Origin of the sequence: Actinomadura sp. 6K520 (assembly GCF_004349245.1) — a bacterium.
Lineage (GTDB): Bacteria > Actinomycetota > Actinomycetes > Streptosporangiales > Streptosporangiaceae > Spirillospora.
Map to the genome: position 1 here is coordinate 1 of NZ_SMLC01000028.1, position 57,671 is coordinate 57,671.

Below are 57,671 nucleotides of genomic sequence, written 5' to 3' on the forward strand. Positions count from 1 at the left end.
CCGACACCCTCCCACCCCGATATCGAGTTGGCGCCCACCTAGGCCATCGCGTATGCTCTCGGACGTCGCCAAGCGCCGGTAACCCGGCGAAGACACCCCTCCGGAGCCGCTAGGCTCGGAGAAGCAAGGTCCTGTGGAGCAGTTAGGAGTGCTCGCCACCCTGTCAAGGTGGAGGCCGCGGGTTCAAATCCCGTCAGGACCGCCAGGCGCCAACCACGCGCCCTGGGCAGGTAGCTCAGTCGGTACGAGCGTCCGCCTGAAAAGCGGAAGGTCGGCGGTTCGACCCCGCCCCTGCCCACCTGGTCCTCTGACCAGCGGAAACGTCGATAACGGGTTGATCACCGTCGGTGTACACCGCTTGAACAGAGGAAAACTATCTCCCGATGGGTACCGCCCGTACGCGGCGCCCGAAGGACCTCCGAGCAGGTACCTTCCAGCCCGCGATCAACTCGTTCACCCTCCACCTCAACGCCGAGGGGAAGTCCCCGAAGACCGTCCGCACCTACGCCGAAGCGGCGCAGTGGTTCGCGGCCGAGCATCTTCGACGCAACACCGACCACACCGACTGGGACGACGTCACCCCTGACGACGTCCGCGCCTGGACGGTCTGGCTCCTCAACACCTACTCCGACAGCTACGCCAACAACCAGTACCGGGCACTGCAGCAGTTCTTCAAGTGGTGGTCCACCGACGAAGAGCTGCCCAACCCCATGGCCAAGATCCGCCCACCCGCCGTCGGCGAGAAGGTCGTCCCCGTATTCACCGACGAGGAGCTCACCAAGCTCCTCAAGCACTGCGAGGGCAAGACCTTCACCCAGCGCCGCGACTTCGCCATCCTGGCGTTGTTCAAGGCGACCGGCCTGCGGCTGTCCGAACTCGCCGGCATCATTTACGACGCCGACGACCCCGACCGCAGCGACCTGGCCCTGATGCGCCGCGAACTCCTCGTCACCGGCAAAGGCAACAAGCAGCGCATCGTCCGGTTCGGGCACCCGTCGGCCCGCGCCATCGACCGCTATATCCGCGTCCGCAACAAGCACACCTACGCGTCCAGCCGCCACCTATGGCTGGGCACCAACAACCGCCCGCCCATGACCGCCAACGGCATCTACCAGATGGTCGTCCGCCGCGGCGAGGAATGCGGCGTGACCGTCCACCCGCACAAGTTCCGCCACCACTTCTCCCACACCTGGCTCGACAAGGGCGGAGCCGAAGGCGACCTTATGGAACTCAACGGCTGGTCATCGCCTCAGATGCTCCGCCGCTACGGCCGCAGCGCCGCCAGCACCCGCGCCCGCCGCACCTACGACCGCATCATGGAGGACTGACAACTTCACGACGAAGCCCCGGCGCACGATGCGCCGGGGCTTCGCTGTAGGTCAGCCCTTCTTCCTCACCTGCGCCGACCGCTTGGCCAGCCGCAGCATGTAAGCCCGCTTGGCCAACTCGGCCCGCCGCCGTCGCTCCTCCAGCGGAAGCACGCCCTCCGGGTCGACCTCTCGCTCGAACCGAGCCAGGAAGGCGTCCCTCCCCGGCTTCGTGCGCCGCTTCCGATCCCGGGTCTTGCTCCATGACACAAGCACAGCGATCCGCTTGTCGATCTCCGCCACGGTCCCCCTACTTAACGTCGGTGATGTCCGGATCGTTGCCCTTCCTGCCGATACAATCTTTTCATAGCCGAGTAATGTATTTGCATCACTTCGAGCACTTTGACGGGAATGTCATCGCTTTCAGGCTATTCTCTCGACGATGCATTGCACAATAGTGATAGTCAATTGCCTCATCGTCAAGGCGTGTTGCAGTCATCACCGATGGATACCTATCCGACATGCCCTTTATGGCGTCGTCTGCCTGGCCTGCCGGGCGGCGGCCGAGCCGTCCGCGAGCGGGCCGGGCTCCGTCCGCTCGTCCGCCGCACGGCGGACGGCCGTCCGCGAGAGCGAACGTAAGTCCGGACGCCGGACGAAGCGACGGCGGAGGGCTCGGCCTCCCGTCCGCACTGCGGCGGAGCTTGGTCTGCGAGATTTCGCAGAGTGACGCCGCCACGTTCCTGTTCCGCGTCTCGGCTGCGATCACGCTTGCTCTGGAAGAACGGCAGTTTCAGCGCCCCGTCATGCCGCCAGTATCGAGGCTGGCTTGCCCACCTGCGGACGCCATCGCCTCCGGGATCGCGCCCGATCCCGCGCCTCCCAGCAATGGACCGCGCTCGGTCCATCCACGAAAAGGGCACGATATCCATATCTTGCCCCGCGGAGCCGGCGGCGGGCGGACATCAGCCATCCCCTGCAGGCGTGCAAGCATCACCGCCGCACCCGGGCGGAGCAAGATATGGAAATCCTAAGGATAGGCAACGGAACCGAGCGCGGTTCCGTAGTTGATGCTCTGCCGGGCACCCAGCGAACCCGCCGATCGCTTTCGAGGGCCTTGCGCTGTGGACTACCCGAGCGGTTCAAGCGGACCCGGCCCCGGGCGCATGAGCGACCGGAAGTGGCGAACAAGGCTGCGTACGGCGGCCGGCTCACGCAGGACCACCCCGATCTCCAGATTCTCCTTCAAGGCTCGGTCGGTGAGGTTGGCGCTGCCCAGCAGGGCGGTTCGCTCGTCTGCGGCGATCAGCTTGGCGTGCAGGGCGGCGCGGGACCGCCCCAGGGCCGGACGACGCGCCTGTGGCCAGTGCCAGAAACGCACGCTCTCCCTGCCATGCAGCGACTGGAAGGCGGCCGCCGCCCCGGGACCGTCCAACGTGCCGCCTGCGGTCACCGACGTCTCGAATACCAGGTCGACGTGCACGCCTCGGTCGGCGGTGGCGGTGAGCTCGGTGACGATCTCGGTCACACCGTGGGCGGCGAAGCTGACGATCAGCAACGAGGTCGTGGCCTCACGGATGACCTCAAGGGCGACCTGGCTGGTGAGCCGCACCGGGACGGCGTCGCTCAGCGGGCCACTGGCCACGACCGTGCTCCTGTGCGCCGCGTGCTCACAGCTGACCGCACCGGCGGCTTCGAGCGCCAGCGCGATGGCCTCACCCGTCGCCCCAGAGCGCCGCCACGCGGTGACCAGCCTCCGAGCAACTCCACCCAGCGCATAGCCCGGACGTGCTTCCAGCAAGGCCGCCTCCACCGACCGGGACGGGCGGTCAGCAGCGCGCAGGACACGGCACCACGTTCTCAGGTGGCCCGGGGCGAGCTCACCGGCGGTGGCGGCGATGACCGACGGCAGGTCGTCGCTCACCGGAAGAAGCCGTACTGGCCTCCGGTCACCGTGTCGGTGACAAGGGCCCGGTCGAGGTAGTGATTGCCTCGTTCGCACGAGGTCTCGGCCGCGAACAGGCACGCATGGCACGCGGCCCCGTAGAGGCTTCCGTGGTGTCGGGGATCGTGCTCGGAGCACAGGGGGTCGGAACTGCACAGCCGCGCCGCGTCGAGCGCCTGCCGGATCAGCGGGCCGAGACGGTCGGGGTGACCGAGGGAGACCAGACCGCCGAGCGTGCCCTCGCTGTCGGGGGCGGCGGTGTAGAGCAGTACCCCGGCCATCGGCTCGGCGGCGCGGGCGTAGACGCGTTCCGCGATGCCCGTCGCGCTGTAGCCGCTCTCCAGGGAGAACTCCCGGATCAGCGTGTGAGCGAACGTGTGCAGCATGAGGTAGCGGATTCCGGGCCAGTGACCGGCTTCAAGACCCCGGGCGGACCGCCATTCGTCATGCGCCTCACGCAAGATCTTTTCGCGTTCCCTGACCTCGGCACGTTGCTCCCATTCGGTGAGGCGATCCTCCTTGAACTTCAGGAAGATGCCTTCGCCGCGCATCTCCGCGCAGGGCACCCAGGTCGGGGCGTCCCGGGAAAGCCGTGCGCGGCGGCTGTCGTCGGTGGAGAGGACGTCCCATTCGGGGGCGTCGATCCTGGTGAAGCCGTACAGGGCCCCGACCTCGCGGAGCCGCGGTACGAGCGTGACCCGTTCCAGCCAGGACCTTTTGCTAGGCGGGACGCCGACGCGCCGGGTGGTGAAGTCGGGCAGCTCGACGTCGTCGTCGTGGGTGAACGCCGACCATTCCGGGCCCGCGAGGTCGAGTTCGTCCTCGTCGGCGGGCCGGTCCCCGCCCTGGTCGGCGTGGCGCCGGACGGCTCGCCAGACCGCGTCGACCCCGTGCACGTGCAGTTCGGGCCACACGCCCAGCTTCGGAAGGAGCTTCTTGGCGGCGGCCTGGTCGAGGTTCGCCACCAGGTCGAGGACGTCCCAGTGGTCGGCGACGAGTTGAGCGAGGTCGTCGTCTCCCTTGGGGAGGCTGAACACGCGCATCTGCATGGCGAACCAGCCGTTGGTCGCTCCCAGGGCGAGCGTCCGGGTCGGCAGCCCGCACGGTTCGAAGGTGCCGAGGTGGGGGTGGCGGCCCCGGCAGGCGGGCAGGTTCCGCTCTCCCGCCAGGCCGATCGCCTCCGCCATGGTGCGGCGGGCGCCGCACGAGCACACGACGAAGACGTTGGCGGCCTCGCCGCCGGTGCCGCGCTCGACGAGCTGGAGCGTGTGGTCGCCTGCCTCCGGGGATGCGCCGCGGTGCGCGAAGTACGACCAGGGGAAGTCGTCCAGGTGGCCGCCCTGAGTACAGGCGAGGACGAACCGGGCGGGTACGGCGGTGGGACGGCGCCCGCCGGTGCCGCGGCAGTTGTGCACGTAGCGGACTCTGTCGGGAGAGAAGGCGCTCGGCACGAGCTCGAAGAGCCGGGAGTCGATCGAGGCGAGGCGGTTGCAGCGCAGGTCGGTGCAGCGCAGGTAGCGGGGGAAGGCGGCGACCGGCACCCCGACCCCGGTCCACTCGCCGAACGGGTCGGCCGCGTCCTCCGGTGTGTACGGCGGCGTGCGCAGCGTCTCGACCTGCGGACCGAGCTTGCGGCGGACGGCGGCCAGCAGCCGGTCCTCGGTGAGGACGCGCGCCGACGCCTGGTCCCAGAATTCCAGCCCCATCAGGACGACCGAGAGGTTGGGCAGGTCGGCCACGGCGCCGACGCCGTAGGTGTGCAGCAGCTGGTTGGGGCGCAGCTCGCCGACGCGCATGGTCACTCCTGCTCCTCTCGGGGGACGGGCTGGAAGGGCGGAGCGTCGGCACCGCCCAGGTCGTACCGGTCGAGGAGCAGGAGCCGGACGCCCGGTTCGACGTCGCGCAGGGAGGTCGGGCACATGGTCTTGGTCCATGGCCCGCCGTCAGGCCGCCGCAGCAGCCCCGCGACCGCGTCAGAGCGGCGGGGCGTCCGGTACCCGAGGACGCGTTCGGGCACGGCGCGCTCGCGGGCCCAGAAGTCCAGCCGGGCGTCGAGTTCGCGTTCGACGTCGACGGCGTCCCGCGCGTTGCCGAGGACGTCGCGGGCCCGCCGTCGGATCACGTTGACGACATGGTCGGCGAGCCGGCTCTCCCGGCCGAACAGCCGGGCGGCGTCGTTGGCGTTGTACTTCGGCTCCAGTCCGCGGACGAGCGCCACGAGGACGCCGGTCAATCCCCGGTCGACCGCCCGGTAGGCGAACGGGGTGACCGACAGGGCCTCCACGTGCTGGTAGACGGTGGCGTGGAAGTGCTCGAACTTCTCGTAGTGCGACAGGTCGCGCGGGCGCGCCCAGTTGTAGACGGTGAACACGAGCCCAGGGTCCTGCCGGCCGACACGGCTGGTGGCCTGGATGTACTCGGCGGTGGACTTGGGCTGGTTGGCCACCACCATGACACCGAGCCGGGACACGTCGACCCCGACCGCGATCATGCTGGTGGCCAGCAGCACGTCGATCGGCCGCCGCTCGCCCTTGGCGCGGGGCCCGAAGCGCAGTTCCAGCTCGGCGAGCACCTCGGGAATGTCGCCGGACGACAACCGGGACGTGAGCTCGCGCAGCTTCGGGTCGTACCGGCGGGCAAGGCCGCGCTGGTCGGCGCGGGACAGGCGGGTGGAGACGTCGTCCTCCACCAGGCGGCGCATCCCGCCGAGGTCGCGGAGGCTGTTGAAGTAGCCGACCAGTGTCATGTACGGGTCGGTGACGGGGTTCTTCCCGTACTTGTCATGGAGTTTCTGCGCGGCCGCGAGCACCGCCACGTAGACCCGGATGAGCGTCGACTTGATGCGGACGCCGTGCGCGCAGACGCCGACGTAGCGGCGGCCGGGTTTGACGACGCCTTCGTAGCCGGGACGGGGTTCGCTCGGCCGCTGGCGGGCGAAGAAGTTGTCGTCGGCGCTGAGCCCCGGCGGAGGGAAGATCTCGGTGCGGCCCCGGTCGAACACGGCGTGGAGCTGCCGGGCGGCCCGCCGCACCGTCGCGGTGGAGGCGATCACCTTGGGCCGGACGGTGCGCCCTCCGGGCCCTTCCCAGGTGCACAGCCGGTCTACGGCGGTCTCATAGAGGCCGACGAGCGAGCCGAGCGGCCCGGAGATCAGGTGCAGCTCGTCCTGGATGATCAGGTCGGGGGGCCGGACGGGCGTCACCGGCACGTGCCGTGCGGCGGGTAGCGGCCCGCTTGCCTGATGGCTGGTGCGGCCGTCGCAGCAGATCTCCGCGAGGTCGGGTGTGACGAAACCGTGCCGCTCGCAGCGGCGCTCGGCGCGCCCGAACAGCGTCTGGGTGTCGCCGACCCACGGGAGTTGGGCGAACTTGTCGACGGTGGCGATGACGAACGCCGGGCCGAGCCGGTAGATCTCCTCGTCCACGACGACGACCGGCAGGCCGTCGCCGTCCCCGGTGTAGGCGTGGAAGTCGCAGTCGAAGTCGGAGCAGCGGATCAGGGTGCGGCGGCGGAGTCCGTCGACCTCGATGTCGCGGCCCGCCTCGATGGCCGTCCCGCACCACGGGCAGGACGTGAGCTGGTGCGGGGACCCGATGACGTGCCGGGGACGTCCGGTGGTGCGGCGCTGCTCCTTGGCCCAGTCGGTCGCCTGGTCGGTGCGGTTGGGGGTGACCCGGCCGCCCACCCACAGGCCGAGCCGGAACGGCGTGCGCCCCCATCCGTCCTCGTCGTCGCGGCGCAGCTTCTCGCACGCGCAGATCAGCGCCGCGGCCCGCTGGAACTGCTGGATGGTGAGCAGCCGCAGCGTGTAGCGCATCAGCACCGCGACGCCGCTCTGCGCGTCGTAGCCGCCGAAGTCGGGACGCAGCCGCCTGATGGCGAGGGTGAACGCGGTCAGGCCGAGGTACGCCTCGGTCTTGCCGCCGCCGGTGGGGAACCACAGCAGGTCCACCACGGATTCGTCCCGGCCGCTGCGCTCCGGGTGGACGGGGTCGGCGAGCGCGGGCAGGTTCAGCAGGATGAAGGCGAGCTGGAACGGGCGCCAGCTGCGGTTGCGGACGAGGTCGGCCTCCCGCACCGCTTCGGACAGGGGCAGCCGGGGCCTGCGGCGGCGCTCCCCCGCGGCGATGGTGTGGACGCGCTGCAGGTACATGGCCGCGTTGGCGAACGCGAACGCGCGCCTGGCGTCATCGTTCTCGGCGAGCAGCGTGATGCCGGCCTTGATCCGCTCGGCGGCCCGCCGCGCATCGGCGAGGTTGCGCCGCGCGTCGTCCTCGTGGCCGTCCAGCCGGGCGGCCGGGTCGGCGATGGAGGCCGCCATCCGGTCGAGCCATGCCCGGTACCCCTCCACCAGGGGCGACAGGGCGGCCCGAAGTTCGTCGGCGTCCATCCCGGCGAGCTGCTTCATGTCGACCTTCAGGTCGGCGAGTTCCGGGAGGTCGGGGTCGGTGTCCGCGCGTGGCACGTCGGTGGCGGGGACCTCGTGGACGGGCACGGCGGCGGTGGAGATCCGGACGGCGCGCATCGGGTCGCCGGTTGACGGCTCGGCGTGGACGGCGACGCCGTGGCCGGTCGCGAACTCGGGGCAGAAGCGGTAGGCCATCGCGAGCCGCCGCCGTTCGGCCTGGTCGGCCTGGTCGCCGCCCGCCGCCCCGGCGGGGCGCCGCAGGAACGCCGGCTCCTCGCCGGGCGCGCTCGCCGACATCCGGGCCTGGAACACCCACGCCTCGCTGCGGCCCACATCCCCCCGCTGGGCGTTCACGAGGAACAGGGTGACGAGCCAGTTGCCGTCGTGCTTGCGAACCCGTCCGCGCACGACGATCTCCGGCTGGTCGCCGGTGAGCGACGCCGCCTTCACCTTCCCCGAGCGGAGCGGGACGGTGACGGCACCCGCCATGTGTTCCCGCCGCCAGACCAGCTCTCCGGCGCGTTCCTCGTCGGACGAGCGGACGCGGACGTACCGGGCCCATTCGGCTGTCACGGCCAGCCGGTCGACGTCGCCCGCCACGTGCGCCGTGAAGCCGTATGAGGAGGGGAACATGCTGGGGATGTTGGGGGCGTTCTGCTCTGGGCCGGGCTCGGCGTCGATCTCGACGTCGGCCAGCGAATCGTGCTCGCCGGGGTCGACCATCGCCCCGTTGGGCGCAAGCCTGCCCAGCAGGTAGCGGTCGGTCGGCCGCTCGGTGAACTCCTCTTCCTCCCCCGCGGCCGGACCGTGCAGGTCGGCGCAGACGAGCTCGGTCAGCTCGTCGCGGATCGCGGCGGCGTCGGGGACCTTGAGCACGGGGAGGTCGGTCATGGCAGCACTTTAGGGTCTCGGCGGACGGAAACGCGCTGTTCCCGGTGCTCACAGAGGCACAGCCGGTTAGGGTCTTCGGACATGGCCCTGGTGAAACTCTCGCTCCGCGACTACAGGTGCTTCGCGGAGCGGCAGGACGTTGAGCTGCGCCCGATCACCGTAGTGCTGGGGAAGAACAATTCCGGCAAAAGCGCACTGGTCCGGGCGCCGATCATCCTGCAGACCGGAATTCGCAACGACCACGCGATCCCTCTCGACCTCGAACAGTTCGGCGACGACGCCCCTGATTTCATCGATCTGGTCCACGAGCGGCTGAAGGTGCGCAACATCTCCGTGGGCCTCGGGATGACCGGCCCCGAGGACGAGGAGTATGCGCTCAACGCGGTGATCCAGGACTTCCCTGATGAGTACATCCAGCGCGTGGTGAATTGGTCGCTGCGGTCCGGCGACGACACCGTGGCCTACGAGTGGTCCCTCGCAGCCGATTCGGAGGAGCCGGAGGAATCCGGGCCTCAGCCCTACCAGAGGCTCGGCGACGGGGCCGGCCTGACGTGGCTGGACTTCAGGGGCCTGCTGCCGACCGAACTACCGAACGGTGACGCCCCATGGTTCGACGCCGAGCGCATCCGTTCGTCCTTCGGCCTCGTCCGTCACCTGGGACCGTTCCGTCAGAAGCCCAAACGCCTGGTCCGGCTGCCGACACGAGAGCCCGTCCAGGACGAGTTCGGCAGTCGCGCGGCGGAGATCCTCGCCTTCCATCATGTTCGCCGGAAGGGCCGTCTCATCGAGCGGGTCAACGAGTATCTTCGTGCTCCCCTCCCAGCCTGGAAACTGGAGGTCCGCCCCCACCTCGACGGCTACATGATCGGCCTGCAGTCGCGCAAGAAGTCCGAACTGTGGGTTCCGGCCACCGAATCGGGGACCGGGATCGCCCAGATCCTGCCGTTCCTGGTCCGCCGCGCGCAGGACGAGCTGAGCCCGCCCGAGCGGGACATCCTGGAGATCATCGAGGAGCCCGAACTCCACCTGCATCCGTCCGCCCAGGCCATGCTGGCCGATCTCTACATCAGGGCCGTCGACAACCAGCGTGTCCGGTTCCTTGTGGAGACGCACAGCGAAACCTTCCTGCTGCGGCTGCGTCGGCGCGTCGCGGAGGGCAAGCTCGACGCGGATCAGCTCGCGCTCTACTTCATCGACGATGACGGGGAGTCGTCGATCGTCCGTCGGATCAACGTCGACGGCCTCGGCAACGTCGACTACTGGCCGGAAGGCATCTTCGAAGAGGGCTTCGAAGAGGTGCGTGCCCTGGCCGAGGCCCAGGAGACGCAGTTGGAGAGCGATGCGGGTTGAGCTGACGGCGGCGGTTCTGGAGATGGACGAGCCCGCGGACGAGATCTCGACTCTCCTCGGCCACTTCAACAGAGGCCGGCATTCGTGGGTGATCGTCCCGCAGCACGTCAAGGCCGCCGAATCGTTCATCGAACGGAACATGGCTCCGCGCCGCGTACCGGCGTACAAGAAGCTCGCCAGCATGGCGGCCAAGCAGCAGCACGCCTACAGGACGGCGACGGCCCCGCAACCGGTGCGGATCACCCCGGAGGATCTCAAGGAGCATGTCGAGGACCTCGACCGCCCGGCCGTCCTCGTGGTGGAGAACAACGGGTCCGATAAGTGCTTCGTCAAGGCCGTCGCCAAGATTTTCGGGGGCTCGGACATCCTGGAGGCCCTCGACAAGCGCTGGCTGGAGCTCGGGCACGGCGGCGGCGGAGACATCTACCGGCGCGCGCGAGAGGAACACGGCTCCTTCCGCCGGGTCAGGCGCGCGGCGGCGTTGCTCGACAGCGACCGGTTGGCGCCGGGCACCCCGGAGAAGAACGCACACCGCATCGCGGAGCTCCGCGCGCTCGGTCTGCGGGTCCATGTGCTGACGCTTCGCGAGGCCGAGAACTACGTGCCCAACAAGGTGCTGCACGCGGTGAAACCGATCCGGAAGTCGATGGCGCGGCTCGGCCATCTCAAGAAGCTCGACCACGCCCAGCGCGGGCACTTCGACATGAAGTACGGCTTCATGAAGACGAATGGAGTGCCGGAGCAGCAGCGTGACCTGTTCGCCGATGTGGACCCCGGGACGATCGCCAGACTCTCGGACGGCGGCTTCGGCCAGAACCTGCTGCCCACCTTCGAGTCCATGGCAGACCGCCTCACCGACACCGACCTCAGCCGTGACGTCGGCGAGGCCGTGCCCGATGAGCTGCGCGTGCTTCTCGCGATGCTGCGGGACATCCTGTAAGGGTAGGTCCATGGCAGCGGACGACCCCGAGATCTCCGTCAGACCGGAGGCCCTCCTGATAGAGGAGCTGATGGTGCTCCTCGACGAGGGCAGGCTTCGGGTTCCCCGGTTCCCCCGGCCCTTCGTCTGGCGCTCCCAGCAGATCCTTGAGCTGTTCGACAGCATCGAACGCGGCTATCCGATCGGCAGCCTGCTTTTCTGGGAGACCGATGAGCAGTTCGACACCTTCGACATCATCGGCGATCTCCCGTTGCCGACGCCGCCCCCAGGGGCTCCGGTCTCCTACGTCCTTGACGGCCACCAGCGATTGGCAGCCCTGTACGGGACCCTGCGACGCCCGCCCCCCGACCTGCGCTCGCCTGAGCAGGATGACTTCATGTGGTCGGCTTACCGGGTCTTGGGCGAGGCGAAGGGCGCGCTGAGGTACCAGCTTTGGAAGAACGCCAACCCACCCAGTAACTACCTGCCTCTCCGCGCCACACTGCGCACCCGCGATTTCCTGGCTTTTTCACGAAAGCTCTTCGGTGATCCCCCCGAAGGGATGGACGCCGATCAGCTGATCAGAGAGGCGGAGGTGGTGGCCCAGCGGATCAGGTCCTACCGGGTGTCGGTCGTCCGGTTGGTCGGCGGTGACCTCTCCAATGCCGTGGAGGTATTCACCCGGATCAACACCGCAGGCCAGGCGATGCGTCCTAGTGACATGGTGTCGGCGCTGACCTACCGCGCCGGCCAGCCCTCTCTCGCGGAGCACCTCGACACTGTGACAGAGCAGGTCGCGGCTACAGGATTTGGAGAGCTCTCCTCTAATGTGGTCTTCCGCGCATTGCTCGCGATTGCCGGCGAGGACCAGTCCCATGGGACTCGATGGGACAAGCTGGCAAGGCATGTACAAGGGGAACTCCGCGGTTTCGTTGAAGCCACCGAGGAAGCGTTGATCCGTGCCGTGATTTTTCTGCGGGACGTGGTCAGGGTGCCGTTGGCGGGGCTGATCCCGTACGACGACCAGTTGATGTTGCTCATCACGTTCTTCCATCACCGTCCGGACCCGGACCGGCGACAACTCGAGGAGCTGACACGCTGGTTCTGGGTGACATCCTGGTCGGGTTATTTTGCAGGCGCCGGCACCACGCAGATGAATAAGGCGATCTCGAACATGAGATCGCTCGCAAAGGGCGGAGGCGGGATCACTCCGAGGGGAGTCCGAGCCCGCCCCTTCCCGGACCGCTTCGATCTGCGTAGCGCGAGGGTTCGCGCGTTCGTCATCTGGGACTTGCGGCAGTTCCCCAATCGCCTGGCAAGGGACGGAACCGAACTCAACGGCGTGGATGTGCTCGCCCGTGGACTCTCCACGGCCTATCGGAGCATTGTCAGGATAGGTGATCGGTTCATCACGGCGAGCCCTGCGAACCGGATCATGATGACGGCAGAACCTGGGGAGTCGGTCAAGGACGTCCTGCTCAATCTCCCCAACGATCTCCGTGATGACGTGCTCACCAGCCACGGCATTCCGAAGAAGGCGATGTATCGCCTCGTGGCCGGGGACGATGAGGGGTTTCTTATAATTCGTCGGGCTTTCCTCGCCGAGCGTGAGCGAGCGTTCATGGCCCGGTTCGGTCTCGCCGCCACGCCCGGCGACGGTGAGACCGACATCGACACCGAGTGAGAAGCACGCCGCAGGCAAGGAGAACACCGCGTGGAGGACGAGCGCCCGTATCTGGCCTGGGAGGCCCCGACCCGGCTCACAGCGATAAACCCGCAGGCCGAACCGAGACGGTGCACCGAATGCAGCCGCTCCGGCATCGAGACCCGCTACCCGGCGGACACGGTGCTCATCGTCAAACACCGCCACGGAGGCCAGCCGCTGGGGCAGCTCACCACGCACTGTCCCGACCACCCTCCCGGCCGCGACTGGGTGAGCGGCGACCCCCAGGTCGGCCGCGTCAACAGGACCGGTGAGATCTGCCCGAACCACTTTGTCGAGATGCCGCTGTCAGGTGTCTGCCCCATGTGCGGATGACGAGCCCCGCCCCGAAGACGAGACCGTCCCGGGGCAGGGCGTCAGATGGTTGCCGTATTCGCGGGTGAGAACGTCCAGAGGCAGCCGGGGCCAGCGCGTCACGGCGCCGGTGATGTGGTCGACGACCAGGACGAAGGCACCCTCACCGGCGGCGGAGGCGGGCCACGCCACGAAGCCGTACTCGAACGGCTGGATTCCGATGGGGACTGCGGGGCCGTGGCCGCGCGGCAGGCAGGCGTCCGCGCGCCGCCACGCCTCGGCCCGGTCGATCGGGACGGGATGGAGCGGGTACGCGGCTAAGACCCCGGCGACCCGCCGCAACGTGCTGCACACCGGGGCACCGCACGCCAGGCAGTGCGGTCCGTCCGGACGGTGGCCCTCCAGGACGGCGGTGAGGGCGACGGCGCAGGCCAGCACCAGCGGCCGCGCGTCGCGGAGGAAGTCGCGGGTGTGCGGGTCGAGCCCCGGCGGCGGGTCCTGGACGAACACCGCGACGGCCTGCGGATCGGCGCGTATGGCGGCGATGACGGCCGAGTGGATCCGCCGGCGGACCCATTCGTGGAGGGCGGCATGCCCCTGGTTCACGTCATGTCTCCGGCCGCGAACACCGCGGTGACCGTGCGGCCCCGGTCGTTGCCGTGCCAGCCCCACGACTCGGCGGTGAGGGAGATGGTCCGCAGGCCCCTGCCCGACTCGTCGGTCACGGCGGCGTCGCGGGCCACGGGCTCGCCGGGGCCGCCCTGGTCGGCGACCGAGACCGCCACGAGCTCGCCCACGAACCGGACCTCCACGGTGAACGACCCGTCGTCCTGCCCGGACTTGGTGTGCCTGAGCGCGTTCGCCACCAGCTCGTCCACGGTGAGGACGGCGTCGTCGAGGCATGGGCGGTCGGCCAGCAGGCTGGAAACGAACCGGCGGGCGGTACGGGCCTGCGTGGCGTCGCCGACGAACGACCGGCGCCAGCACAGCGCTGCGGGGGCGGTGTGAGCGGGAAGCGTCGAGAGCATGCGCACTCCATGAGCTGAAATCGTCGGGAAGGAACCGGGACACCTGCACGGTGGCCACATGCTCACACGCGGTGACGCCGCGGAGGAGCGAAGTGCGCTGGTCAGCGGGCTTCAGAGCGCGATTAGTGCTTCCCGGCCACCGAACGTTCGCGAGCCGGACGTTCGGGTCCGCCAAGTTCGTTTTCGACGGCGCCCGTCCGGATCAGGCCATCAGCCACACACCCCGAGCGGCGAACGCATAGCGTTACCAAAGTCAACGGAAGGTAATTCCTCGCGGTCGCCACACCGACGCGTCGCGAAGGTCCCGGGAGGTCACCGATGACCAGCCCCTATATTCGACGCCGCCGCCTCGCCGCCGAGCTTCGCAAGCTCCGCGAGGCCTGCGGCCTCACCACCGACGAGCTGGCCCGGCTCGTCTACCAGTCCCGAACCAAGATCTCCAAGCTGGAGAACGCCCAGATCCGCCCGGACGTCGGCGAGATCATGACGATACTCGAAGCGTTGGAGATCACCGGTAAGCAGTACGACAGGACTCTCCGGCTCGCTCGAGACGCCTCTGCCAAAGGCTGGTGGGACAGATACGGCAACGCCATGGGTCCCCGCCAACGCCTCTATGCCGACCTGGAATCCGGGGCCGAGTCCATTCGCAGCTACAACCAGACGGCTTTCCCCGCCGTCCTGCAGATCCCGGAGTTCATCGACGCGATGGTCGAACTGGACGAGCACCAGGGATCGCTCGACTACTCACCGACTCGCATGATCGAAGCCCGAACCCGCCGACAGCAGCACCTCCTCAGCCCGGACGGCCCCACCTATGAGGCCGTGCTCGACGAGACCATGATCCGCCGACTCGCCATACCGGCCACCGTGAAGGCGGCGCAGCTCCGTCACCTGATCAAGGTCGTCTCAGCCGAGCCACGCATCGTCATGCGCGTGCTGCCATCGGACGTCCTCATCACCGGCGGCTTCCTCCCGAAGGCATCGTTCTTCCTCTACGGCTTTCCCGGGTCGGCCGACCCGACGACCGCAGTGGTCGATACCGTCACCACCGATCTCGTTCTCACTCAGCGCCGCGAAGTGGCACGGTATACCGAGATGTACGACCGCCTTCGGAAGGTGGCCCTGTGCCCCGCCGAGACTCTCGCCTTCCTTGGCGGGGTGGCCAACCGGCTGACCAACGAGACAGAATCGGACACATGACCAAGAACTACGCAGGCTGGCGCAAGTCACGGTACAGCGAGCCGAACGGCGAGTGCCTGGAGGTGGCCAAGGCCACGGACGGCAGCATCGGCATTCGTGACTCCAAGGCTCAGCCATCGATCGAGATCCTTGAACTCAGCCGTACCGAGTGGGCTGGGCTCCTCATCCGTCTACGCAACACCTAAAATTTGATCTTGGGCTGAGTCGTGCGATGTCGTGTCGGACTCAGTCCAAGATCTTCATCGCTAGATCAGAACATGGCGCCTGGCGGCGGAAACAGACCATCAAGGGAAGGCTCCACAGCGTCTGCCTCCTCGCCCTCCACCGATGCGTCGCCAGCTGCGCCCCGTCGCTGCCCCCCAGTTGCACTGGTCCGCTTTCCGCCACCGTTCTTTCGGCGAAGGCCCTGCTTGACTTCCTGCTGATACCGGTAATGGTTCAACGCAAGCAGCTTGTCGAGCACAACATCGCGCGCTAGAGGCGAGATCGTGAACAAAGTTCCCTGCCGCATCACATGGAACCCGTGTTCCAGCTCAAGATCCCGCCACAACGGCAACGACTCCGAGGCCACTCGGCTTTCAAATTCCCGAATCGCGGGCTCCCGCTCCTCCTCCAGCGCATAAGCCTCCCGGACCGCTTCATCAACCTCGATGTGAGACCGCCGCAGACGAGCTATTCCCAAGCTATGTGCACTTACATCGTGGAGCTTTCGATAAAGGTCAGTCAGGCCAACCTTGTCTTTTTCCATCACCTCCCGGCGAGCCGCCTCCAACTCACTACCCGCTTCGCGCATGCGCGCAGTACTTGAAGGCTTAACAAAGGTCTCATATACATCAGATGGCGAGTAATTGAGATCGGCCTTCATGGTTGAAGAACTCGCCCAAGCCCAGTGGTAATGCCAAGCACTCGACAACAGGGCCAAGGACGCTGGATCGTCCATGGCAAACACGCAGAGCTTATGCGACAATACATGCCCGGTCGCAACAAACGAAGGCATGACCAAGCGACTCACCAGGGCAATAACGATAACGCGCTCAAGATCAGAAATCTTGTCATACAGCTCAACTGTAGGTCTTGTGAATCGCCACCAAATCTCCCGTCGACGCTTGTCATTATTCGTCGACCGGAAAGGCTTGACTTCACGCTCGACGATCTCGAAGCAATCCGGGTAGGTTCGAGCCCTATCCTCATCCCAATCGTGGAAGTTGATGACCCAGCGCGGCGCCGATAGATCCCACCGGGAATTCAAGTCCTCTCCCCCCAGGCAGGGAAAGAGAACATCTTTATTGCGTGGATCCTTGTCGATGAGTTCCTGGGCCACTTCCGGATCCAGGAGGAACCCCTTCCCAAGGATGTTCGACCCCTGGAACGACTGGTCAGCGTTGGCGGCGAGGCGAAACGGGTCACCGACGACCCGGGACTGGGGGTCCAGGCTGGACGTGATCCCGATGACCTCGCGGCCGTCCAGGATCGGCTTCTCGTCGGCCTTCGGATGTCCCGTCCAGACCAGAGAGACCTCAAGGGACGCCGTCCCCGGCCAGGGCTGGGACTTCTCGGCGCGGTAGATGTCCCAGCCCTTGTCGCGGGCCTGGGCGAGGCCGACCTCGCGGGTGTCCCCCTGGGCGAGGGTGTTGGTGGCGATGATGCCGACCCGGCCGTTGTTCGTGATGGCGAGGTCGCGGAGATAGAAGTACGCGCACAGGTCGGCGCTGCCGCGCCGGCCGCCGCCGATGTGGTGGACGAGGTACTCCCGCATGTCGGTACCCATCGCGCCAGTCAGGCGCTGGCCGCCGATGAAGGGCGGATTTCCGACAACGGCGGAAAAACCGCCTCGGCGCATAACCTCGGGGAACTCCAGGGACCAGTGGAACGGCCTGACCGGCTCCTTCCTCGTCCCCTTGAGCCAGCTTTCCAGTTTGCCGCGCAGTTGCTCCTCAAGCGGTGACGACACGGCCTCGCGGGCGAGGTCCTTGGTCTGCTCCGCGCGTTCCACCTGGAGGACGGGCTGCAACTCGTCGGCGAGGTCGCCCAACCGCTTGTCCAGCACGTCCTCCGGGCATCCGGCGGTGGACAGAGCGGCGGCGGTGACGGAGTCGGCGGCCAGCCGGAGCGATTCGGTGAGCCGCTCCGCCTCGGCGAGCTTGCGTCCCTTCTCCGCCACGCGCTCGATGTCGTCGGCGGAGAACGCCTCGATCTCCTCGCGGAGTTCCTGGGCCCGGGTGAGCATCGGGGCCAGGTCCTCCATGATGTTCCCGATGCGCGCGTTGACCATCCCGCCACGCTGCGGATCGAGGTGGAAGGCCAGCACCTGCGCCTCGTCGATCAGTCCGACGAGGGAGTCCCCGTGCCGGAGGGCGTGGTCGAGGAAGCTGAACGGCTTGTCCTTGGCGAGGGTCTCGATCCACATGGACAGCTTGGCCAGCTCGACCGCCATGTCGTCGCGGTCGACGCCGTACATGCAGCTCGCGGCGGTGCGGCGTTTGGCGAAGACCAGGAGGTCTTCGCGGTCGTGGTCGGGGCCGAGCAGGTCGAGGACGTCGCCGGGCACGCCGTCGCGTTCCCAGGCGTCCACGACCCGTTCGGCGATGTACCGGCAGGCCGAGACCAGGAACGCGCCCGAGCCCATCGCCGGGTCGCAGATCTTGAGTGCGAGGAGTTCGGCTGCGGGCTTGGGCTGCCATTCGTCCTCGGGTGCGCCCTCGGCGGGGCCGGGCCGGTGGCACAGCGGCGCGAGGGTGTGCTGGACGATCTCCTGTGCGAGGGACTTCGGCGTGTAGTGGGTTCCGGTGGCGCGGCGGTCGCCGACCTGGGTGAACAGGACCGACTTGGCCGGGTATACGGTCGGGTCGCCGCGCAGGTCCGGGCGCAGCAGCCCGAAGAAGGGCCTGATGCGTCCGGCGAGTTCCTCGTCGTTGTCGCAGGCGGCGTGCAGCGCGGCGGCCTGGACGGTGTCCGGGGCCTTGGCGAGCGCCTTCTCCAGTTGCTTCGGGGTGGCGCCGCACTCGTCCTTGAGCCAGACGAGGAACGATGCGGCGCCCTTGGCGTGCGCGGCTTCCAGGCGGCGGAGCGGCAGCTCGGGCTCGTTGCGGCCCAGCAGCCCGACGTACGGTTCATCGACCTTCAGGCACGAGAACTCCAGCAGGCCCTCGTAGACGTGGCCGATCTGCTCGACGTCCAAGCCCTTGTAGGAGAGGCGTTCGGCGGCGGCCTTGCCGCGCTTGTGGCGCAGGATGAGCAGGGCGTCCAGGACCTCGTGGACGACGCGGTCGGTGACGGGCGCGGACGCCAGCCATTCGAACTCCGACGGGTCGAACAGCGATCCGCCGTAGGCGGGGATGCGCAGGTCCGGGTGCTCGCTGCCGCCGTGGACGGCGCGGAACAGGGCGAGCAGCCGGTACCAGGCCGCCGAACGCCGGTCCCCGACCTCCTCGCCGTGCTGGTCGCGTTCCGTCGAGAGCCTGTCGTACAGCGCCGCCACCCCGTAGGAGAGCCGGTACAGCTCGTCGGTGGGCAGCAGTTCCTGCTCCTCGGCGTACAGCAGGAACACCAGGCGCATCAGCACAATGAGCGCGGCGCGGTAGATGTCGCGTTCGGCGACGTCCGCGAGCAGCGTGCCGCCGGACTCGCGGTCCAGCCGGGCGAGCTCCCCGACCAGCAGCTCGACGGCCTGCCGGACCTGGCGGCCGAGAGTGTCGGTGACCTGCGCCTGCGCCTGCGCGCTGCGGGCGAACAGGGACGCCAGCCCGTCGGACGGGGTCCCGTCGGGGCGCTCGGCGGGGGCGAGCGAGCGGCGTGCGCCCAGCAGCGTCGCGAACGCCCGCAGCAGGACCGGCTCCTCCAGCCACAGGTCGGCGTCGAACACGGCGGTGGACGTCGCCTCGCCGGGCCGGGCGTGCACCAATATCCAGAACCGGCCGTTGGTGACCAGGGCCAGCGGCACGCCGGTGTCGCGGCACAGCGCGGCGGCCCGCTCGACGGGGGACGGACGGTCTCCGCGCCCCCGCGTGAGGTGCTCGTCCCACGGATGCTTGTAGATGAACAGCCTCATGGCCCGGCCGGCCGGGCTCGGCCCGTACGCCACCAGGTCGGGGCGGGCGCGGCCGTACAACTCCGCGATCGTCGAGCCCTGCACGAGGGCGTTGAACTTGATGCCGAGGAGGGTTCGCAAGACCCGGTCGTACCAGCCCGGCAGCAGCAGGTCGGGGTCGTCCTGCACCTGGCCCCACGCCTGCCGGATCTCATCGCGGGTCTCGGCCGGGACGGTCTCCAGCCCCTGCGGGAGCACCTCGACGAGCACCGGGAGTGCAAGGAAGGGACCATCGGGACGCAGCAGGCCGAGCCATTCAGCGTGCTGCTCGGGGACCGTCTGCGCGGGGCGGCGGGTGCGGGGCGGCATCAGTGCGCACCCCCCGGCCGGTGCGCGACGGCGGCGGGCACCAGGAACGTCACGGCAGCGGGGAACCAGCGGCCCCGGGGGTCAGCGTAGCGGCGGCGCAGCGCCGCCGCCTCCCGCTCCCGCTGCTCGGGGATGGTGCGCAGCCGTTCCGCCAGGGCCTCCCGGTCGCGGCGCAGCTGGGTGCGCTGCTCGTCGGTGTCGAAGAGGCTGCCCTGCTCCCATCTGCCCACGTCGTCGAGCGCGGCGGCGATGGACCGTTCGAGCTCGGAGAGCACCGTTTTGATCGCCTCCACCTCCTCCTCGCCGCGCCGGGCGAGGAGCTTGTCGAGGCTGCGCGTCCGCTGCCCGGCCCGGGTCCGCAGGGCCCGGCCCAGCGGGTCCGACAGGTTCCCCCACAGCCCGGCGAGCCGGGCTCGGACGTCTCCGGGGACGGGCTCCTCGCTCGCGGCCGAGAGCCAGTGTTCCACCTCGTCCTCGCGCGCGCGGACGAGCTGTCCGCCCTCGATGAGCCCGCCCGCCACGATGATCTCCTCGTGCAGCCGGGTGCCCTCGGCGCCGGTGACGACGACACGGCCGTGGGCGACGACGGCGGGCGTCCGCAGCACGTCGCCGGGGACGGTCCGGGCCGTGACCCGGGCCAGCCTGGCGCTCTGGCCGGTGGCGCCCGCCCACAGCTCCGCACGCAGCAGCCTCAGGCACATCTGGACGAGGCGGTGCCCCAGGTGGAGGAGCACCACGTCGGTGCGTCCCGCCACGGCGTCCTGGTCGAAGGTGACAGGACGCTCCGCGCCCGTGACCGGGTGGTGCAGCCCCGCGTTGCGGGCCTTCGCCCACGCGCCCGGCAGCTCCGGCAGCCGGAAGCAGCGCGCCGGGAAGTCCTCCGGGGCGGGGGCGTCGATGAGGTCCTTGCGGTGGGCGAGCCGCAGGCCCGTGCGCACCACCCGCTCGACCATCTCCGGGAAGAGGTTCAGCTCGGTGCGGCTACTCGCGAGTGCGCCGGTGAGCCGTTCCAGGTCGCGGGCCAGGTCGCGCTCGACCTTCAGCCGGGCGCTGGTGGACCTGCGGGCGATCTCGACGTCCGCGCTGTGCCAGTCCGCCTGCCGGCCCAGCATCTTCTGCTCCACCCGGGCCGCGATGACCTCGCCGGCGCTGCCGAGGTCCTCGCGGATCTGCTCGACCTTGCGCACCGCGGTCTGCAGGAACAGCATCTCGTCCTCCAGCGTCCCGGCGTCGAAGTCGGCGCCGTCCCAGCCGCGCGGGACGAAATGCAGCACCCGCACCTCGGCAGCGCGCTGGCCGTGCCGGTCGACGCGGCCATTGCGCTGCTCCAGGCGGTTGGGGTTCCAGGGGATCTCCCAGTGCAGCAGCCGATGGCAGTGGTTCTGCAGGTTGATGCCCTCGCTGGCGGCGTCCGTGGCGAGCAGGATCCGGACGTCCCCGCCGGGCAGGTCCGGAGACTCCTGGAAGACGTTCTTGATGTGCTCGCGCTGCTCGGGGTCCTGTCCCCCGTACAGCAGGGCGATCCGGTCGGCGGGATAGCCGGCGGCGACCAGCCGCTCGTGAAGCCAGCGCTGGGTGTCGCGGTACTCGGTAAAGACGATGACCCGCTCGGACGTCCATTCGCCGCGCGGGCCGTCCGGGCAGACGACCGGCTCCAGCCAGGCGCGCAGCGCGGCGAGCTTGGCGTCGGGACGGTCCTGTGCCTCGCGCGCCCACGTGTGCAGTTCCCGCAGGAGGCCGCGCTCCTCCTCAGTGAGCGGTGGGGACATCCGCCGTACCGCGGTGAGCGCGTCGGCCTCGACGGTGCCGTATGCGGTGTCGTCCTCGGCGGTCTCCTCCAGGCGTTCGGCCAGCGGGCGCAGCGCCCTCGGCCCGGCCTGTGCGGCGACCTGCCCGAAGCCGTCATCTCCGGCGTCCTTGGCGTTCATCGTGGCCAGATGCGTTTCGACGGTCTCCGCGAACGCCTTCGGGGAGGAGAACAGCCGCTTCTTCAGCAGCATGGTCACGAAGTCGGCCGCGTGGGCGCCGCCCTTGCCGCGCGACCCGCCGCGGGCGCGGCGGCTGTGGGCGTAGCGGCTGAGCAGAGCGTGGGCATGCCGTTCGGCATCGGAGTAGTCGACCTCCAGATAGCCGAGCCGGCGGGCGGGGAACGCCGGGGTGCCGTCCCAGCTCGGCGGCAGGTCGCGCTTGAGGCGGCGCACCATGATGCGTTTGAGCTGCTCTTCGGACGGTTTGACGCCGCGGGCGAACCGCTGGTCGTCCAGCAGTTCCAGCAGGGCCGTGAACGACTCCAGGTAGCCGTTGTGCGGGGTCGCCGACAGGAACAGCCGGTGCTCGCAGTGCGGGGCGAGCTGCCTGATCGCCTCTGTGCGCAGCGAGTCCACCGCGTACTTGCCGCGTCCCGACGGCGCGCAGGTGTGCACCTCGTCGACCACCAGCATGTCGAACGTGCGGGGATGGCGGGGGACGGCGGGCAGCACGTCCCGGAGCAGCCGCAGCGGCCGCTCCCGCTTGAGCCAGTCGACGCTCACGATGAGCCGCGGGTAGTGCGTCCACGGGTTGGCGTACAGGCCGCGCTCCCGGCGCAGCCGACGCAGCAGAGCGGTGTCGACTATGTGGAAGTCCAGGCCGAACTTGTCGCGCATCTCGTCGTGCCACTGCACGGTGAGGCCCGCCGGGCACACGATGATCATCGTGCGGGCGCGGTGGCGGAGCATCAGCTCCTGCATCACCAGCCCGGCCTCGACCGTCTTGCCGAGACCGACGTCGTCGGCGATCAGCAGGTTGGTGCGCGGCATCGACAGGGCGCGGACCACCGGGTCGAGCTGGTAGTCCTCGATCTGGATGCCGGACCGGAACGGCGCCTGCAGGGCCGTCTTGTCGGCCGACGCGATCGCACCCCAGCGGACGGCGTCGAGGAACGCGTCGAGCTCCGCCGGGTCGTCGAAGCCGCCGGCGGGATCCGGCAGCAGCGCCTGATCGTGCACGACGGCGCCGTACTCCAGCTCCCAGACGACGCGGAGCTCCTCGTCGCGTGCATCGTCCTCGATGCTGACCAACGTCACCAGGTTCTGCGGTTCGCCCGTCAGCTCGTAGGGGTCGCTGCTGGTCACCGTCCCGCGGCCGACGTCGGCCACCACCCACTGACGGTTGCGGACGGTCACCAGCTGCCCCTGTGCCGGCGCCCCGCTCTCCGTCGCCACCATCGTCTCGCTCCCCATGCCCGCAAGTATCGCCGGGCACCGGACCCCGTCGTCCCTGCAACATCCCGACGATGACCACAGTGTTAGCACCGGAGGAACGCCCGGTCAGTACGAATCGCTGAAATTCCCCCCTTTGCATGACTTGTCGCTGACCGACCTCACCCCTCGCGGCACCCGCCCTTCGAGCGCGGCCAAGGGGCGGGCGCGCTTGTGCGGCGCGTGATCATCGAGCGCTCTCACCGGCGAGTCGGTACCGGCTATTCGACTCAGGGTCAACGCGCGGTCAAGGGGCGTCGGCATGCAGCCCCACTTCTGGCACACTGCAAACCGTTCGACACCGAGCAAAGACTCATGTATGGGCTACAGTTGGCCCCTTTCTCGGATATCGGTCTGACCAGTACCGAGCACCCGGAGACGCACATGCGCAAGCACGGCAGCGATGGCCCGCACAGATTGATGACGTTCCGCAGGCCGCGGCGACAGCGAGGCACGGTCGGGCAGGCGGCCCCTCTCTGAAGCCCATAACGATGCGCGTTCAGTCGCGCTCGTCACGTTCCACGGAGTTCGGGAAGGAATCGATGGCGGAGACGCAAGCCGGGCCGTACCCCATAGCCCATCTGCACCGTGCGCTGCAGTTGGAGATCGCGGCGATCCTGCACAACGACATGACGAATGCCGAAAAGGTGTCGCTGCGCGACGGTCGACTCGTCCAGCAGTCCGGTGCCGAGCGGGAGTACCTGTTCACCTGCAAGGGGTGGAAGGAAACCTTCGGCAGCAAGGATCTGCTGATCCGGACGTCTCGGTCTCGCGGCCCGTGGGAACGCGCCGATGCCGCACGGTCGCCTGACGGGAAGATCCGGGTGACCACCGAGGCCGACCTGGGTACCGCGCCGGCGAACGCGCAACTGGTCGAGGACGACACCGCGGGCCTTGTGGCGCTGACCGAGCGACTGGAGCAGATGGGCGCCGGGGCACCGGAGACGAATCTCACCGCCGCAGGGTGGCTGGTCGATCAGGGCAAGCCGAAGATCGGCCGGTGCGCCGAAACGGAACGGTTCGTCTCGGGGTATCGGAACCGCCAGCTGAACACCCGGCAGCGACGCGCCGTGGAGCAGGCGCTCGGCAGCGAGCTGACCTTCGTTTGGGGACCGCCGGGCACCGGAAAGACCGAAGTGGTCGCGAGCATCGTCGAGGGCTGCTACCGGCAGGGCCTGCGTGTGCTCTTTCTCGCGCCCACGCACGTCGCGGTCGACCAGGCGCTGCTGCGGATGTGCGACCTGCTGGCCCGGGAACCCGAGTTCGACTCGGGACTGGTGCAGCGCGCCGGGGACATCGCCGTGGCGTCACTCGCCGAGAAGTACGGGGAGCAGATCGACCGGAGCCGCATCGCCGACCGGCTGGCCGGCGAGTTGGACGCCGAGATCGCGCGGGTCACGACAGAACTCGCCGCGATACGCGGAGGCATCGCCCGCCACGAGGAGGCGGCGCGCGCCACCGCCGAGCGCCATGAACTCGGGCGGCGGCTGGCAGCCACCGGCCAGTTCGTCCTCGATGCCGAGGCGGGAGTGAATGCTGCTGCCAGGCAGATCGCGTGGGTCCAGGAGCAGATGGCCCAGATCGGGATCGCTTCGGGGCTGTTCGCCCAACGCAAGCAGGCGAAGCTGGATGCGCTCGACAACGAGCTGTATCACCATCGCCATGCTTGGGAGGCCTGCTCGCAGCGACTCGGAGTCGCTCGGGCCGACTATCAGCATTGCGAAACCGAACTGGCCGCCATCGACTCGGCCTTGCCGAGCATCCTGGCTCGAGTACAGGGGCTGGCTCCGGTGGCGCGGCTGCGGGAGGACGCCGACCTGCTGCAGCAGCGACTCGACGACCTGCAAAAGGAACGCCAGAAGATCGCGGACACGGTGCGGAGCCGCTGCCGGGTGCTGGGCACGACGGTGTCCAAGGCGGTTCAGACCCGCCGGCTGCTGGACGAAGTCGATGTCGTGGTCATCGACGAGGCGGGGATGGTGAACCTGCCGTCCGCCTGGTACACGGCGGGCCTGGCCCGCAAGCGGGTCGTGCTGGCCGGTGACTTCCGGCAGTTGCCCGCCGTCACCCGCGGTTCGAACAACCGCAAGGCACAGGCCCAGGACACGGAGCACTCACGGCTGTGGATGGACCGGGACGCGTTCCACGCCGCCGGGCTCGTCGATCCGCAGGGCGGCGCCCGCGTGGGCGACTCCAGGATGGTCGCGCTCAACGAGCAGTACCGCATGCGGCGGGCGATCTGCGCGGTGGTGAACGAAGTCGCCTATCCGGACGCGCCGCTGCTGACCGGCCGGCAGGAGGGGACGCGACTGCCGCCCTCACCCCTGATCGAGGGCCAGCTGGTGCTCATCGACACCTCCAGCCGGGTCCCGGACCGGGGAAGAAGGAACGCTCACACCACCAACGCCGTCCATGAAGCCGTGATCCACGAGCTGATCCGGGGCTTGCAGTACGACACGGTCCTGTCCGCCCGCAAGCACACCGTGCACGCTGAAGGGGAAGGACCGGCCGACCGACTCGCCGTCATCTGCCCTTACAAGAACCAGAAGAAGGCGCTGAACACGAGCTTGACCCACCGCTTCGGCGAGACCTACGACGGTGTGGTGGACACCGTCCACCGCTTCCAGGGAAGCCAGCGCCCGCTCGTGGTGATCGATACCGTCGCGGGAGCCGGCGACCGGCTCGGCTACTTCTACGAGGGTGTCGGGCTGTCCTCGGCAACCTGCCGGTTGCTGAACGTCGCGCTGAGCCGCGCACAGGACCATCTTGTTCTGGTCGCCAACACCGAGTTCATGCACCGCAGGCTCAGCCCCGCAAGCGAGGCCGCCCGGATGCTCGGGTACTTCGAGAAGCACGCCCAGCGGCTTCCGGTCGAGGAACTCGTCCCGGTGCGCAGCGCAGCCGACCTGAGCGGCCTGGCCCCAGAAGAACTGGCGCGGCCCGCGTTCTTCCCCGCCGACGAGGTCTCCCGCGGCGTCGAATGGGACATCACGCGCGCCCGCCGCAGCATCGACATCTACTGCGCCTTCCTCTCCGCGAACCCGGTGAGGTACTGGCTCCGGCGTCTCGAACCGCGCATCGCCGCCGGCGCGCGTGTCACCGTGCACACGCGGCAGCACGAACCCGGCACGAAGGAGGCAGACCTCGTCGCGACGCTGCGGTCGGCCGGCTGCCAGATCGAGGCCCGCGAGCGCATGCACGAGAAGGTCCTGATCGTCGACGACACCGTCCTCTGGCACGGCTCCCTGAACCTGCTGGCCCACGGCGGCTCGACCGATCTGATGATGCGGATCACCGACCCGACGTCCTGTGAACGCGTGCGGCGCATCGTCGACCGCGCCCGCATGGACCGGCCCGCCCGCTCTTGGCCCCCGGCGACCCATCAATCCGCGAAGACAGTACCGGCAGATGGGATCTCCCCCGGCGACGTGGTCGATGGCCGCCTCTACCTGCGTGTGCCATATGACGAGAAGGATGAGGCCAAAAGTCTCGTGCAGGCGAGGTGGGACCCCAGGCACCAGCTCTGGCACGTCGCGGCGAGCGTCCCGAGGGCCCGCTTGAGCCGCTGGCTTCCCGAGGGCACGTGACACGCGCAAGTCGCCCCGTCTCCAACGAGACTTGCCGATCGGTCACAGCGCAGTAGCCGGTGCGCCAGCCTGAAGCTGCTTTTTGTCATGCTGACAAAAAGCTACTCTCGCCGCATGACCGACGACCACTGGACGCCTCCGACCGTCATGCTCGCGGTCGACTTGGTGATCTTGACGCTGCGCGATTCGCGCATGCACGTCCTGCTCGTGGAACGTGGCGTCGAGCCGTACAAGGGAGCCTGGGCGTTGCCCGGTGGCTTCCTGCGCCATGCGGAGGAGGACCTCACCGCCGCCGCTCATCGTGAACTGGCGGAGGAGGCCGCCATGGACGTTGAGACGCTGCATCTGGAGCATTTTGGCGTCTACGGCACCCCGGGACGCGATCCGCGCGGTCGGGTGGTGTCCGTCGCTTACCTGGCGATCGCCCCTGGGCTTCCGGAGCCGACCGCCGGCACGGACGCGGCGGGTGCCCGCTGGCAGCGCACCGATCAGGTGCTGTGCGGAGAGTTGGCGCTGGCCTTCGATCACCAGCGGGTCATTGAGGACGGCGTCGAACGCGCCCGGGCCAAGCTCGAACGATCGTCCCTGGCCACGGCGTTCTGCGCCCCGACCTTCACGATCACCGATCTGCAGCGGGTCTACGAGGCGGTCTGGGGGATATCGCTCGACCCCCGGAATTTCTATCGCAAGGTCCAGAAGTCCAGCGGCTTCATCGTCGCGGCGGACACAGATCACAAGATCACGACCGGACGTCCTGCACGGCTGTTCAAGGCAGGCGCGCGCAAGGACCTGTATCCCCCCATGGTCCGGCCGACCGAATCTCCCGACACGAAAGGGTCAGAAGGATGAGTGGCAGCACGATCGTTGTGCTCACGGCATTAGACGTTGAGTACGACGCAGTCCGAGAGAAGCTCCGCAGCCCGCGGTTGCATCGGCATCCACAGGGAACCCGCTTCGAGGTCGGCCAGCTCGACGGTGGTCGATGCCAGATCGCTCTCGGGCTCGTCGGCAAGGGCAACCAATCCGCGGCAGTACTGGCCGAACGCGCCATTGCCCAGTTCTCCCCCGCAGCACTGCTGTTCGTGGGGGTGGCGGGAGCCCTGCACTCCCACATCGCACTTGGCGACGTCGTCGTGGCGACCCATGTCTACGCCTTCCACGGCGGAACCAGCGAGGATGACGGCTTCAAGAGCCGTCCCCGTGTCTGGGAGGTATCGCACGGCGCCGACCAGATCGCCCGGCACGTTGCCCGCGAGCGGTCCTGGAAGGGGAACGGGCGTGCGAAACGTCAGCTACCCGAAGTGCATTTCGGGCCCATCGCCGCCGGCGAAGTAGTTCTCAACTCCACGGTCTCAGCGCACGCCCACTGGATCCGGCGCCACTACAACGATGCGCTCGCGATCGAGATGGAGGGGGCCGGTGTAGCACAGGCAGCGCATCTGAACAGGTCGCTTCCGGTCGTCGTGATCCGGGGCGTCAGCGATCGAGCCGACGGCACCAAGGAGACCAGCGACCGCGAGCGGTGGCAGCCGCGAGCGGTGGCCAATGCGGCGGCGTTCACGGCCGCACTTGCCGAAAGCCTCACGACGGAAGAACCGAACCGCGAGCGGCCAGAGACAACCGGACCGACGGGGAGCCCACGGATGACTGAGGCAGTCCGCAATGTCGCCAAGGACAATGCGAGGGTGGGCGTGCAGGCGGGGCACGTACACGGCGATGTGCAATTCTCGGGCGAGAAGGCCGCGCCGGCAGATCCCTTCGAAGCGATCGCGGGCCTGGCCGAACAGCTTGAGCGGGCGCGAGACGCAGGAATCATCGACGAAGACACCCATCACGCGGCGCGCGCCGAGCTCGACGGTGCCCGCGAAGCCCTGCAGACCACCCCTCGAAACACGCGTGCGGTGACACTCGCGCTCAAGAAGGTGCGCGGGCTCGTCGGAGACGTCGCCGCCTTGGCGAGCGAGGTGGCGAGCCTGTTAGGACTCGTTCGGAACCTGTCATGACCGAGCCGGAGGCGACCACCTCCAATTACGCCAAGGATTACGCCTACGTCGGGATGCAGGCGGGAACTGTACATGGCGACGTCAACATCTACTCGCCTCCCCCAGGCGCCCCGCCCTCGGAGAGATTCGAGATCGGCGTCAGGATGCTCAACGGCGGCATACCGAGCAAGGCCCGGGAGCTCATCGGCGAGGCCGTGATGGCTGCTGGTCTCACCGGTAGCCGGGTGTGCTTCCACTGGCAACTCGCCCTCGTCAGCGGCCGGGCGTGGAATGAGATGCCGGTGGAGGACATCGCGGCGCTGAATCATGCACCAAGTGCCTGTCACCTCAGCGGTGGAGACGCCTGGGCCGACGGTGTGAAGACCATCATGCGCCTCCTTGACGCTGTGGCGCACCCCAACACGGATCTTCGCCCGTTACTGAAAGACTTCGATGGTCTCAGCGACCCTCAACGCGGCATGATCCTCCGGCACCTGGAGCCATTCCTCGACGGGCCGGTGAAAGATGAGATGTGGCGCCGTGCTCTGGAAGAGGCCCGGCAAGACCAGATGGCGGAAGGCCGCACCGAACGCGTCTGGAAGTTTTTCCAGCCCGACCCTGCTCACCCCCGGTTCCGCCCGGCTCGACCTCCGACCATACCAACCGGCACCTGGGTCCGGGCCGTAGGCACCACGATCGTCCTGGCCGGTGCAGCGGTCAACATGGCATATCTGCTCATCCGAGATCTTCAGCTGCTCACGCTGCTCGTGTACCTGCTGGGCATCGGCGGTGGCATCTGTGCTGCACGCGCGGGCGCCGAATGGCACTTCCTCACCGAGAGGCGCCGAGCAAAGGACAAGGAGTACAGACAGCCTCGAGAGCATGCACCTCGCACGAAGTCCGTCGGCTTCGTCGGCAAGGTGGACCAGCACTTCGATCACTACTTCGCCAAGTACCTACCGCGCAACACGAGCCGCTCCGCCTGGCTGGCCGGCACAGCAGGAATCCGCAGAAGCATCCGGGACGAGATCGTCGATGTCTACCGAGAGCAGCGCACCGGAGTGGAAAGGATCGCCTGGTTGATCCGTTACCGGGTGAGCGAGGTCCGTCGGCAGTGGGAGAGCGGCACACTGTGGGACTACCAGCAGGAACTTGCGGTCCCCCCGACCATCAAGATGATGACCCTGCTTGGCCTCGCCGCCCTCACCTCCGGGACGATCTGGACGGTGGGGTGCGCAGCACCGACCGCACCTGCAAGCGCAGCCGCCTCCACGTTCTCAGCACTCCTGGCCGGGGCGCTCGCCGTCCGTGCCTGGCTGCAGATCTTCGTGGAGCACCGGCGGTACGTGGCCGACAAGGCCGAGGCGACCAAAATCCAGGAGAGCTGCGAAGCGGCCTTTCGACGCTGGAAGCTCAAACTCGCCGACAAGCCGACCGATCCGGAGATGGCCGTCTGGCTGGACCGCGACCGAAAAGTACTGCTGGACGAGGCACTGCACCACTACGGCTTGACCATGAGCGACATGATCGCCCACGCCTTCATCGAAGCACCCGGGGCCCCCACCAGGCGTGCACGGGTCCGCAAAGGTCCCTGGCGCTATACGCGCTATCGCTTGCTCCTATTCCTCCTCACCAGAGACGGGGTACGCCAGCTCACCGCTGACCTCGACTTCGCGCGGGGTACCTTCCACGACCGGGCCCGCACCAACTACCGCTACGAGGCCGTTGCTGCCGTCCGGGTACGTCAAGCAGACGATGGCGACCACAGTTTTGAGCTCGCCCTTGTCAACGGAGAGCTGGTCAAGGCCGAGATGTTGGCTGCCGCAATGGAAGAACTCCAGATGGACGAGACCCTCGCCACAGTTTCAGAGACGACGCTGGACGCCGCCGGCTTTGGCCACACGCTGCGTGTCATGGAAGGGATCGCAGCAGAGGGCAAGCGGTGGATCGAACGGGAACGCCGACGAAGATAGGTGCTGTGCTCGCGGCCGCTCACGCGGAAGGTGCATGGGCTCCGCTTGTTCATCGCGTACCACGACGGCCGGTTGCAGCCACCGAGGTACTCCTGAACGGCGGGCGGTGTCCCGGTGGAGAAGCGGTGGTCGCCGAGGGCCCGGCGCCTGTGCCCGATGGGAGAGGCGTGGCACGGATCTTCGGTCTGCTCGTGCCTGTTGAGCGGCGTTTCATCTCAGAAGCGGGAGTTCCTCCGTAAGCACCTGGGCGGTGGACTCCGTCGGGCCGGAGACGGTCAGCTTCGCAACAAAGGACGGCCCATCAAGGGCTGGACGTGAGTGACAGGGACATGCCCTCACGTTCCCAGGCCCTCGGAGGACACACCGGCGGCTTGTACGAGGCAGTGAGTCCCCGGTCAGGCTTGCCCTGGCGCGCGTTGGGTAGTTACCCGGTAGCACTGCGTGGTAGCTTGACGGGGAACACAATCCGCTTATCGGCTTCTCGCTCGTGAGCGACCTGGGTTTTCGCAGGTCAGTACAGCGCTCAGACGTTGTGACCTGAAAAGCGGAAGGTCGGCGGTTCGACCCCGCCCCTGCCCACCACAGATGACCAGCCAAAAGGCCCGGAACCATTCACGGTTCCGGGCCTTTTGACGGCAACCTGACGGCAACGTCCCCTCATGACGGCTTCCATCGGCCTAGCGGACGACCGCTGTCAATGAAGTCTCGATACTCATCGAACAGCACACCTTGGTTCACCCAGCGTCCGTCGTTAGCACCTAACTCCCGTCCGGCAAGCTCGATAGCGGCTTCCGCCGACTCGGTCTCACCCACGGTTCGTGCGCCGTCTCCGTCCTCGTCCGCCTCGTAGAAGGCTGCGAACTCATCGAGCGGAAGCGCCTCACACTCTTCAACTATGTGCAGGCGAACGACGAACCCCCGGAAGCGCTTTGACGGCCATATGCAACACCAACGGAGCCCCCGCCGTCACTCTTCTTCAAAGGCCCCAAGCAGTTGCTCCACCTCCCTGCCGCGCCGGAGAGCACCAGCAGCAAATGCGGTCTTCAGGTAGCGCACAAGGTCACCCTACGAGCCTCCGAGGACGCCAAGAGCCCCAGACGTCGAGTCCGGGGCTCTGAGGTGAGGGACGTCAGCCGAGGGCATCCCCCAGCCTCCGCAGTGCCGTGCGCTTGTCGTCGAGGGACGTGTGAGCGTAGATCGTCATGGTCACCTCGATGTCGCTGTGGCCGACGATGTCGCGGACGACGTTGGGCGCGATGCCCAGGTGGAGCAGCAGCGAGACGCAGGTGTGCCGCATGTCGTGAAAGCGGACCTCGTCCAGTCCGGCCGCCGCCCGGACGCGGCCCCGGCTACGGCGGAGGTTGTTTGGCTCCATGGGTGTTCCGCGTTGGGGCGGGAAGACGAGGCCGTGGTCCTCCTAGGCGTACGCCTGTCTCGCAGGGGCGTGATGCTGAGCGGAGGCGGCTCGGTCGTGGAGTGGGTCAGTGGCAGTGTGTGTTTTTGATCATTTCGGCTGCTCGCCACGCGATCATTAGGGTGGCGGCGTTGGTGTTGGCTGAGGGGATCTCCGGGATGACCGAGGCGTCGATCACCCGGAGGTTGGCCGTGCCGCGTACCCGCAGGGACGGGTCCACGACCGCTGAGGAGTCCGCGCCCATCCGGCAGGTGCCGACGGGGTGGAACCAGGTGTTGGCCGTCCGTGCCACATACGACCGCAGGTCGGTGTCCGGCCCGGGGAGGATCTCCTCGCCGGTCCACTCCCGCAGGCCCGCTCCCGTCGCCAGCCCGCGCGAGACCTCGATCGCCCGGACGAGCGCGTCCACGTCGTCCGGCGACTCCAGGTAGTTCGGGTCGATCAGCGGCTCGTCGGCCGGGTCCGCCGACCGGAGCCGGAGGCTGCCCCGGCTGCGCGGCCGGAGCAGGCACGGATAGAGGCTGTAGGCCGGGTCCGGGGACACCGCGCCGTCGGCCGTGAGCGCCACGCTCAGCACACCGAACTGCAGGTCAGGTGAGTCGAGCGCCGGATCGGTCCGGCAGAAGAGACCGACCTCGCTGTGCTGGTACCGGCTGAGCGGGACGGGCCGGCGTACCCCCCAGGTCAGCGGCACACCGGGATGGTCGTGCAGGTTGCGGCCGACACCGGGCAGGTCGAGCAGGCAGCCGATGCCCACTGCGGCCAGTTCCGCGGACGGGCCGATGCCGGACAGCAGCAGGAGTTTGGGCGACTCGATGGTCCCGGCCGACACCAGCGCCTCGGCACCGACTCCGGCGGACAGGATCCGGCCGGCGCTCTCGTACTCGACGGCGGTGACCCGGCCCGACCCGTCGATGACGAGGCGGCGGGCCCGTGCCTGCGTCTTCACCGTCAGGTTGGGCCGCTCCCGCGCCGGGTGCAGGAACGCGTCGCCACTGCTGTGGCGGCGTCCGGCGACGGCCGTGAGCTGGTTCCAGCCGGCCCCCTCCAAGGACGCCCCGTTGAAGTCGTCGTTGTAGGAGTGGCCCGCCGCCAGCGCCGACTCCAGGAAAGCCACGGCGTGCGGGCTGTGCTCGCGAGGGAGCCTGACCTTCAGCGGCCCGCCGGTTCCCCGGTAGCGCGGGTCGCCGCCGGGGAAGTCCTCCAGCTCACGGAAGGCCGGCAGCACGTCCGCGTAGGCCCAACCGGGGTTGCCGAGCCGCGCCCATCCGTCGAAGTCGCTTCGCGCACCGCGCAGGTGGACCATCGAGTTGATCGAGCTCGAACCGCCGAGGACCCGGCCGCGCGGCCAGGCGATCCGCCGGTCCCCGGCGTGGCGCTGCCGCACCGTACGGTAGTTCCAGTCCACATCGCTGCCGATGTTCTCGGCCCACCGGGAGGTCTCCCGGATCTGCGGCCGCTCGTCGGAGCCGCCGGCCTCCAGTAGCAGGACCGTGGCGTCGGGGTCGGCGGACAGCAGGCCGGCCAGCACGCAGCCGGCCGAGCCGGCCCCGACGATCACGAAGTCGTACGAGTCACCCATGAGCGTTCCGCAACATGGCGGTCGCAGCCTCGTCCACCACGACGTCATCGTCGGTACCGGTGACGACGACGCCGTACTCGGCCCGCGCCTGAGCCGGCGACACGTATCCGGCCCGAACGTCGTTCAGGACCTTCTCGACGGGACGTTCCCGCGGGTCGCCGTATCCGCCGCCCCCACCGAGTTCGATGATGTGGGCGTCGCCGGCGGCCAGGTCGAGCGCCCCGACCTTCCCGTTGGGGAACGTGACCACCTCACCGTCGGCCCGCTCGACCCGGACGTGGTTCCGCGCCGCGGCGTGGCCGCCGTCCAGCCCCCAAGGCGCGCACGAGGTGCGCTCGATCCAGGTGTCCAGCTTGGCCGCGGTGTGCACGCGGATGCGCAGCCGGGTGCCGAGCCCGCCGCGGTGCGTCCCGGCCCCACCGGAGTCCTGGACCAGGGCGTACTCCTCGATGGTGACCATCGGATACTTGGCCTCCACCACCTCGACGGGCGCGTTGTGGGTGTCGCCGTCGTTGATGCACATCGTCGCGCTCTGCCCGTCGGCCAGGGAGGTGGCACCCCAGCCGCCGCCCTGCGGCCCGCCGTAGAACTGAAAGAACCGCCCGGTCCTCTCATCCACGCCGTAGGTGTGCGACATCCCCAGGTCGGCATGGTGGCCGGCGATGCTGATGCCGGGCATGACCTCCGCCATCGCCCGGAAGACGCAGTCGACGACGGTCATGGGATACGTCATCCACAGCCGCATCGCGGCCGGCTTGGTCGCGCTGACGACCGTGCCCGGCGGCAGCACCACCTCCAGGGGGCGCAGCGAGCCGTGGTTGATCGGATACTCGTCCGGCGAGGTGAGGCACTTGAACGCGACCTGGGCGGCCGAGCGGCCGGCCGTGGCGCCCGAGTTGAAGTAGCCCGCGACCTGCGGGCTCATCTCGCTCAGGTCGATGGTCATCACATCGTCCTCGACCACGACGCGTACCCGGATGGGGATCCGCTCGCCGACCCGCACCGCGTCGTCGTCCATGTACGCCTCGGCGCGGTACTCGCCGTCCGGAATGCGCCGTACGGCCTGCCTGCTCAGCTCTTCGCCGCGGCGGTACACGTCGGCGATGCCGGCCCGGACGACATCGGCGCCGTAGCGTTCGAGCATCGCGCGCATCCGGGTCTCGCCGGTGCGCACGGCGGCGACCTGCGCCCGGAAGTCGCCCATCGCCAGGTCCTCGAACCGGACGTTCATGGCGATCAACCGGGTCAGCTCGTCGTCCTGGACGCCCTCCTTGAATATCTTCACGATCGGGACTTGGAGGCCCTCGGAGTAGATGTCGGTGGTGGTGCCGCCGAGCACACCGCCGACGTCGATCCAGTGCGCCATCGATGAGGCGAAGGCGATGAGCTCGCCCTCATGGAAGATCGGCAGCGTGAAGATCATGTGGTTGAGGTGGCTGCCCATGATGTAGGCGTCGTTGGTGAGCAGGATGTCGCCCGGCCTGATGCCGTCCCGCCCGTAGAACTCCAGCTTCGCCTTGATGGCGTCGGACAGGCCGCCCACGAACATCGGCAGCCCGAGGCCGACCGAGATCGTCTCGCCGTCGGCGTCGAAGAGCCCGACGGTGAAGTCCTGGGCCTCGTAGATGATGAGGTTGTACGCCGTGCGCATCAGGTTCGTCTTCATCTCCTCGGTGATCGAGACGAACCCGGCGCGGATGATCTCGGCGGTGATCGGATCGATGTCGGTCACGGTCGGGCTCCGATCTCCAGCAGCAGGTTTCCGTACCCGTCGACCTCGGCGCGGTCACCGGGATGCAGCAGGGTGGTGGCGGTCGGCTCCTCGATGACGGCGGGCCCGGCGACGCCGTTACCGGCCAGCAGCGCCGCCCGCGCGTAGACCGGCACGGGGAGCGCGCCGGCGGCCGGGGTGAAGACGATCTCCCGAGTCCCCGTGCGGGCCTCGTCCACCGGGGTCCGCGCCCCCTCAGGGATCTTGGTGAGGTCGGGCTTGCGCAGCCGGCCGACCGCCGAGACCCGCAGGCTGACGATCTGCGCGGGCTCGCCGGGGGCACTGTGGCTGTAGCGCTGCTCGTGCGCGGTGTCGAAGGCCCGCTTGAGATCGTCGACGGTTCGGGTCCCGGACGGCACGTCGACCGTGACGGTGTGCTCCTGGCCGACGTAGCGCATGTCCGCCGCGCGCAGGAACTCCACCGCGCCGAACCGCAGCTCGCCGAAGGCGAGGGCTCGCTCGCACTCGTCCTCCAGCCTCCGGTACGACTCCTCGATCTCCTCGGCCGTCGTGTCGCGCAGCGTCCGCACGCCGGTCTGCACGACGTCGAGACGCTGGTCGGCCATGAGCATCCCGAGCGCCGAGAACAGGGCCGGGTTCTGCGGCACCACGACGCGCCCGATGGCCAGTTCGCGGGCGACCTGCGAGACGTGCAGCGGCCCGTTCCCGCCGTAGGCGACCAGGGTGAAGTCCCGCGGGTCGAGGCCCCGCTCGGTGGTCACCGCGCGGACGGAGTTGGCCATCGAGGCCGCCCCGATGGCGATGATCCCGGCTGCGGTGGCGGTGGCGTCCATGCCGAGCCGGCCGGCCAGCGCGCCGACCGCGCGGCGGGCCGCGTCGTGGTCGAGGTGCAGCCCGCCGGCCAGCTCACCGCTGGGCGCCAGGTGCCCGAGGACCACGGACGCGTCGGTGATCGTGGGCTCCGTGCCGCCGCGGCCGTAGCAGGCCGGGCCGGGGTCGGCGCCCGCGCTCCGCGGCCCCACGTGGACTCCGTCGGCCTCGTCGAGCCAGGCGACGCTGCCGCCGCCGGTGCCGACCTCCACGATGTCCAGGCACGGGATGCGGATCGGCAGCCCCGTGTTGTAGCCGCCGAGGAAATAGTCGCTGGCCATCGGGAACGTCAGGTCGCGGATCACCGCCGACTTCGCCGTCGTGCCGCCCATGTCGAAAGCGATCGCCTCGCGCTGGCCGAGCGCCTCGCACAGCGCGATCGTGCCGACCACGCCGCCGGCCGGGCCCGACTCCAGCATCTGCACGCACTGGCCGGCGGCCGTGGCCACGTCGGACACACCGCCGTTGGACTGCATGATCGCGAGTGCGGCCCCGGAACCGCCCGCCCGCAGCCGGTCTTCGAGCCGTCCGAGGTAGTCGCTGACCAGCGGGCCCACGAAGGCGTTCGCCACCACGGTCGAGGTCCGCTCGAACTCGCGGTACTCGCGGCTGATCTCGTGCGACAGCGTGACGTACGCGCCGGGCAGTTCCTCCCGCAGGATCTCGCCCACCCGGATCTCGTGCGCCGGGTCGCGGTAGGCGTGCAGCAGGACCACGGCCACGGAATCCACACCGAGCGCGGCCAGCTCGCGGGCGACGGCCCGGGTGCGGTCCTCGTCGAGCTCCCGGGCGGTCCCGCCGTCGGCGCGCGTCCGCTCCGGGACCTCGAAGATCATCTCTCGTGGGATCAGCGGCCGGTGCTTGGTGAAGGCGAGGTTGAACGCGTCGGGGCGGTTGATGCGGCCGATCTCGTACACGTCCCGGAATCCCGCCGTGGTGAGCAGCGCGGTCCGCGCTCCCTTGCGCTCGATCAGCGCGTTCACCACGACGGTGCTGCCGTGGATGGCGAGAACGAGATCCGGCACCGGGACGTTCGCGGCTCGCAGGCCACCGAACACGCCGTCGATGAGGTCGTGCGGTGTGCTGAGCGTCTTCCCCAGCATCAGTGTGCCCTTGACGTCGTCGTAGCCCACGACGTCGGTGAAGGTCCCGCCGATGTCGACGGCGGCCCTGATCGGCATATGGCTCCCCTTTTGGCTGATGGGCTCGTCACGGATGTCTGCGCAGTGCGATGCGTTCGAGGAGGTCGACGGCGGCGAAGACCAGGACCCCGAGCACGGCCAGGCTGATGATGCAGGCGAACAGCAGCGGCACGTTCTGGTTGCCGCTCGCCGAGATCGTCAGGTAACCGAGCCCCGACCCGCCGACGATGAACTCGCCGACGACCACGCCGATCACCGCGAAGGTGATGGCGACCTTGAGGCCGGCCAGCAGGCTCGGCAACGCGCCGGGCAGGCGCAGCAGGCGGAACAGCCGCCAGCGGGACGCACCCATCGAGCGGCCCAGTTTGACCAGGTCGGGGTCGATCGAGGTGAGGCCCAGCGCGGTGTTGACGATGATCGGAAAGATGGCGACGGACACGGCGATCAGCACATTGGTCATCAGCCCGAAGCCGAACCACACGATGAACAGCGGGCCGAGCGCCACCTTCGGCACGGCCTGACTCATCACCAGCAACGGATAGCCCAGCCGCTCCACCGCGCGGGAGAACGCCATCGGCACCGCGATCGCCACACCGAGCACGGCCGAGACCCCGAAGGCCAGCAGGACCCCGCGCAGCGTGACCCAGCTCTCCCGCAGCAGTGGCTCGCGATAGGTCGACACCGCCTCGGCCACCTGTGCCGGGGTGGGCAGCAGGTAGTCCGGCGTCCGGCCGAGCAGCACGATCCCCTGCCACACCACCACGACGAGTACGACCGCCAGCGCGTACCAGAAGGCGGTCAGCTCGCCGAGCCGTCGCGCGATCCTAGGCATCGGACGCCTCCTCGGTGCCGTCCGCCCGCAGCCTCGCCGCCGCCTCCTCCTGTCGCCCGTCGGTGAGCATGCGGCGGAGCCGGCCGGTGTACCTGACGAACTCCGGATGTTCCCGGACCTCGATCGGCCGGGGGCGCGGCAGGTCGATCCGCACCTCGCCGACGATGCGGCCCGGCCGCGGCGACATCACCACCACCCGGTCGGCGAGGAAGGCGGCCTCGTCGATTCCGTGCGTCACGAACAGCACGGAGGTCCCCGCCCGCGCCGCGAGTTCGCCCAGCTCGACGTTGAGGCCCTCCCGGGTGAGCGCGTCCAGCGCACCGAACGGCTCGTCCATGAACAGCAGCGGCGGCCGATGCACCAGCGCGCGGCAGATCGCCACCCGCTGCCGCATGCCGCCGGACAGCTCCCGCGGGTACCGCCGGGCGAATCGCGCCATCCCCACCATCTCCAGCAGCTCCCGGGCCCGCTCCCGATGGGGGGCGGTGGCCAGCCCGCGCATCTGGAACTGCAGCAGGACGTTGTCCTCGCAGCTGCGCCAGTCCAGCAGCAGGTCGCGCTGGAACATCACGCCCGCCTCCAGCAGTGGCCCGGTCACCGGCCGGTCCCCCAGCGTCACCCGGCCTCCGGTGGGGGCGTCGAGCCCGGCCATGATCGTCATCATGGTGCTCTTGCCGCAGCCGCTGGGGCCGAGCACGCTGACGAACTCACCCGGGGCGATGGTCAGGTCGACGCCGGCCAGCGCCACGATCGTCCCGTCGTCGGAGGGGAACTCCTTCGTCAGGCCCGCGACCTGCAGGGCACGGGCGCTCACACCGTCTCCACCGACCGGCCGGCGCAGGTCAGCACGTGCCGGTGCCAAGGCCGTCCCCCTTCGCGAACAGGCTGTTGTCGAAGTACTTCCGCCCGTCCTCCGGGCCGCGCAGGCCCGCGGTCCGCTTCAGGCCCTCGACGGCGCCCGTCCAGTCGTCCGGCGCGTTCTCCCCATAGGGCCGGCCGCTCTGCGCGGGCGAGCACATGAAGTCGAGGACGGACTTCAGCGTGCCGAGCGATTGCCGGGGATTGAGCTCGGGGTGCTCGGCGGTGATCGCCTTGATGGCGGCGTCGGGGTCCTTCTTGGCCGCCTGGAAGCCGCGCAGCGTGGCACGGGCGAAGGCGCGGACGAGTTGCGGCCGGTCCCGCAGCGTCTCCCTGGTGACCACCAGGACGTAGTCGGGCGGGTTGAAGCCGACGTCCGACTGCATCAGGACCTCCGCCGGTCGCCGCTGCGTCTGCGGCACGAAGTACCGGACGGTGTACATGGCGTCGACCTTGCCGCTGACGTAGGTCGTGACCAGTGCGTTGGCGTCCGCGACGACCACCTCGACATCGGACTTGGAAAGGCCCGCCGCCGTCAGCGCCGCGTACATGTTCTGCTCCACCAGCGCGGAGACCGCGACGGACCGGCCGCGCAGGCCCTTGATCGACGTGATGCCGGAATCCTTGGGCACGAAGAACCCGAAGCTGCTCCGGCCCAGGTAGGTGGCGGCGCTGGTGAGCTGCTGTCCCTGCCCGATCGCCATGATCAGGTTGGTCGCGGCGGCCATGCCGAAGTCCGATCCGCCGTTGCCGACGTCGGTGATGGTCTGCCCTGAGCCCTTGCTGTCGCGGATCTCGACGTCCAGGCCCTCCTCCTCGAAGTAGCCGAGCTTGTCGGCGTAGTACAGGGGCGCGTCACCGCCGCTCGTCACGAACGGGCCGCGATAGGTCACCTTCGTCAGCGGCTTCCCGCCGGCCCCGTCGGCACCGCCGCAGCTGACGCTCGCCATCAGCAGGGCACCCAGCACGACTCCGGCCATGACACCGTTCCGCCCGGTTCTTCCGGAGAGGACCACCGCCACCACCACCCTTCCCCTCGGGGTTGGCTACATCTAAGGAGTAGTTGTATCCAACTTTGAGTTTTGAATGTACAGTTACAGCGCGAGGATGTACAGACTCGGTGTGAGTTGCCGGTGACGAGAGGACTGGGCGTGCGACTAGGCACTATTCGGCTGGACGAGGGCGCGACCGCCGCGGGACGGCTCGACGAGGACCGGATCACGCTGCTGCCGTACGAGGACGTGGGAGCACTGCTCGCCTCGGGTCCGGGCTGGCGGGAACGGGCCGAGGGAGCGGACGGTCGTCCCGTGCCGGCGTCGGGGGCCGACCTCGCGCCCGTAACGCCGCACCCCGAGAAGATCCTGTGCGTGGGAGTCAACTACCGCGACCACATCGCCGAGGTGGGGGCCGAGCCGCCGGAGCACCCGACGATCTTCGCCAAGTACGCCCGCAGCCTCATCGGCCCGTACGACGACATCACGCTGCCGACCGGCTCCGACGCCGTGGACTGGGAGGTCGAACTGGGCGTGGTGATCGGCGAGACCGTCCGGGACGTGCGCGCCGACCGAGCATGGGACGCGATCGCCGGCTACACCATCGTCAACGACATCAGCATGCGCGACTGGCAGTTCCGCACGTCGCAGTTCCTGCAGGGCAAGACGTTCGAGGCCAGCACCCCGGTCGGGCCCTACCTCGTCACGCCCGACGAGGTGGGACACGCGCGGGCGTGCGTCCTCACCTGCGCCGTGGACGATGACGTGATGCAGAAGTCGGTCACCAGCGAACTGGTCTTCTCGGCCGCCGAGATCATTTCCTACATCAGCTCCTTCATCACGCTGGTGCCCGGCGACCTGATCGCCACCGGGACGCCCGGCGGCGTCGGCGGTGCCCGCAAGCCCCCCGTGTACCTCGCGCCCGGCCAGACGGTCACCTCGCGTATCGACGGCCTCGGCGAGCTGGTCAACCGCTGCGTCGCGCCCACACCCGCCCCCGCGGGCCGCTAGAGGAGCGCATGCCGATGCAGGTGATCGAGTTCTTCGACAGGGGCGTCCTGATCAACCCGGACGGCATCGCCTTCGTCCGCCCGGACGGCACCGAAGCACTGACATACGCGGAGGCCGACGACATCACCCACCGGGTCGCGGCGGCACTGCACCGCGACGGGATGGGGCAGGGCACGCCGGTCGCCGTGCTCAGCGCCAACGCCCCGCATCTCTTCCCGATCGTCCTCGGCGTGCTGCGCGCCGGTTGCGCCTGGGTGGCGCTCAACGCGCGGGCGAGGCCGCAGGACCTGATCGGGCTGCTGCGGCTCGTCGGAGCGCGGGCACTGCTGCATTCCGACGAGCTGGCCGAGGTCGCCGACCGGATCCGCGGCGAGGTCGAAACGCTCGGCCGCGCCGTCCCGATCGACCGGCCGGAGGGCTGGCTCGCCCCGCCCGGCACTCGCGTGCCGCTGCCGCCGCTGGACCCCGAGGCGGTGGCCGGCTACTTCGGCACCGGTGGCACCACGGGACGTCCCAAGGCCGTCGAGGTCCCCAACCGGGCCTTCGAGACGATGATCCACGCCTTCAACGCGCACCTGCCCGAACACGACCCCGTCCACCTCGTCGCCGCCCCGATGACGCACGCCGCCGGGACACTGGTCTTCCCCGTCCTCGCCGCCGGTGGGCGCAACATCGTGCACGACGGGGTCGCGCCCGGCGAGATACTCGAATCGATCGAGCGGAACGCGGTGACCCGGCTCTTCCTGCCGCCGACCGCGATCTACGCCCTGCTGGACCACCCGGACGCAACTCGCCGCGACCTGTCGAGCCTGCGCTATTTCCTGTACGGGGCGGCTCCCATGTCGGTGACCAAGCTGGAGGAGGCGATGGAGGTCTTCGGCCCGGTGATGGCCCAGTTCTACGGGCAGACCGAACTGCCCATGATGTGCACGTTCCTCGGCCCCGGCGAGCACGCGGCGGCGCTGGCCGAGCCCCGGCTGCGCGGCCGCCTGGCGAGCTGCGGCCGGCCCACCCTGGTCGCCAACGTGGCCATCGTGGACGACGAGAACGCCCCGGTGCCCACGGGTGAGCGGGGCGAGATCGTCGTACGCAGCTCACTGCGGATGAAGGGCTACCACCGGGCCGCCGACCAGACCGCCGGCGTCCGGCTACCCGGAGACTGGCTGGCCACCGGCGATGTCGGGCACCTCGACGCCGACGGCTACCTCTACATCGTCGACCGCAAACGCGACCTCATCATCTCCGGTGGCTTCAACGTCTTCCCCAGCGAGGTGGAGCAGGTGATCCTCGGCCATCCGGCCGTCCGGGACTGCGCGGTCATCGGCCTTCCCGACGACAAGTGGGGCGAGCGGGTGACGGCCGTCGTCGAACTCAAGGCCGGCGCGAACGCCGATCAGGCCGAGCTCATCGCGGCTTGCAAAGACCGCCTCGGCGGCGTCAAGGCGCCCAAAGAGGTCATCTTTCGCGAGCTGCCCAGGTCACCGGTCGGCAAGGTACTTAAACGAGAGTTGCGCGACGCATACTGGCGCGGCCGAGAGCGCAAGGTGTGACCGCAATTGGCTGCAATACATGCGACACTGTGTACAAGAAATTTTGCTTTCAGCAATTCAACCAGCGGCGGATCTGAACGAGGTACGAGCCCGTGAGCACAAGCTCCGCGGAAAACAAAATAGGCGCGGGAACACGAAACGTGCATCACACCCTGCGGCGACTCATCCTGGAGTGCGAACTTCCGCCCGGCGCCGAGATCTCCCAACTCGAACTCAGCCGCAAGCTCTCCGTGAGTCGCACTCCACTGCGCGAAGCGCTGCGCCTCCTCGAAAGCGAGGGCCTGGTGGAGGACAGCGGCCCGCACCGCTCGGTCAGAATCAGTTCGTTGAGCATGAACGACCTGGACGACCTCTACTCGCTCCGCGTCATGGGCGAGGGCCTGGCGATCTGGCTCACCGTCCCGATGCTGCGCGCCACGGACTTCGAGCAGATGGAATGGGAACTCGAACACGCCGCCCCGGGCGGCGACACTGAGGCGCACCGACGCTTTCACAGTATCCTGCGAGCCGGTGCCGGGCCGCGGCTGCGCGACCACCTGGAGCGGCTTTTCGACCACGCCGAGCGCTACCACCGCGCCTACATGTTCCAGGAACAGGACAGCGACAAATTCGAGGCCAAACTTGAGGAGCACCGGAATCTGATGGACGCCTGCCGGACCCGTGACCGGCACCGCGCCCGCGACCTGCTGGTCGACCATATCGCCGGCACGGCCATCGCCCTGATGACCGCCGAGCGGCATGCCCCCTTCTCCCTCCCCATCGCCGTGGCCATGGCCAAAGCCGGCGGAACAGCGATAGACCCGTGATCCCAGCGCGTACAGCCGCTCGCCAACGGCCCGCACCCGGTCGACCGTGAGCGGGCCGTCATCTCCGCTGCGTCCGGCTACCGGTTCAGTGCATAGGCCAGCACGACCGCGCCGTTGCCGATCTCGGTCACTCCCACCAGGTCCATGGCGGTAGGGCTGATGCCGGACAGCAGCGACTCACCGGAGCCGGCGACGAATGGCGAGATGCCCAGATGGAGCTCGTCCAGCAGACCCGCCTCGGCCAGCGCCCGGCTGAACGGGCCGTTGCCGTACTTCACCAGCGTGCCGTCGCCGGACTCTTTGAGCCGGGCGACGGCGTCCACCGCATCGCCACCGAGCACCTCGGCGTTCCACGTGGTCTCGGTCAGCGTGGTGGAGGCGACATGCTTCGGCAGCGAGTTGACCTTGTCGGCGAGGTCGCCGGTCATGTCCGGCCACGTTCCGGCGAAGTTCTCGTAGGTCACCCGTCCCAGTACCAGGCCGGCCGCCGACTCCAGCAGCCTGAGCTGGTAGGCGATGTGGTTGTCGTGAGAGGGGACCTTCATCTGTGCGGCCCACCAGTCGTCCCCGGAGTGCCTTCCATCGATCGAGAGGTGGTCGTATTCGATCAGTTTTCGCATGCCGGGAAGGCAATCATCCGGCTGATCCGCCCGTCTTGTATCGAAGCGAAACCTCGGCGGATCGAAGCCATCGGCGAGCCGATGGCCGGGTATCAGAACGCGAGAAACGGGACGCCGGACCTCAACTCACCGGGGGTGTGGCCGACGGCCCACCGCATCGCCCGCGCGAGCTGCGGTTGGTCGTAGTAGCCGGCGGTAGTCATTACGTCGGCGATGGATCTCCCCGTTGTGAGGAGCCGCGCGGCGTACTGTGCCTGCTCGATGCTGGCGAGCTTGCGGCGCGAGATCCCGACCGCCCGGCGGAACCGGATCTGCGCCATACGCTGCGACAGGGCGCGTGGCCGCTCGCCGTGCCGGATCTCGTCGACGAGCGGGTCGAAGATCAGCAGACCTGCCCGCACCAGCCTGTCGACGAAGACGTCGACGTTCTGCTCGGTCGGCATCTCCCATGCCCGGTTGTCCAGCAGGATCCGGTCGCCGTGCAGGGTCGGCAGCAGGACATCGTTGAGGTCGGCGAGACCGCGGGGAGGGAACAGCGGAAGATAGGCACCGAGCCGCAGGTCGACACCGAAGAACTCGCAGCCCTCCGGGCAGATCAGCGGCGTGGCCTTCGTCTCCGGTCCGCGAAGGTGCACCGTCAGCCTGTCGGCGGCCCGCGCGAACGCGATCATGGACGAGCCTTTGACCACCGAGGTGAAGCCGGTCGCGGCGTCACAGCGCGCCGACCACACCCGTTGCACCAGGGGGAGATCGCCCGCGACTTCATCGAAGATCAACCCCATATCGGCTGGAGTCTAGGTGACGCGGCCACGTCGCGGTGCCCGCGAGCCATGCCACAGCATCCGCGACGGATGGTCAGGTCGTCCACACGGAGGAGTCGGCGCCGCCTACCACGCGGCCTCGCTTGATGGTGGTCCGTTCTTGTTGTCGCCTCCGGCGGCGACGGTGACGCCGCGGGCGAACAGGGCGTGGAGGCGGGCCACGCCCCTGCCGAAGGGAGAGGACGGCTCCCCGACCAGGAGCAGGTTGCCCATCGGGCAGACGCACAGGTCGATGCGGGCGGCCAGGACCGCATCGATGACCTCGGCGGCGGCCGAGGCGTCGTAGGCGTCGAGGGCGCAGCAGTGGCCCGCGCGGACGCGGCCGGTGAGGCCGGCCTCCGCGGTCTCGCGTGCGAGCTTCTCCAGGTCGCGCTGCCCTGGGTCGTAGCTGTAGTCGCAGTGGACGTCGAGGTCCGCGCCGGTCTCCGCGGCCAGTTCGACGAGCAGGTCGATGTGCCGGTGCCGGTCGCGGGGCTCCTCTACGTCGGGGGCTCCGCCGAGCACGTCGGCGCCTGAGGTGAGGGCTTCGCGGAGGGCGGGGTGGGGCGGTCGCCGATCGCGGCGACCCGCCCGTCGGCCAGGTGGACGTCGACCGGGTCGGTCGAGTCGAGCAGGCGGGCGCCGCGGATCAGCAGGGGTTCAGGTTCCGGCGGCATCGGACCGTCCTTGTTCGGTGCCGAATCCGTCCAGCGCGCTGCGCTCGTCGAGGGTGTCCAGTTCCTCGAACAGCGTGATCTGCACGTCGCCGGGCGCGTCCAGCCGGGCGTTGAGCGACCGCCAGGGGGTGACGGTGGGCGGGGCGACGGACGCGGCGCCCGCGTCCAGCAGGCGGTCGTTGACCGAGCGGGTGTCGCCGACCTCGAAGGCGACCCGGAACTTCGGCGCGACCTGGCGGCCCACCTCCACCTCGTCGATGAGCCGCTTCTGCGCGGGGTTGGCGATCTCCAGTGTGGCCCGGCCGGCGCCGGGGGTCACCACCGGGTGATGAGCGGCATTTCCGGTTCGTGCCGCCGCCAGGCTTCGGTGAGGCGGGCCAGGCGGGCGGGGGCGGCGATGCCGTGCACGGTCGCGATCCTGCCGTCGGTGATGTCGAACGCCACGACGCCGACGACCCGGTCGCCGAGCACGAAGAGGATGGCGGGGGTGCCGTTGACGAGCGCGTAGTAGATGCCGGGTGTGCCGCCGAGTCGCCGTTTCGCGGATGCGGGCTGGAAGCCGGCCCGCGCGATGGTGGCGATGCCCTGCGGAGTGTCGTAGCGCAGCAGCGTCCTGGTCAGCCCGGCGCCGTCGGAGATCGCGGTCGCGTCGTCGGTGAGCAGTGCCATCAGCCGTTCGGTGCGGCCCGAGGAGGCGGCGGCGAGGAACTCCTCGACGATCCTGCGGGCGGATACGGGGTCGACTTCGCCGCCGCGGCGGCGCGCGGCGGTGATGCGGCGCCGGGCCCGGTGCAGGTGCTGCTGGCTGGTGGACTCGGTGATGCCGAGGATCTCGGCGATCTCGGCATGGCCGTAGGAGAACGCTTCGCGCAGCAGGTAGACGGCCCGCTCAAGGGGCGCCAGCCGCTCCAGGAGGGTCAGCACGGCCAGGGAGACCGCTTCGCGCTGCTCGACGGTGTCGGCCGGGCCGAGCATCGGGTCGCCCTCCAGGAGCGGTTCGGGCAGCCAGGCGCCGACGGAGCGTTCGCGGCGGGCCCGCGCCGAGCGGAGCCGGTCGAGGCACAGGTTGGTGACGACCTTGGTCAGCCACGCCTCCGGCACCTCGATCCGCCGCCGGTCGGCCGCCTGCCAGCGCAGGAACGCATCCTGCACGGCGTCCTCGGCGTCGGCGGCCGAGCCCAGCAGCCGGTAGGCCAGTGCGGCCAGCCGGTTCCGGCTGGCCTCGAACCGGCCGGTGTCGAAGCGATCGGTGGCGGTGCCGTCCACGTGGACCAACCTAGGCGGCTACGCGGCCGACTTCTCGGCGGACGCGGTCTCCTGCTCGGCGACCGCACCGGGCGCGGCGGTCAGGCGGCGCCTGCGCTTGGGCAGGCCGAACGTGGGATGCGAGGTGCCCCACAGCGCCCCCCTTTGGATGCCCTCCTTGACCCGCACGGCCGTCCGGCCGCCCAGGTACCTCGGCTTCGCCCGCGCAGCACCGTCGATCAGCTGCAGTATTCCGTCCCTCCGTCCGAGGCTGATGGCGTTGTACCGGTAGACCAGCTTGATGTTCGCGATCTCGCGGCCGGTCAGCCGTCCCACGATCGCCTCGATGGCCTGCCGGCCGGTGTAGCCGGCCGAACCGCAGTTCATCGGCAGTTGCCGGCCGTTGTCACCGAGGGTGTGGACGCAGTCGCCGACGGCGTAGACGTCCGGGTGCGAGACCGACCGCATGGTGCGGTCGACGACGATCTGACCGTTCTCGGTGACCTCAAGACCTCCGGCGGCGGCGATGGGGCTGACCGCGAACCCGGCCGTCCACACGGTCGCGTCGGACGCCAGGACGGTGCCGTCGGCGCACAGCACCCGCGTGGCCTCGACGGCCTCGACGCCGGTGTGCTCCAGAACGGTGACTCCCAGCCGGTCGCAGGCCCGGCGCAGGTGGCCGCGGGCTCCGGCGGAGAGCCGGGCGCCCAGCTCGCCGCGGGCGAGAAGCGCCACCGACAGGCCGGGCCGGGATTCGGCGATCTCGGCGGCGGTCTCGATGCCCGTCAACCCGTCGCCGACGACCAGCACCCTCCCGCCTCCGCCCCGCCCGTCCAGGTGGTCCAGGCGCTCGCGCAGGCGCAGCGCCGAGGGCCGTCCGGCGACGTCGAAGGCATGCTCGGCCACGCCGGGGACGCTCTGGTCGGCGACGCGGCTGCCGAGCGCGTACACAAGCGTGTCGTAGCCGACCTCGGCGCCGCCGTCGGCGTCGGCCACGGTGACGACCCGGCGTTCGGGGTCGATGGCGGTGACACGGGCCAGGCGCAGTCGTATCCCCGTGCCCGCGAAGACGTCGGTGAGCTCCGGCGCTTCGATCTCCCGGCCGGCCGCGAGCTGGTTCAGCCGCTGCCGCTGGACGAAGTCCGGCACGGCGTTGATCACGGTGATCTCGGTGTCCGCCGGGGACAGCCGGCGGGCCAGGTTCCCGGCCACGTAGGCCCCGGCATAGCCGGCGCCGAGGACGACGATGCGGTGCTTCATGCGCTGCTCCTCTCGATTCGCTTGCTCTCGGTGACTTGAGCGGAGCAGCGCCCCGATCCCTGACAGGAACTTCGTATGGCGTGGGTCACAGCGCGGCGGGAGCCCGGCGCCCGGCCGTCATCAAGGGGCTGCAACGGGGCTGGCGCCGTCCGAGGCGCGGTGGTGGAGTGACGGGGTGAAGAAGCGCAGACGGCGGTCCACGGCGCAGGAAACGGCCCTGCCCGTACGTCACCACGCCCGCATCGCCGCGGCCCGGCGCGGCGATGTACGGGTGAGCGCCTCGATCGGTCCCGGCGGTGAGGTCATCGCGCTGTGGACGGCCGCCGCCGACGTGCGGGCCCTGACGTCATCGATGACGGGGCCGGGCGGTGTCGCCTTCCCCGATCCTCGCGCCGCCCGCCCGGTGACCGCCCGCGTGACGGTGCACTCGCCGGCGCCGACCGGCGTGACCACGCTCCACGACTTCCCGCTCGCGTACCCGGCCGTCCAGCCGCTGCCGGACGGCCGGGTCCTGGCCGTGGGCGCCAGGGCCCGCCGGCACCCGGACGGCCCGGACCGCAACGCGATCATCTACTCCGCCGACGGAGCCGCGCTGGCCGCCGAGACGCTCGGCGACGGCATCGGGCACGTCTTCACCACCGGCACCGGCCACGTCTGGGTCGGCTACTTCGACGAGGGCGTCTACGGCAACCTCGGCTGGGACGGCACTGACGGCCGGGAACCGGTCGGCGCCTGCGGGCTCGCACGCTTCTCCCCCGACCTGAAAGCCGACTGGCGCTTCCCCTCCAACGACAACCCGTGGGGTGTGATCGACGACTGCTACGCACTCAACGTCGACGCCGAGACCGCCTGGACGTGCTACTACTCCGGCTTCCCCATCGTCCGCGTCCACGACGGGGCCCTCACCGGCTGGCACGGTGACGGCACCGTCACAAGCGCCCTCATTACCGACGGCTCACGCATCGCCCTGTACAGCGCCGGCCGCAACCGCCTGACCGCCGGGCAACTCACCGGCGCCCGGATGCGGAGCACCGGACGGTACCGGGTCGTACTCCCCAACGGGCGGGACCTCCCCGGCGACGCGCTCGCCATCGGGCGTGGCCCCGACCTGCACATCCTCACGTCCGGCAACTGGTACCGGCTCAACCTCCACGACGTCCCGTGACGCCGCTACGATCCGGAGCGCCTCGGCGGGGTCGATGCCGATCCGCCTGGCGCATCCCGCCACCTCCCGATGTCAGTCCCGGGTCGGGAACCCGACGAGCCGGGCGCTGTCGTTCCACAGCGCGCCGGCCAGTTCGTCGCTGCGTGCGAGGGGCGAGGGGGCGGTCCAGGTGAGCCGGCCTTGTCTCAGGGCGGCGTACGAGTGGCCGTCCGGGGGGGTGGCGAACCGGCCGAGGACCAGGTCGGCCAGGGCCTCACCGGCGGCGGTTCGGCTGTTGAGCACGGGGTTCAGCCTGCGCAGGGGCCGTCCGAGCATCGGGGTGCCCAGCAGGGACCAGGCCGTCCGCAGGGGCGGCGACAGGTGGTTCGCCAGTCCGGTGCCGAACACCTGACCGGGGTCGTAGGCGAGCACGGTGAGGCCCCGGCGCCCAGTGTCGAGGTGGCCGGACAGTGCCCGTGCGGTGAGGACGGCGCACAGCTTCGACGCGGTGTAGGCGTGCTGGCCCGCCGTGCGCGGCCGCTGGGCCAGGTCAGGGTCCCGGTCAGGATGGGCCAGCAGTTCGGCGTCCGCGTGCCGCGGGGTGGCGAGCCCGGCGCCGGTGGCGGGATCGTGCGTGCCGCTGCTCGTCAGGACGACGGTCGCGTGGTCCGCGAGAGCGGGTGACAGCAGTCGCAGCAGCAGGTAGTGCGCAAGGTGGTTGACCGCGAACGTCGTTTCGAAGCCGTCGGCCGTCCGGCCGGTGACGTCGGGGAGGATGACGCCGGCGTTGAGGACGAGCGCGTCGATCTGTGCGCCGCCGAGCCGTTCGAGGGTCGAGGCCGCGAACGCGCGTACCGAGCCGAGTGACGTCAGGTCGAGCGGGATCGGGTCGCCCACCGGTGCCGCCCGGCGCGTTCCCAGGATCAGGCGGGTGTCGCCGGAGTGCGTCAGCCGCCGGGCGGTGATCGTCCCGAATCCCGAGGTGCCGCCCGTCATCACGATCGTGGCCCCGCCACCGTCTCCGGGACCGGTGGCGGGGGTCGGCGGAGTCATGTCGCGGGCGTCCGGGTCGCGGCCTCGACGACATGGCGCAGCGTCTCGTCGATACCGGTGCTCCCCGCGAGTTCGCGGTCGCCTCGGGGGCGGAACAGGCCGCGTTGTTCCGCGTCGTACAGGGCCGCGAGTTCCTGTGCGAACGGCAGGGGAAGGCCGGCGTCGAGCATCGCGTCGATCCAGCCGGCCTTGGGGATGGTGACCACCTGGAGCGGCTTGCCGAGCACGGCCGCCAGCCGCTCGGCGACCTCCCGTTCGGTGTACTCGGGGGAAAGGAGGTCGACGGTTTCGCTGGTCGACGGTGGCGCCAGCAGTGCCGCTGCGGCGACCTTCCCGATGTCGCGAGTGGCGATCATCGGGGTGCGGACGTCGGCGTCCGCGCCGAAGACGGGATAGATCCCGCCGTCCAGCGCGGCGGGGAGGACCGTCTCGACCTTCTCCTGGAAATGCGGTGGCCGGAGCGCGGTCAGCCGCACGCCGGTCCGGCGCAGCCGGTTCTCGAGATGGTGCAGCCAGCGGACCGGCCCGGTGCCTTCGGGGAGGTCGGCGCCGATCGAGGACAGCATGACGGCATGGCCGACAGCGCTGTCGCCGACCGCGCCGGCGATCGAATCGGCCAGCCCGCGATGCTCGGCGTCACCGGCGGCCGGGATGGTCGGCAGCATGATGAACGCCCCGGCGCTGCCCTGGAGCGCCTCGGCCAGTGCCGCCCGATCGCCGAAGTCGGCGACCACGACCTGCGCTCCCCGCTGTTCCAGGGCCGCCCCCTTGGCCGCGTCGCGGACCACGGCCCGCACCGGTGCGCCCTGATCGAGCAACTCCTGGGCGACCACCGATCCGACATGCCCGGTGACTCCCGTGATCGTGTACATCGTCCTTCTCTCCTGTGCTCGCTTCGGTTCCTCTCTTTCTCCAGCCAAGCGGCACCGGGTGAGGCGATACATATCTGAGAGGCGCATATCCATGTCCGCGCGTCTACGATGAGGACGTGGACCCCCTGAGCGACCTCCTGGAGGGCGTCCGCGCACGGACCGCAGCGTTCTGCCAGGCGATCCTGAACCCCCCGTGGGCATTGCGTATCGCCGACGGCGCCGCCTTGGCCCTGGCCACCACGTTGCGGGGGCACGCGTGGATCGTGCCGGACCACGGAGAACCGACACTGATACGCACGGGTGACGTGGCCATCATCAAGGGCCCGCGCCACTACAACGTCAGCGATGACCCGGCCACCGTCCCTGACGTCATCGTCCACCACGACAACCGCCTGACCAGCGTGGACGGCACCGACATCACCGCCGCTCTGCGACTCGGACCGCGTACCAGCGGCTACACCCGCGACGGCTCGGCGATCGTCGCCAGCGGCACCTACCAGATCAGCAGTGACGTCACCGAACGACTCCTCAACGCGTTGCCCGACATCGTGCTGGTGCCCGCCGCGGAGGCCCAGAACCCGGTCATGGCCCTGCTGGCACAGGAGGTGGGCCGCGACGGCCCGGCCCAGGACATCGTGCTGGCCCGGCTGCTCGACATCGCACTCGTCGCCACGTTGAGCGCCTGGTTCGCCCGTCCGGACGCGCAGGCCCCCGGCTGGTACCGCGCGCAGAGCGACCCGCAGGCCGGTCCCGCGCTGCGGCTCATGCACGACGACCCCGCCCACCCCTGGAGCGTCGGCGAACTCGCCGCGAAAGTGGGCTGCTCCCGAGCCGCCTTCGCGCGCCGCTTCACCGCGCTGGTCGGCGAGCCGCCCATCACCTACCTGACCCACTGGCGGATGGCGCTCGCCGCCGACCTGCTCCGGACGTCCGACCTCACCATCGAGACGATCGCCCACCGGGTCGGTTACGCCAACGCCTTCGCCCTGAGCGTCGCCTTCAAGCGCACCCGAGGGGTGTCGCCCACGCAGTACCGCGCAGGTGACCGGGGCACTGGCGACGGTCCACCGGCGCCTTGAACGGGCCTGCTCAACTACTCCCCGGAGGTACTGCCCGCCCAGTTGCGCCTGGACGGGCTCGGCGGTGCCGGGCGGGCCGGTTGGGGGCGGACATACCGGGTACGGCTGACTGAAATATCCTCTATCACCTGGTCAGGGGGGATTCTCATGACCGGGACAATGCGAGCGCCCCGCAGCCGCGGCATGCTCAGCGGGCTGCTGCTGGTGCTCCTGGCAATCTGGGGCGGGCTCATCCCGTTCATCGGCCCGTACTTCAACTTCGGCTTCAGTCCGAACGAGACGTGGGTCTACACCGCCGACCGGCTGGTGTTGTCCATCCTGCCGGCGGTCGCCGTGGGGCTCGGCGGGCTGATCCTGCTGGCCACGGCGAACCGGCCCGTCGCCCAGTTCGGCGGCTGGCTCGCCGCACTCGGCGGGCTGTGGTTCATCGTCGGCAACACGATCGCCGCGCTCTGGAACATGGGCATGGGCACGCCTCTCGGTGGCGAGGGACGGCGGGTCGCCGAGCAGATGTCGTTCTTCGAGGGCCTCGGCGCCGTCATGGTCCTGCTGGCGGGGCTGGCGCTGGGCCGGTTCCTGGTGATCGGCGTCCGCGAGGCACGGCGGGCGGACCGGGAACGCCATCTCGCCGATGACCGCGCCGGCGCGGGCGACGGCGGCGAGGCGACGGCCGTCCCGGCGCAGCGGAAACGCGGCCACTTCCACCTCGGCCGGCAGAAGGCGGGAGCCACGGCGGGGAAGGACCGGCACACCACGCGTCCGCGAGGAGGCTGACCGGCGAACGCCGGACCCACGGCCCCTCCGGGTGGAGCGGGCGGTGGGCCGGGTGTGGGCGGCCTTCCGGCGCCATGACGGGTCGGATAGCGTCGCGGGATGATCGAAGAGCTGGTGGGCCGGGTGGAAGCCGGCGAGGACGCGGCCGTGGAGGAACTGGCCGATCTGGCGGCGGCCGGCCCGGCGGCGGTGGCGCCGTACCTGTTGCGGCTGCTGGACGCCGGAGCGCTGTGGCGAGCGGAGGTCCTGTACCGCGGCGCGGACGAGGACTTCCAGCGCGAGGTGGTCGCCCGGATCGATTCGGGCGCGGACCAGAGGCCGGCCATGCTGGGGTACCTGCTGGCGCAGACGCGCGGTCGTGTCGTCGAGGAGGCGTTCCGCCGCTGGACGCAGGCTCCGCCGCCCGGGGACTTCGACCCTCTCCAGCGGGGCGCGGCGGCGCTGGCCCGCGACGGCGGCTGGGAACCGGCGGCGGACGGCGTCCGGGAACTCTGCGGGTCCAGCGCGTACCGCCTGGTGCCGGGGCCGGGCGGTGATCGTCCGGAGGGAACGTGTCCGTGGTGTGCGAGTCCGCTGTGGACCGCACTGGACGTGGACACCGCCGACGCGAAGGCCGGTGCCGCGCTGGCGCACACCGGCTGGAGCGGGAGGCTGCGCATCGTCACCTGCCACTTCTGCACGTGCTTCGGCACCACCTATGCCGAGGTCACCGAAGACGGGGACGCGCGTTGGTCCGCACGCAACGTACGCCCCGACTTCCTTCCCGCCGTGCGGCCCGAGGAGCCGCCGCTGGTCGGGTTCGCGCCGGGGGAACGGCGGCCCACGCCTTACCTTTCCAGCGCTTGGAACAGGGAGGGGTCCACCCTTGGTGGATGCCCGGACTGGATCCAGGGCCCCGCTTACCGCGACTGCCCGAACTGCGACAGGGCGATGGACTACGTCGGCCTGATCGGCGGCGCCGACCTGCATGAATACGGCGAAGGCGCCTACTACCTGTTCCTGCACGCGCCATGTGGGCTGGCCGCTGTGGAGTACCAGCAGAGCTGACGAGCGGCGCGTGCCGCGTTCGCCGCCCCGGGCTAGAGAGTGATGGCGACTTTGCCGCGGGCGTGGCCGCGTTCGATGTAGCGCAGGGCCTCGGGGATCTCGGCGAACGGGTAGGTCCGGTCGATGGCGGGGGTGACCTCTTCCTTCTCCATGAGGTCGGCCAGGAGGCGCAGGTCCGCGGCGTTGGGTTTCCACTGGACGGTGGCGATGCGCTGGCTGACGAAGGGGGAGAGCAGGGCACCGCGGAGTTGCTGCGCCGCCGGGCCCAGCAGGCGGCCGCGGCCGGAGGCGATGCCGCCCACGAGGACGAGCGTCCCTCTGGAGGTCAGGGGGCGTCGTAGGTGGGCCAGGGAGCGGTCACCCACGATGTCCATGACCAGGTCGTACTGCCCCTTTCGTTCGGTGAAGTCGTCGCGGGTGTAGTCGACGACGTGGTCCGCGCCGAGGGAGCGGACCAGGTCGATGTTGCGGGTGCTGCACACGCCGGTGACCTCCGCACCGAACGCCTTGGCGAGCTGGACGGCGAACGTGCCGATGCCCCCGGAGGCCCCGTTGACCAGGACCCGCTGACCGGCGGAGATCCTTCCGACGTCCCGCAGCCCCTGCAGCGCGGTGGTCGCGGCCATCGACACCGACGCCGCCTGCTCGAAGGTGAGGCGGGCGGGCTTGACGGCCAGCCTGTCCCGCGGGACGGCGGCGGCCTCGGCGAACGAGCCCAGCCGGACCTCCCCGAAGACCTCGTCGCCGGCGCGCAGGTCCGGCACGCCGTCGCCCACCCGCTCGACGACTCCGGCGAGGTCGGCGCCGAGGACCAGGCCCGGTTTCGGCCGCCGCAGCCCGGCCCCGCTCAGCCGCACCAGCTTCGGGTCGGCGTGCAGGTGGCGCCAGTCGTAGGGGTTGACGGACACCGCGCGGCCTCGGACGAGCACTTCCCCGGCGGCGATCCCGGGCTCGTCCATGTCCGTGAGGTGCAGGACGTCGGGCGGTCCGTAGCGGTTCCAGCTCCAGGCTTTCATCGGACGTCCTTCCGGGGGGGTGGGGGGCGGCCGCAGCCGTCATACGACGTAAGGTTCTCTTATCTCGTAAGGTAATCGTACGCCGTAAGGCGGTCAAGGGCGGCAGCGGAAACGGACTCGGCCGGTGACCGGCAGTGCGGGGCGCCCGCGGGGCTCAGGCGCCTTCGGGAAGGTCAGGAACCGGCGGCGCGGCGCCGCTCCAGCCCGTCGAGGATCAGATCCAGCGCGAACTCGAATTCGAACTGGTCGTCGCAGAAGCCCAGGATGCCGTCCGGGTCGTCATGGACGGCGTCCGCCAGCATCCCGACGATGTTCGGGAACCGGTCGGCCAGCTCCGCCATGAGCGCGGCGGCCTCCTCGTCCGCGGTCTGGGCGCCGTCGGGCCGGAACAGTTCCTGGGAGAACCCGAGGGCGCGGCTGCCCAGGACGTGCAGCGCCCGGTGGGCCAGCTCGAACGAGAACCCGCCCGCCCGCAGGATGGCGACGACCCGGTCGTAGTAGGCGATGACCAGCGGATTCGTGGTGGTACGGCTTTCGAGCACCCGCGGTGCCCAGCCGTGGCGGAGGAAGACCTCCCGGGCGGCGAGGATCCGGGCGCGCAGTGCCGCCCGCCAGTCCGTCTCGGGGGACGGAGCCTCGACCTCGTCCGCCGCCGCGATGACCTCCCCGAGGACCACCTCGGCGACGCCGTCGAGGACGGCCTCCTTGTTCGCGACGTGGTGGTACAGCGACATCGCCTCGACCCCGAGCTCCTGCGCGAGCTGGCGCATGGTCAGCGAGTCGATGCCGTCGCGGTCGGCGAGCCGCACGGCGGCGCGCAGCACCCGCCTCCGGTTCAGCGGGATGCGCGGCTGCTCGGTCAGCTCGTCGGCGTCGGTCGTCGGTGGGCTCATGGGATCTTCCTCCCGACGCACCTTACCCGTACACGGTAAGTCTCCCCCGAGGGCCCGGGCAGCGCACCGGCCGTCGGCACCGCGCGCAGACGTCGGGCCGGTGGGCAGAATCCCTGTATGACTCAGACTGTGAACCTGCCCGGCGGCACCGTACTGCCGATGATCGGTTTCGGAACCTGGCAACTGGGCTCCAAGACGGCGTACGAGTCGGTGCGTGCGGCGCTCGACGTGGGCTACCGGCACATCGACACCGCGACGCTGTACCGGAACGAGGCGGACGTCGGCAGGGCCGTGAAGGACAGCGGCATCGACCGGGAGCAGATCTTCATCACCACCAAGCTCCGCCCCCAGGACGCGCGGCATGCCCGCAGGACCCTGGAGTCGAGCCTCCGCCACCTCGGCACCGGCTACGTGGACCTCTGGCTGATCCACTGGCCGACCGGCCCGGACGATCTCGTCCCGACCTGGGAGGAACTGCTACGGGCCAAGGACGCGGGCCTGATCCGCAACGCCGGGGTCAGCAATTACAGCCCGGCGCAGATCGACCTGCTGACCGAGGCCACCGGTCAGCAGCCGCCGGTCAACCAGATCCCGTGGAGCCCGGCGGAGCACGACCCGGACCTGCTGGCGGAGCACCGTCGCCGGGGCGTCGTCGTCGAGGGCTACAGCGGCCTGAAGAACACCGACCTGAACCACCCGGTCCTGGCCGAGATGGCTCAGCGGCACGGGGTCACGCCCGCCCAGGTCGTCCTCCGCTGGCACCTGGAACACGACATCGTGATCCTCCCCAGGTCCGCACGCCCGGAGCGCATCGCCTCCAACTTCGACCTCGACGGCTTCAGCCTCACCAAGGAGGACGTCGCCGCAATCGACACCCTCACCTGACCGCGCCGCGGGCCTGTCGCCGCCGGGACCGCCGGAGGCACTGCGCGCTCGGCCGGCGGCCGTGCCGCCTACCTGAAGCGCGGCCATAGCGCCGCCGAACGAACAGTAGATCCAGGGTCGGAACCGTTCAAAGAAACGGTTCCGACCCTTTTACCTGCCCAGGCAAGCTCGCGAAAAGAGTCATGCACAGACCTCCCGAAACCCCTCTGAGCTGCGGTTCGCAAGTCCCATGCATCCATGTCATGCCGTTTTACATAAGCAAAACGGCATGACAGTACGGGTTGTTCATCGGACGCCTGGGGAGGGGGATGCGGAATACGCAAATCCCCGGCCACACCATCGAGAAAGGGGAAGTGACCATGAGCGGTAACGTGCTCGAGCCCGCGGCTCGGGAGTTCGCCGACGCCGCGGCCAAGCCGCCGTTCCTGTACGAGCTGGGGCCGGCGGGCGCCCGCAAGGTCCTGGACGACATCCAGGCCCCGCCCGTCGCCATGCCCGAGGTGGACGAGAAGTGGCTCACCGTGCCGGCCGAGGGCGGCGAGGTGCGGGTCCGCGTCGTCAGGCCCGCCGGGACGGCCGGCGAGGTCCTGCCGGTCGTGCTGTACATGCACGGCGGCGGCTGGATCCTCGGCAACGCCGGAACCCACGACCGGCTGGTGCGCGAGCTGGCCACCGGGGTCCACGCGGCGGTCGCCTTCGTGGAGTACGACCGGTCACCGGAGGCCCGCTACCCGGTCGCGATCGAGCAGGGGTACGCCGCCGCCCGGTTCCTGACCGCCGACGGCGCGAAGGAGAACCTGGACGCCGCCCGGATGGCGGTCGCCGGCGACTCGGTCGGCGGGAACATGGCCGCGGCCCTGACCCTCCTGGCCAAGCGGCGCGGCAACGTGCGGTTCGCGCACCAGTCGCTGTACTACCCGGTCACCGACGCCGCCCAGGACACCGGCAGCTACCGCGAGTTCGCCGCCGGCCCGCACCTGACCGCCGCGGCCATGGCCTGGTTCTGGGACGCCTACGCCCCCGACCCGGCCCAGCGCGCCGAACCGACCGCGTCCCCGCTGCGCGCCGGCCTCGACGACCTGGCCGGGCTCCCGCCCGCGTTCGTGGTCGTCGACGAGAACGACGTGCTCCGCGACGAGGGCGAGGCGTACGCCCGCAGGCTCACCGAGGCGGGCGTCCCGACCACCAGCGTCCGCTACAACGGCACGCTCCACGACTTCATGATGCTCAACCCGCTCAGCGGCACCCGTGCCACGCGGGCCGCCGTGACCCAGG

Annotated in this window: 45 protein-coding genes, 2 tRNA genes and 1 pseudogene (1 of these 48 running past the window's edge); 22 read left to right on the forward strand and 26 right to left on the reverse strand. The window is 69.6% G+C overall.

All coding sequences use genetic code 11. The features are described from left to right. Positions 1–127: 127 nt before the first annotated feature. The 3 genes from E1289_RS10230 to E1289_RS10240 all read left to right on the forward strand — a co-directional run bounded on the left by E1289_RS10230 (position 128) and on the right by E1289_RS10240 (position 1,328). A tRNA-Asp gene (locus E1289_RS10230) sits at positions 128–205 on the forward strand. Positions 206–224: 19 nt separating this feature from the next. Continuing rightward, positions 225–298 (forward strand) — tRNA-Phe (locus E1289_RS10235). 85 nt (positions 299–383) lie between these two features. Beyond that, positions 384–1,328 (forward strand): tyrosine-type recombinase/integrase, encoded by a 945-nt coding sequence (locus E1289_RS10240; protein WP_131978028.1) that lies wholly within the window; start codon positions 384–386, stop codon positions 1,326–1,328. A 51-nt stretch (positions 1,329–1,379) separates the two neighbouring features. On the opposite strand, the gene E1289_RS10245 is transcribed toward E1289_RS10240, so the two are convergent. The 4 genes from E1289_RS10245 to drmA form a co-directional block, all read right to left on the reverse strand. Further along, complete coding sequence (locus E1289_RS10245) at positions 1,380–1,610, reverse strand: hypothetical protein (protein ID WP_131978031.1); 231 nt, start codon at positions 1,608–1,610, stop codon at positions 1,380–1,382. Between the two features lie 826 nt (positions 1,611–2,436). Beyond that, positions 2,437–3,231 carry a DISARM system phospholipase D-like protein DrmC gene (gene drmC / locus E1289_RS10250; protein ID WP_165970410.1) on the reverse strand — a complete coding sequence of 265 codons (795 nt, stop codon included), beginning with the start codon at positions 3,229–3,231 and terminating at the stop codon, positions 2,437–2,439. Then, positions 3,228–5,048 (reverse strand): DUF1998 domain-containing protein, encoded by a 1,821-nt coding sequence (locus E1289_RS10255; RefSeq protein ID WP_131978163.1) that lies wholly within the window; start codon positions 5,046–5,048, stop codon positions 3,228–3,230. The genes drmC and E1289_RS10255 overlap by 4 nt, the downstream gene beginning before the upstream one ends. A gap of 2 nt (positions 5,049–5,050) precedes the next feature. Next, positions 5,051–8,551: a DISARM system helicase DrmA gene (gene drmA / locus E1289_RS10260; protein ID WP_131978037.1), complete on the reverse strand. Its 3,501-nt coding sequence runs from the start codon at positions 8,549–8,551 to the stop codon at positions 5,051–5,053. Positions 8,552–8,713: 162 nt separating this feature from the next. Between drmA and E1289_RS10265 the strand changes: the two genes are divergently transcribed. Genes E1289_RS10265 through E1289_RS10275 form a run of 4 tightly spaced genes read left to right on the forward strand, consistent with a single transcriptional unit; the run spans position 8,714 to position 12,858 of the window. Next, the gene (locus E1289_RS10265; RefSeq protein WP_165970411.1) at positions 8,714–9,901 is read left to right on the forward strand and encodes a DUF3696 domain-containing protein; all 1,188 of its coding nucleotides are present in this window, start codon (positions 8,714–8,716) and stop codon (positions 9,899–9,901) included. Next, positions 9,891–10,841, forward strand: coding sequence for a hypothetical protein (locus tag E1289_RS38115; RefSeq protein WP_165970412.1), 951 nt, complete (start codon positions 9,891–9,893; stop codon positions 10,839–10,841). The genes E1289_RS10265 and E1289_RS38115 overlap by 11 nt, the downstream gene beginning before the upstream one ends. Positions 10,842–10,851: 10 nt before the next feature. Beyond that, on the forward strand, positions 10,852–12,504 hold the full coding sequence (locus tag E1289_RS10270; protein ID WP_165970413.1) for a DUF262 domain-containing protein: 1,653 nt from the start codon (positions 10,852–10,854) through the stop codon (positions 12,502–12,504). A 30-nt stretch (positions 12,505–12,534) separates the two neighbouring features. After that, positions 12,535–12,858 (forward strand): hypothetical protein, encoded by a 324-nt coding sequence (locus E1289_RS10275; RefSeq protein WP_131978047.1) that lies wholly within the window; start codon positions 12,535–12,537, stop codon positions 12,856–12,858. On the opposite strand, the gene E1289_RS10280 is transcribed toward E1289_RS10275, so the two are convergent. Together E1289_RS10280 and E1289_RS10285 are read right to left on the reverse strand one after the other, a co-directional pair. Further along, positions 12,832–13,443, reverse strand: a complete 612-nt coding sequence (locus E1289_RS10280) for a hypothetical protein (RefSeq protein ID WP_131978050.1) — start codon at positions 13,441–13,443, stop codon at positions 12,832–12,834. The two genes, E1289_RS10275 and E1289_RS10280, sit on opposite strands and share 27 nt — an antisense overlap. Further along, positions 13,440–13,865 carry an ATP-binding protein gene (locus tag E1289_RS10285; RefSeq protein ID WP_131978053.1) on the reverse strand — a complete coding sequence of 142 codons (426 nt, stop codon included), beginning with the start codon at positions 13,863–13,865 and terminating at the stop codon, positions 13,440–13,442. The genes E1289_RS10280 and E1289_RS10285 overlap by 4 nt, the downstream gene beginning before the upstream one ends. 318 nt (positions 13,866–14,183) lie before the next feature. Here E1289_RS10285 and E1289_RS10290 point away from each other — a divergent pair, with 318 nt between their 5' ends. Both E1289_RS10290 and E1289_RS10295 read left to right on the forward strand, forming a co-directional pair. Then, positions 14,184–15,065, forward strand: coding sequence for a helix-turn-helix transcriptional regulator (locus E1289_RS10290; RefSeq protein ID WP_131978056.1), 882 nt, complete (start codon positions 14,184–14,186; stop codon positions 15,063–15,065). Then, positions 15,062–15,250: a DUF397 domain-containing protein gene (locus E1289_RS10295; protein WP_131978059.1), complete on the forward strand. Its 189-nt coding sequence runs from the start codon at positions 15,062–15,064 to the stop codon at positions 15,248–15,250. Before E1289_RS10290 ends, E1289_RS10295 begins: the two co-directional genes overlap by 4 nt. A 65-nt stretch (positions 15,251–15,315) precedes the next feature. On the opposite strand, the gene E1289_RS10300 is transcribed toward E1289_RS10295, so the two are convergent. Together E1289_RS10300 and drmD are read right to left on the reverse strand one after the other, a co-directional pair. After that, positions 15,316–19,461, reverse strand: a complete 4,146-nt coding sequence (locus E1289_RS10300) for a type IIL restriction-modification enzyme MmeI (RefSeq protein ID WP_131978062.1) — start codon at positions 19,459–19,461, stop codon at positions 15,316–15,318. Next, positions 19,461–22,682, reverse strand: a complete 3,222-nt coding sequence (drmD, locus tag E1289_RS10305; protein WP_243712733.1) for a DISARM system SNF2-like helicase DrmD — start codon at positions 22,680–22,682, stop codon at positions 19,461–19,463. The genes E1289_RS10300 and drmD overlap by 1 nt, the downstream gene beginning before the upstream one ends. Before the next feature lie 560 nt (positions 22,683–23,242). On the opposite strand from drmD, the gene E1289_RS10310 reads away from it, so the two are divergent. The 4 genes from E1289_RS10310 to E1289_RS10325 all read left to right on the forward strand — a co-directional run bounded on the left by E1289_RS10310 (position 23,243) and on the right by E1289_RS10325 (position 30,242). Further along, positions 23,243–26,287: an AAA domain-containing protein gene (locus tag E1289_RS10310; protein ID WP_165970414.1), complete on the forward strand. Its 3,045-nt coding sequence runs from the start codon at positions 23,243–23,245 to the stop codon at positions 26,285–26,287. A 114-nt stretch (positions 26,288–26,401) separates the two neighbouring features. Continuing rightward, positions 26,402–27,136 (forward strand): NUDIX domain-containing protein, encoded by a 735-nt coding sequence (locus E1289_RS10315; protein ID WP_131978068.1) that lies wholly within the window; start codon positions 26,402–26,404, stop codon positions 27,134–27,136. Beyond that, a complete protein-coding gene (locus E1289_RS10320) occupies positions 27,133–28,290 on the forward strand; it encodes a 5'-methylthioadenosine/S-adenosylhomocysteine nucleosidase (RefSeq protein ID WP_131978071.1) in 1,158 nt (385 codons plus the stop codon). Before E1289_RS10315 ends, E1289_RS10320 begins: the two co-directional genes overlap by 4 nt. After that, positions 28,287–30,242 (forward strand): hypothetical protein, encoded by a 1,956-nt coding sequence (locus tag E1289_RS10325; RefSeq protein WP_131978074.1) that lies wholly within the window; start codon positions 28,287–28,289, stop codon positions 30,240–30,242. The genes E1289_RS10320 and E1289_RS10325 overlap by 4 nt, the downstream gene beginning before the upstream one ends. A gap of 1,129 nt (positions 30,243–31,371) precedes the next feature. On the opposite strand, the pseudogene E1289_RS10330 reads toward E1289_RS10325, so the two are convergent. From E1289_RS10330 to E1289_RS10360, 7 genes and pseudogenes are all read right to left on the reverse strand, one after another. Next, positions 31,372–31,644, reverse strand: a pseudogene (locus E1289_RS10330) (tyrosine-type recombinase/integrase); the annotation flags it as partial. A 79-nt stretch (positions 31,645–31,723) separates the two neighbouring features. Next, complete coding sequence (locus tag E1289_RS10335) at positions 31,724–33,238, reverse strand: GMC family oxidoreductase N-terminal domain-containing protein (protein ID WP_131978080.1); 1,515 nt, start codon at positions 33,236–33,238, stop codon at positions 31,724–31,726. Then, positions 33,231–34,970 carry a hydantoinase B/oxoprolinase family protein gene (locus E1289_RS10340; RefSeq protein WP_131978083.1) on the reverse strand — a complete coding sequence of 580 codons (1,740 nt, stop codon included), beginning with the start codon at positions 34,968–34,970 and terminating at the stop codon, positions 33,231–33,233. The genes E1289_RS10335 and E1289_RS10340 overlap by 8 nt, the downstream gene beginning before the upstream one ends. Next, a complete protein-coding gene (locus tag E1289_RS10345; RefSeq protein ID WP_131978086.1) occupies positions 34,967–37,021 on the reverse strand; it encodes a hydantoinase/oxoprolinase family protein in 2,055 nt (684 codons plus the stop codon). Before E1289_RS10345 ends, E1289_RS10340 begins: the two co-directional genes overlap by 4 nt. A gap of 28 nt (positions 37,022–37,049) precedes the next feature. After that, positions 37,050–37,814 (reverse strand): ABC transporter permease, encoded by a 765-nt coding sequence (locus E1289_RS10350; RefSeq protein WP_131978089.1) that lies wholly within the window; start codon positions 37,812–37,814, stop codon positions 37,050–37,052. Beyond that, positions 37,807–38,628: an ABC transporter ATP-binding protein gene (locus E1289_RS10355; protein WP_243712734.1), complete on the reverse strand. Its 822-nt coding sequence runs from the start codon at positions 38,626–38,628 to the stop codon at positions 37,807–37,809. Before E1289_RS10355 ends, E1289_RS10350 begins: the two co-directional genes overlap by 8 nt. Positions 38,629–38,656: 28 nt before the next feature. Beyond that, positions 38,657–39,652, reverse strand: a complete 996-nt coding sequence (locus tag E1289_RS10360; protein WP_131978092.1) for an ABC transporter substrate-binding protein — start codon at positions 39,650–39,652, stop codon at positions 38,657–38,659. Between the two features lie 171 nt (positions 39,653–39,823). Between E1289_RS10360 and E1289_RS10365 the strand changes: the two genes are divergently transcribed. From E1289_RS10365 to E1289_RS10375, 3 genes are all read left to right on the forward strand, one after another. Further along, on the forward strand, positions 39,824–40,675 hold the full coding sequence (locus E1289_RS10365; protein WP_131978095.1) for a fumarylacetoacetate hydrolase family protein: 852 nt from the start codon (positions 39,824–39,826) through the stop codon (positions 40,673–40,675). Positions 40,676–40,683: 8 nt separating this feature from the next. After that, positions 40,684–42,225: an AMP-binding protein gene (locus E1289_RS10370; RefSeq protein WP_207928893.1), complete on the forward strand. Its 1,542-nt coding sequence runs from the start codon at positions 40,684–40,686 to the stop codon at positions 42,223–42,225. A 140-nt stretch (positions 42,226–42,365) separates the two neighbouring features. Then, positions 42,366–43,031 (forward strand): GntR family transcriptional regulator, encoded by a 666-nt coding sequence (locus E1289_RS10375; protein WP_165970415.1) that lies wholly within the window; start codon positions 42,366–42,368, stop codon positions 43,029–43,031. Between the two features lie 77 nt (positions 43,032–43,108). On the opposite strand, the gene E1289_RS10380 is transcribed toward E1289_RS10375, so the two are convergent. From E1289_RS10380 to E1289_RS10405, 7 genes are all read right to left on the reverse strand, one after another. After that, positions 43,109–43,651 (reverse strand): dihydrofolate reductase family protein, encoded by a 543-nt coding sequence (locus tag E1289_RS10380; RefSeq protein WP_131978102.1) that lies wholly within the window; start codon positions 43,649–43,651, stop codon positions 43,109–43,111. 92 nt (positions 43,652–43,743) lie between these two features. Next, positions 43,744–44,427, reverse strand: coding sequence for a helix-turn-helix domain-containing protein (locus tag E1289_RS10385; protein ID WP_165970416.1), 684 nt, complete (start codon positions 44,425–44,427; stop codon positions 43,744–43,746). 111 nt (positions 44,428–44,538) lie between these two features. Further along, positions 44,539–44,976 (reverse strand): amidohydrolase family protein, encoded by a 438-nt coding sequence (locus E1289_RS10390; protein ID WP_131978108.1) that lies wholly within the window; start codon positions 44,974–44,976, stop codon positions 44,539–44,541. Further along, positions 44,952–45,128, reverse strand: coding sequence for a hypothetical protein (locus E1289_RS38120; RefSeq protein WP_165970417.1), 177 nt, complete (start codon positions 45,126–45,128; stop codon positions 44,952–44,954). The genes E1289_RS10390 and E1289_RS38120 overlap by 25 nt, the downstream gene beginning before the upstream one ends. Then, a complete protein-coding gene (locus E1289_RS10395) occupies positions 45,112–45,447 on the reverse strand; it encodes a hypothetical protein (protein ID WP_207928894.1) in 336 nt (111 codons plus the stop codon). Before E1289_RS10395 ends, E1289_RS38120 begins: the two co-directional genes overlap by 17 nt. Beyond that, positions 45,444–46,394 carry an RNA polymerase sigma factor SigJ gene (gene sigJ, locus E1289_RS10400; RefSeq protein WP_243712735.1) on the reverse strand — a complete coding sequence of 317 codons (951 nt, stop codon included), beginning with the start codon at positions 46,392–46,394 and terminating at the stop codon, positions 45,444–45,446. The genes E1289_RS10395 and sigJ overlap by 4 nt, the downstream gene beginning before the upstream one ends. 18 nt (positions 46,395–46,412) lie before the next feature. After that, a complete protein-coding gene (locus tag E1289_RS10405; protein WP_131978114.1) occupies positions 46,413–47,633 on the reverse strand; it encodes an FAD-dependent oxidoreductase in 1,221 nt (406 codons plus the stop codon). A gap of 175 nt (positions 47,634–47,808) precedes the next feature. Between E1289_RS10405 and E1289_RS10410 the strand changes: the two genes are divergently transcribed. After that, the gene (locus E1289_RS10410; protein WP_131978117.1) at positions 47,809–48,798 is read left to right on the forward strand and encodes a hypothetical protein; all 990 of its coding nucleotides are present in this window, start codon (positions 47,809–47,811) and stop codon (positions 48,796–48,798) included. A 72-nt stretch (positions 48,799–48,870) separates the two neighbouring features. Here the strand turns inward: E1289_RS10410 and E1289_RS10415 are convergent, their stop codons facing one another. Further along, positions 48,871–49,830 (reverse strand): SDR family NAD(P)-dependent oxidoreductase, encoded by a 960-nt coding sequence (locus E1289_RS10415; RefSeq protein WP_131978120.1) that lies wholly within the window; start codon positions 49,828–49,830, stop codon positions 48,871–48,873. Beyond that, positions 49,827–50,702, reverse strand: coding sequence for an NAD(P)H-binding protein (locus tag E1289_RS10420; RefSeq protein ID WP_131978123.1), 876 nt, complete (start codon positions 50,700–50,702; stop codon positions 49,827–49,829). Before E1289_RS10420 ends, E1289_RS10415 begins: the two co-directional genes overlap by 4 nt. Positions 50,703–50,818: 116 nt before the next feature. On the opposite strand from E1289_RS10420, the gene E1289_RS10425 reads away from it, so the two are divergent. The 3 genes from E1289_RS10425 to E1289_RS10435 all read left to right on the forward strand — a co-directional run bounded on the left by E1289_RS10425 (position 50,819) and on the right by E1289_RS10435 (position 53,602). Next, positions 50,819–51,781 (forward strand): AraC family transcriptional regulator, encoded by a 963-nt coding sequence (locus E1289_RS10425; protein ID WP_131978126.1) that lies wholly within the window; start codon positions 50,819–50,821, stop codon positions 51,779–51,781. 147 nt (positions 51,782–51,928) lie between these two features. Next, a complete protein-coding gene (locus E1289_RS10430) occupies positions 51,929–52,555 on the forward strand; it encodes a hypothetical protein (protein ID WP_131978129.1) in 627 nt (208 codons plus the stop codon). Positions 52,556–52,654: 99 nt separating this feature from the next. Further along, on the forward strand, positions 52,655–53,602 hold the full coding sequence (locus tag E1289_RS10435) for a hypothetical protein (RefSeq protein WP_131978132.1): 948 nt from the start codon (positions 52,655–52,657) through the stop codon (positions 53,600–53,602). A 32-nt stretch (positions 53,603–53,634) separates the two neighbouring features. Here E1289_RS10435 and E1289_RS10440 read toward each other — a convergent pair whose 3' ends face one another. Both E1289_RS10440 and E1289_RS10445 read right to left on the reverse strand, forming a co-directional pair. Beyond that, complete coding sequence (locus E1289_RS10440) at positions 53,635–54,618, reverse strand: NAD(P)-dependent alcohol dehydrogenase (protein ID WP_131978135.1); 984 nt, start codon at positions 54,616–54,618, stop codon at positions 53,635–53,637. A 173-nt stretch (positions 54,619–54,791) separates the two neighbouring features. Beyond that, complete coding sequence (locus tag E1289_RS10445; RefSeq protein WP_131978138.1) at positions 54,792–55,511, reverse strand: TetR/AcrR family transcriptional regulator C-terminal domain-containing protein; 720 nt, start codon at positions 55,509–55,511, stop codon at positions 54,792–54,794. A 117-nt stretch (positions 55,512–55,628) separates the two neighbouring features. Here E1289_RS10445 and E1289_RS10450 point away from each other — a divergent pair, with 117 nt between their 5' ends. Both E1289_RS10450 and E1289_RS10455 read left to right on the forward strand, forming a co-directional pair. Beyond that, entirely contained in the window at positions 55,629–56,396 is a 768-nt protein-coding gene (locus E1289_RS10450; protein WP_131978141.1) for an aldo/keto reductase, read from the forward strand. A 359-nt stretch (positions 56,397–56,755) separates the two neighbouring features. Next, a protein-coding gene (locus E1289_RS10455; protein WP_131978145.1) for an alpha/beta hydrolase crosses the window boundary here: on the forward strand, positions 56,756–57,671 show its 5' portion. It continues 50 nt past the right edge of the window; only the first 916 of its 966 coding nucleotides appear in the window; its start codon is at positions 56,756–56,758; the stop codon falls past the right edge of the window.

Excerpts from the sequence above, each read along its gene's own strand:
- E1289_RS10240 (WP_131978028.1), top strand. The coding sequence starts at position 384 with ATGGGTACCGCCCGTACGCGGCGCCCGAAGGACCTCCGAGCAGGTACC.
- E1289_RS10255 (WP_131978163.1), bottom strand. The coding sequence starts at position 5,048 with ATGCGCGTCGGCGAGCTGCGCCCCAACCAGCTGCTGCACACCTACGGC.
- drmA (WP_131978037.1), bottom strand. The coding sequence starts at position 8,551 with ATGACCGACCTCCCCGTGCTCAAGGTCCCCGACGCCGCCGCGATCCGC.
- E1289_RS38115 (WP_165970412.1), top strand. The coding sequence starts at position 9,891 with ATGCGGGTTGAGCTGACGGCGGCGGTTCTGGAGATGGACGAGCCCGCG.
- E1289_RS10270 (WP_165970413.1), top strand. The coding sequence starts at position 10,852 with ATGGCAGCGGACGACCCCGAGATCTCCGTCAGACCGGAGGCCCTCCTG.
- E1289_RS10285 (WP_131978053.1), bottom strand. The coding sequence starts at position 13,865 with ATGCTCTCGACGCTTCCCGCTCACACCGCCCCCGCAGCGCTGTGCTGG.
- E1289_RS10290 (WP_131978056.1), top strand. The coding sequence starts at position 14,184 with ATGACCAGCCCCTATATTCGACGCCGCCGCCTCGCCGCCGAGCTTCGC.
- E1289_RS10295 (WP_131978059.1), top strand. The coding sequence starts at position 15,062 with ATGACCAAGAACTACGCAGGCTGGCGCAAGTCACGGTACAGCGAGCCG.
- E1289_RS10300 (WP_131978062.1), bottom strand. The coding sequence starts at position 19,461 with ATGCCGCCCCGCACCCGCCGCCCCGCGCAGACGGTCCCCGAGCAGCAC.
- drmD (WP_243712733.1), bottom strand. The coding sequence starts at position 22,682 with ATGGGGAGCGAGACGATGGTGGCGACGGAGAGCGGGGCGCCGGCACAG.
- E1289_RS10310 (WP_165970414.1), top strand. The coding sequence starts at position 23,243 with ATGGCGGAGACGCAAGCCGGGCCGTACCCCATAGCCCATCTGCACCGT.
- E1289_RS10315 (WP_131978068.1), top strand. The coding sequence starts at position 26,402 with ATGACCGACGACCACTGGACGCCTCCGACCGTCATGCTCGCGGTCGAC.
- E1289_RS10320 (WP_131978071.1), top strand. The coding sequence starts at position 27,133 with ATGAGTGGCAGCACGATCGTTGTGCTCACGGCATTAGACGTTGAGTAC.
- E1289_RS10325 (WP_131978074.1), top strand. The coding sequence starts at position 28,287 with ATGACCGAGCCGGAGGCGACCACCTCCAATTACGCCAAGGATTACGCC.
- E1289_RS10335 (WP_131978080.1), bottom strand. The coding sequence starts at position 33,238 with ATGGGTGACTCGTACGACTTCGTGATCGTCGGGGCCGGCTCGGCCGGC.
- E1289_RS10345 (WP_131978086.1), bottom strand. The coding sequence starts at position 37,021 with ATGCCGATCAGGGCCGCCGTCGACATCGGCGGGACCTTCACCGACGTC.
- E1289_RS10350 (WP_131978089.1), bottom strand. The coding sequence starts at position 37,814 with ATGCCTAGGATCGCGCGACGGCTCGGCGAGCTGACCGCCTTCTGGTAC.
- E1289_RS10360 (WP_131978092.1), bottom strand. The coding sequence starts at position 39,652 with ATGGCCGGAGTCGTGCTGGGTGCCCTGCTGATGGCGAGCGTCAGCTGC.
- E1289_RS10370 (WP_207928893.1), top strand. The coding sequence starts at position 40,684 with ATGCCGATGCAGGTGATCGAGTTCTTCGACAGGGGCGTCCTGATCAAC.
- E1289_RS10380 (WP_131978102.1), bottom strand. The coding sequence starts at position 43,651 with ATGCGAAAACTGATCGAATACGACCACCTCTCGATCGATGGAAGGCAC.
- E1289_RS38120 (WP_165970417.1), bottom strand. The coding sequence starts at position 45,128 with ATGCCGCCGGAACCTGAACCCCTGCTGATCCGCGGCGCCCGCCTGCTC.
- E1289_RS10405 (WP_131978114.1), bottom strand. The coding sequence starts at position 47,633 with ATGAAGCACCGCATCGTCGTCCTCGGCGCCGGCTATGCCGGGGCCTAC.
- E1289_RS10415 (WP_131978120.1), bottom strand. The coding sequence starts at position 49,830 with ATGACTCCGCCGACCCCCGCCACCGGTCCCGGAGACGGTGGCGGGGCC.
- E1289_RS10420 (WP_131978123.1), bottom strand. The coding sequence starts at position 50,702 with ATGTACACGATCACGGGAGTCACCGGGCATGTCGGATCGGTGGTCGCC.
- E1289_RS10430 (WP_131978129.1), top strand. The coding sequence starts at position 51,929 with ATGACCGGGACAATGCGAGCGCCCCGCAGCCGCGGCATGCTCAGCGGG.
- E1289_RS10435 (WP_131978132.1), top strand. The coding sequence starts at position 52,655 with ATGATCGAAGAGCTGGTGGGCCGGGTGGAAGCCGGCGAGGACGCGGCC.
- E1289_RS10440 (WP_131978135.1), bottom strand. The coding sequence starts at position 54,618 with ATGAAAGCCTGGAGCTGGAACCGCTACGGACCGCCCGACGTCCTGCAC.
- E1289_RS10445 (WP_131978138.1), bottom strand. The coding sequence starts at position 55,511 with ATGAGCCCACCGACGACCGACGCCGACGAGCTGACCGAGCAGCCGCGC.
- E1289_RS10450 (WP_131978141.1), top strand. The coding sequence starts at position 55,629 with ATGACTCAGACTGTGAACCTGCCCGGCGGCACCGTACTGCCGATGATC.